The organism is Bradyrhizobium sp. Gha (assembly GCF_900113735.1).
In the GTDB taxonomy this organism is placed as follows: domain Bacteria; phylum Pseudomonadota; class Alphaproteobacteria; order Rhizobiales; family Xanthobacteraceae; genus Bradyrhizobium.
Genome location: NZ_FOQM01000015.1, coordinates 112,018 through 166,144 on the forward strand (window position 1 = coordinate 112,018; position 54,127 = coordinate 166,144).

Sequence of the window (54,127 nt, forward strand, 5' to 3'; positions counted from 1 at the left end):
CACTTGCTGGGCGCCGCCGCCGACGCCTCTAAGGGGAGTCCGACATGGCCGTTATCGCCGAGCCCGTGGCCGCGCACGTCAAGCCCAGGAGTTTGTGGAGCAGGGCGTTCGAAAGCCGGAATTTTCTCGGCGCCATGTTCATGGTGCCGGCGATCGCCATCCTGATCCTGTTTCTGGCTTACCCGCTGGCGCTCGGATTCTGGCTCGGCATGACCGACACCAAGATCGGCGGCGTCGGCCGTTACATCGGCTTCCAGAACTTCGTCTCGCTGTCCAAGGACAGCGTGTTCTGGCTGTCGGTTTTCAACACCATTTTCTATACGGTGTTTGCGAGCATCGTGAAGTTCGCGATCGGGCTTTATCTGGCCCTGCTGCTCAACGAGCGGCTGCCGTTCAAGTCGATGGTCCGCGCCATTGTGCTGTTGCCTTTCGTGGTGCCGACCGTGCTGTCGGCGATCGCGTTCTGGTGGATCTATGACAGCCAGTTCTCGATCGTCTCCTGGGTGCTGATCAAGGCCGGCCTCCTGAGCCGTTACATCGATTTCCTCGGCGATCCCTGGAATGCCCGCTGGTCGGTCGTGATCGCCAATATCTGGCGGGGCGTGCCGTTCGTCGCCATCACGCTTTTGGCGGGATTGCAGACCATCTCGCCCTCGCTCTACGAGGCGGCGAATCTCGACGGCGCCACGAATTTGCAGCGCTTCCGCCACATCACGCTGCCGATGCTGTCGCCGATCATCGCGGTCGTGATGACGTTCTCGGTGCTGATGACGTTCACCGACTTCCAGCTGATCTACACCATCACCCGCGGTGGGCCGATCAACGCCACGCATCTGATGGCGACGCTCTCGTTCCAGCGTGCCATCACCGGCGGCAATCTCGGCGAGGGCGCCGCGATCTCGAACGCGATGATCCCGTTCCTGGTTGCGGCAATCCTGTTGAGCTTCTTCGGACTTCAGCGGTCCCGCTGGCAGCAGGGCGGGAGGGACTGATCATGAGCACCGTAGACGACCAAAGCGTCGGAATGGACTACCTCGAGAGCTTCCCGCGGAAGTTTCTCCGGGTGTATCTCCCGCTCGGCCTGATCATCTTCTTCCTGCTGTTTCCGTTCTACTGGATGGCGGTGACGACGTTCAAACCTGACGCGGAGATGTACGATTACGAGAAGTACAATCCGTTCCTGATCGCCCATCCGACGCTCGAGCACGTCAAGAAGCTGTTCTTCGACACCGACTATCCGCTGTGGATGTGGAACACCGTGATCGTCTCGGTGTCCTCGACCTTCATCTCGCTGTTCGCCAGCGTCTGTGCGGCCTATGCGATCGAGCGTCTGCGCTACAAGGGCTCGCGCTATGTGGGCCTGGCGATCTTCCTCGGCTATCTCGTCCCGCCGTCGATCCTGTTCATTCCGCTCGCCGCGATCGTGTTCCAACTCGGCCTGTTCGACGGCAATCTCGCGCTGATCCTGACCTATCCGACCTTCCTGATTCCGTTCTGCACCTGGCTCCTGATGGGCTATTTCCGCACCATCCCCTACGAGCTCGAGGAATGCGCGCTGATCGACGGGGCGACGCGGCTCCAGATCCTGACCAAGATCACGCTGCCGCTGTCGCTGCCTGGGGTGATCTCGGCAGGGATATTCGCCTTCACGTTGTCCTGGAACGAGTTCATCTACGCGCTGACCTTCATCTCTTCATCGGAGAACAAGACCATTCCGGTCGGCGCCATCACCGAGCTCGTCAACGGCGACGTCTATCATTGGGGCGCTCTGATGGCGGCGGCCCTGACCGGCTCGGTCCCCGTAGTTATCCTTTATTCCTTCTTCGTAGAGTACTATGTGTCGGCGATGACCGGCGCCGTGAAGGAATGACCAGCGGGGCCTGCGTGAAAACGCGCCACACGGTTCAAGAGCGGCGCGTTCCTGCCAATAAGAAGGAGTAGGCTCTTGCACATTCTGGTTCTGGGCGCAGCCGGCATGGTCGGCCGCAAATTGTGTGAACGGCTCTTGCGCGACGGCCGGCTCGGCAAGAGCGACATCACCAAATTGACCATGCATGACGTGGTCGAGCCCAGAAAGCCGGAAAAGGCCGGCTTCCCGGTCGAGACCGTCTCGGGCGATTTCGCTGTCCCGGGTGCTGCCGAAAAGCTGATCGCTGGCCGGCCCGACGTGATCTTCCATCTCGCCGCCATCGTCTCGGGCGAAGCCGAGCTCGATTTCGACAAGGGCTATCGCATCAACCTCGACGGCACGCGGATGCTGCTCGATGCCATCAGGCTCGTCGGCGGCGGCTATAAGCCGCGCGTGGTGTTCACGTCCTCGATCGCGGTGTTCGGCGCGCCGTTCCCGGATGCGATCGGCGACGAGTTCTTCCACACGCCGCTCCTGAGCTACGGCACCCAGAAGGCGATCGGCGAGCTGCTGCTGGCGGATTACTCGCGCCGCGGCTTCCTCGACGGCATCGGCATTCGCCTGCCGACCATCTGCATCCGGCCGGGCCTGCCCAACAAGGCGGCATCGGGCTTCTTCTCCAACATCCTGCGCGAGCCGCTGGCCGGCAAGGAAGCCGTGCTTCCGGTGTCCGAGGATGTCCGCCACTGGCACGCCACGCCGCGCTCCGCCGTCGGCTTCCTGCTCCATGCCGGCACGATGGACCTTGCCCAGGTCGGTCCGCGCCGCAATTTGACCATGCCCGGCTTCTCGGCGACGGTCGGCGAGCAGATCGCAGCCCTCAGGCGCGTCGCCGGCGACAAGGTCGCCGCGCGCATCAAGCGTGAGCTCGATCCGTTCATCGTCGGCATCGTTGGCGGCTGGCCGCGGAATTTCGAGGCGAAGCGGGCGCGCGAGCTCGGCTTCACCACCGAAGAGAAGAGCTTCGACGATATCATCCGCATCCACATCGAGGACGAGCTCGGCGGCAATTTCGTCGCCTGATCGTTTCAGATGAATAGCATGGGAATGACGATGGCGAGCGTGGCTTGCATCGGTGAATGCATGGTCGAGCTCCGGCAGGCGCAAGGCGCCCAGTCGGGCGGGCAGGGCGGCGGGCTGTTTTCGCGCGGCTTCGGCGGCGACACCCTCAATACCGCCGTGTATCTGGCGCGGCTCGAGGTCAAGGTCGACTATTTCACCGCGCTCGGCGACGACGGCATGAGCGAAGAGATGATCGCGGCCTGGAATGCCGAGGGCGTTGGCACAAGACGCGTGGTGCGGCTGCCGGGCAAGCTGCCCGGCCTCTACATGATCCAGCTCGATGCCGCCGGCGAGCGCCAGTTCTTCCACTGGCGCGACAGCGCGGCGGCGCGGCAGCTGATGAGCCTGCCGGAGACCGACGAGCTGCTCAACTCGCTGATGAGCTACGACGTCGTCTATCTCTCCGCGATCACGCTCTCGATCTACGACGCGGCCGGGCGCGATCGCCTGTTTGCGGCGATCAAGCGCGCGCGCCTGCTCGGCACGCGCTTCGTGTTCGACACCAATTTCCGTGCACGCGGCTGGCCCGATCGCGAGGTCGCGCGCGAGGTGTTTGCCACTGCCTTTGCGGCCGCCGACATCGTGCTGACCTCGACCGAGGATCTGCTCGCGCTCTATCCCGGCGAAAGCCCGGAGCAATTGATGGCGCGCATCCCGACATCAGAACTGGTGTTCCGCCTTGCCGAGCCCGTCAGTTTGTTGCGCTTCCCCGGCGGGACGAGCGAGGTCCGCGCCGAACCAATGACCAAGCCGGTCGTTGACACCACGGCCGCCGGCGACAGCTTTGCCGCGGCCTATATTGCGGCCCGGCTCGGCGGCTCTGATCCGGTGGAGGCGGCCCAATCAGGACATCGCCTCGCCAGCCTCGTGATCTGCTATCCTGGCGCCATCATTCCGGGCTATGCCATGCCGCCGAAGAAACGGCCCCGGCCGGCGACCACGCGTCAAGCGACCAAGTGAAACGAACATCCGAGATAAGATTCACGATATGACCACGACCGCCCAACAGAACCACCTCGTCGCGCTGTTCAAGGCCGCGACCGTCATTCCCGTCCTCACCATCGAGCGGATCCAGGATGCCGTGCCGCTGGCAAAAGCCCTGGTGGCCGGCGGCGTCCGCACGTTGGAGGTGACCCTGCGCACCCCCATTGCGATCGAGGCCGCGCGGGCGATCATGTCCGAGGTCCCCGATGCGGTCGTCGGCATCGGCACCATACTCAATCCGGCCGACTTCACCCGTGTCGAGAAGCTCGGGGTCGCGTTCGGCATCAGCCCGGGCCTGACCCCTGACCTCCTCAAGGCCGCCACGCACAGTTCTTTGCCGTTCGCGCCGGGCATTGCCACGGCGTCCGAGCTGATGATGGCGCTGTCCTACGGCTTCGACGTCGCAAAGTTCTTCCCCGCCGAGCAGGCCGGTGGCATCAAGGGCCTCCGCTCGCTGGGCGGGCCGTTTCCGAATGTGCGGTTCTGCCCGACCGGCGGCGTCGGCGAAGCCAATGCGGCGACCTGGCTTGCCGAGCCCAATGTGGTCGCGGTCGGCGGTTCCTGGCTGTGTCCGACGGCCGAGATCAAGGCCGGAAACTGGGCCGGCATAACTGCCATCTGCCAGCGCACCCTCCAGGCGCTTAAACCTGCGTGAAGTCTTGCCATCCCTGCGCTAAGACTTAGGTCAGCAAGAGACCGCCAGGGAGAGAAGACCATGACCGCCAGCATCGTCGGATGGGCGCACACGCCGTTCGGCAAGTTCGACACCGAAACCGTCGAAAGCCTCGTCACCCGCGTGACCAATGAGGCGATCGCCGATGCCGGCATTTCGGCCTCCGACGTCGACGAGATCGTGCTCGGCCATTTCAACGCCGGTTTCTCGGCGCAGGATTTTACCGCCTCGCTGGTGCTCCAGGCCGACCCGAAGCTGCGCTTCAAGCCGGCGACCCGCGTCGAGAATGCCTGCGCCACCGGCTCCGCCGCCGTGCATCAGGGCCTGCGCGCGATCGCCGCAGGCGCGGCTCGAATCGTGCTGGTCGTCGGGGTCGAGCAGATGACCCGTACCCCGGGGGCGGAGATCGGTAAGAATCTCCTCAAGGCGTCTTACTTGCCGGAGGATGGCGACACGGTCGGCGGCTTTGCCGGCGTGTTCGGCAAGATCGCCAGCTCCTATTTCCAGAAATACGGCGACCAGTCCGATGCACTGGCGCTGATCGCGGCCAAGAACCACAAGAACGGCGTTGCCAATCCCTTCGCCCAGATGCGCAAGGATTTTGGCTTCGAGTTCTGCCGTGCCGAGAGCGAGAAGAATCCCTATGTCGCCGGTCCCTTGAAGCGCACCGATTGCTCGCTGGTGTCCGACGGCGCGGCTGCATTGGTGCTGGCCGATGCCGAGACCGCCAAGACCATGGGCAAGTCGATCGGCTTCCGCGCCACCGCGCACGCCCAGGATTTCCTGCCGATGTCCAAGCGCGACATCCTCCAGTTCGAGGGCTGCACGGTGGCCTGGCAGCACGCGCTGGAAAAGGCGGGGGTGACGCTCAACGATCTCTCCTTCGTCGAGACCCATGACTGCTTCACCGTCGCCGAGCTGATCGAGTACGAAGCGATGGGCTTGACGCCGAGGGGGCAGGGCGCCCGCGCCATCAAGGAAGGCTGGACGCTCAAGGACGGCAAGCTGCCGGTCAATCCGTCCGGCGGCCTCAAGGCCAAGGGCCACCCGATCGGCGCCACCGGCGTCTCCATGCATGTGATGACCGCAATGCAGCTCGCGGGCCAAGCGCCGGAAGGCATGCAGCTCAAAAATGCTAAACTCGGCGGCATCTTCAACATGGGCGGCGCGGCCGTTGCCAACTACGTCTCGGTGCTGGAGCCGCTGAAGTAGATCTGGTAGGGTGGGCAAAGGCGCACTTGCGCCGTGCCCACCCTTTTCTTGCGCTAGATCATGGTGGCCCGCTTCGCTTGGCCCACCCTACGGCTCCTGATTGATTGGCGAGACGCGCATCATGAGCAACGACTACGACTATCTCTCGATGGATCAACTCAACGATCGCATCGCGATCCTCGAGGACAATATCCGCCAGCTGATCGAGCAGGCTGCCGCGGCGTCCGGCGAGCAGAACGAGTCGCGCATCGCCGATCGCATCAACCAGCAGAACGACGAGCTCGACCGTCTCGTGAAAATCCGCGAATCCCGCCAGAAGAAATAGGAGGCATCGCCGCGCATGCGGCCATACGCCGGCCGCCCTTGCGCGCGCACGGTCGCTGCCTTTAGCTGGTTCGAAATCGCGGGCCGCTTCGAGTGCCCGCGCAATCGGGAGCGAACGCATGGGGCCGCTGAAGGGCATCAAGGTCGTCGACATGACCACCGTGCTGATGGGTCCTTATGCGACCCAGATGCTCGGCGATTACGGTGCCGACGTGATCAAGGTGGAATCGCTCGACGGCGACGTCACCCGGCTGATCGGCCCGATGCGGCACACCGGTATGGGTCCGGTGTTCCTCAACACCAACCGCAGCAAGCGCTCGATCTGCCTCGATCTGAAGAAGCCCGCGGGGCGCGAGGCCGTGCTGCGGCTGCTGAAAGACGCCGACGTGCTCGTCTACAATGTCCGCCCGCAGGCGATGGCGCGGCTTCAACTCGGCTATGACGTCGTCTCCGCCATCAACCCGCGCCTCGTCTATGCCGGCGTGTTCGGCTTCGGTCAGGACGGGCCCTATGCCGCAAAACCCGCCTATGACGATCTGATCCAGGGCGCGACCGCGCTGCCCGCCTTGATGGCGCAGACCGGCGACGGTGTGCCGCGCTACGTGCCGAACGCGCTGGTCGACCGCATCGTCGGCCTCACCGCCGTCGGCGCGATCTGCGCCAGCCTCGTGCATCGCGACCGCACCGGCCGCGGCCAGCGGGTCGACATTCCGATGTTCGAGACAATGGCCGGCTTCGTCATGGGCGACCACATGGGTGGGCTCACCTTTGATCCGCCCCTCGACAAGGGCGGCTATGCCCGCCATCTCTCGCGCGACCGCAGGCCCTACAAGACGTCGGACGGCTATCTCAGCGTCATCGTCTACAACGACAAGCAGTGGGAGAATTTCTTCAAGGCTACAGGGCGCGACGATCTGCGCGCCGACCCCAAATTCGCGACCTTCGCCGGCCGCGCCGCCAATATCGACGTCGTCTATGCCGAGCTAGCCCGCATCTTCGAGACGCGCACCACGGCCGACTGGATCGAGCTTCTGACCGAGGCCGACGTGCCTGTCATGCCGATGCATGATCTCGCGTCGATTCTGCACGATGAGCATCTCGAAGCCACAAATTTCTTCCCGGTGGTGAACCATCCGACCGAAGGGCGGATTCGCAGCATGAAGGTGACGGCGAGCTGGTCGGAGACCGAGGCCGAGACTGTCAGGCTCGCGCCACGGCTCAACGAGCATGGCGCGGAGATCCTGCGCGAGATCGGCTATTCCGCGGACGAGATCGCCGCCATGGTCCGGGACGGCGTCACGCGTTCGGTGCCGGAGTAGGAAGGGGCGTCATGAGCTTCGTCACCGGCGTCGGCCTCACACCTTTCGGCAAGCACGAAGGCTCATCCTCGCTCGACCTGATGAGCAAGGCCGCCCAACTCGCTCTCGACGACGCCGGGCTCAAGCGCACCGAGATCGACGGCATCCTTTGCGGTTACTCCACGGTCTCACCGCACATCATGCTGGCAACCGTGTTCGCCGAGCATTTCGGCATCCGCCCGTCTTACGCGCACGCCGTGCAGGTCGGCGGCGCGACGGGGTTCGCGATGACGATGCTCGCGCATCACCTCGTCGTATCGGGCGTCTGCCGCAATGTGCTCGTTGTTGCCGGCGAAAATCGTCTGACCGGACAAAGCCGCGACGCCTCCATCCAGGCGCTGGCGCAGGTCGGCCACCCCGATTACGAAGTGCCGCTCGGTCCGACCATTCCCGCCTATTACGGCCTCGTCGCCAGCAGGTACATGCACGAATACGGCGTGACCGAACAGGACCTCGCCGAATTCGCGGTGCTGATGCGCGCCCATGCCAGCACCCATCCCGGCGCTCAATTCCACGATCCGATCACCGTCGCTGACGTCATGGGCTCGAAGCCGGTGGCAATGCCGCTCAAATTACTCGACTGCTGTCCGGTGTCCGACGGCGGCGCCGCCTTCGTCATCAGCCGCGAGCGGACCGGCGAGGCCGGCGTGCGCATTCGCGGCTGTGCCCAGGCGCACACGCATCAGCACGTCACGGCCGCGCCCGCTCTCGGTGAGCTTGGTGCCGAGATCTCCATCGCTCGCGCCAGGGAGGCGACGGGGCTTGCGATCTCCGACGTGCGCTACGCCGCGATCTACGACAGCTTTACCATCACGCTCGCCATGCTGCTGGAAGACCTCGGTCTTGCCCAACGCGGCGAGGCGTCCGCGCGCGCAAGATCCGGCCATTTCAGCCGCGACGGCGCCCTGCCGCTCAACACCCATGGCGGCTTGCTCAGCTACGGCCATTGCGGCGTCGGCGGCGCCATGGCGCATCTGGTTGAGGCCCATTTGCAGATGACGGGGCGGGCGGCTGCCCGTCAGGTCCGCGACGCATCGATTGCGCTGCTGCACGGCGATGGCGGCGTGCTGTCCTCCCATGTCAGCATGTTTCTGGAGCGGGTGCGATGAGCGATCGCTTGGCGGACTGGACCAAGGGCGAACAGGCGATCACCTACCAGGCCTGCAGCTCATGCGGCCATGTGCAATATTTCCATCGCGACTTCTGCGCCGCGTGTGGAATCAAAGGTCCGCGCGTGGCGCGCGCCAGCGGCAAGGGCAAGGTCTACGCGACCTCGCTGGTTTGCCGTGCCGCTACGCCCGGAACGCGCGCGCACGTGCCCTACAACATCCTGCTGGTCGACTGTGCCGAGGGTTTTCGGATGATGGCCCATGGCGACAATGATCTCGTCATTGGCGACGAGGTGATCGTTGGCTTCAAGCCGTTTGCCGGTAAGCTGGTCCCGTTCTTTGTGAAGATACAGGAGGGGGATCCGTCATTCGGGGGCGGTCGAGAGACCGAGCCTGGAACGGGAATTCTGGGCCTGGCTTGCTAGGGCCGCGCTTTGCGCGGTCCCGGGAAGGCCACCCCGGAATGACGAAAACTCCGAAACTAGCTCAACGCCCGTAGAACAAGATGCTGGCGATGACGAGCATCGCCATCACCGCCAGCATATGCGCGAGCGCTTCCGAGGCGGCCCCCTTGGTGGCTTCCTTCATACCGTATTCTCCCTAGACTTGGGCGTGACACGTCGTTGCGTGGTGAGCGCGTGGACGGCCAACTGTTTTTACTCGGAACACCCCACTTCGAGTATTCACCGCAATCAAGTCCCCACGCGGCGAATATCGATTGTGCCAAGGTCGATCAGCAATGCGGCGGCATTTTGACTCGATAATGTTGCTCCCGGGGTCGGGCGCGAATACAGTTTCGGGGAGCTGTTCCTGACAACGACAATGAGCAAAAGCTTCGAAGAAAACGTCAGCAAAACTCAAGGCAAATCATGGCCCGCATCGACTACAGCGATCCCTCCAAGGCGTCCGACCGCACCCGCGAAATTCTCGAAAAGAATCGCAATGCCAACATCTTCCGCATGATGTCGCACTCGCCGAGTTATTTTGAGCAATACTGCCGTCTCGGCGGTGCCATCAGGCACAAGGGCGAGCTCGATCCCGTGGTGCGCGAGCTTGCGATCACGCGCACAGGAATTTTGTGCGAAGCGCCATATGAGATCGTCGCGCACAAGCGCATCGGCAAGAATGTCGGCGTCACCGACGCGCAGAACGAGGCGCTGGAAAATTGGCAGGCTGCGAATTGCTTCGACGAAACGCAGCGCGCTGCGCTCGCTTTCACCGACGAGATCGTCAAGCTGAAGAAGCCGACGGATGCGACCTTCAGGGCGATCGCCGCGAAGCTGACACCGGCCGCCCTGGTCGAGCTCCAGCTGTCGGTCGGCTTCTACATCATGACGTCAAAGTTTTTGGAGACATTTGAGATCGATCTCCAGCCCGTCACCGAAGTTGTCGGCTGATCCAGGCCTGGCTAGCGAGGGATGTCATGACGATCGACGAATATGCGGTCTGGGCCGCAACCATTGCGAAAGTCGACGAGCATCCGTCGAATGAGCGGCTCTCCTATCTCGGGCTGGGCCTCGCCGGTGAATCCGGCGAGGTCGCCGAGCACATCAAGAAGCTCCTGCGCGACAACTGGCTCGACAAGGCAGGGCTCGTCGAAGAGCTCGGCGATGTCATTTACTATTGGGCCTGCCTGTGCGCCGCGACGGGCCAGCAGCCGTCGCAATTGCTGAACGCCAGTGCCGCCAAGATCAAGCGACGTATCAGCGAGGCGGCCAGCCGCTAACGTAGACAGTCTTCACAGCGTCATGGCCGGGCTTGTCCCGGCCATCCACGCCTTGACACGCGGCACAAAGAACGTGGAAGCCCGGGACAAGCCCGGCAAGACGACCCGATGTGAGTGAATGCCAATCGCTCACGTCGAGGTCAAAATATCGACCTTGGTGTTGGCGACGATCAGGCGATCGGCCAATAGCTGGGCCAGATTGCGCATGATGCGCTCGCTCGCCCGCGGGTGCTGCCTGCGAAAACGCTCGAAATCTTTCAACTGCACTTCGAACGCGGTCGCCGCCATGTCCGCGAACACGTCCGCGGAGCGGGTCGTCTCGATCAGGGCCATCTCGCCGAAGGCCATGCCGGCGGTCAGCGTCGCCAGCCGTACGCCGTCGGGCAGGGTGACATGCACCGCGCCGCTGCGCAGGAAGAACAGGACGTCGGCGGGATCGCCCGTACTGAGGATCTTTGCGCCGGACTGATAGGTCCTGACGGCGCAGATCGAGGCGAGGTCCGTCAGCTCCTCGGCGTCTAGGCCGTCCAGCAATGGCTGCTCCGACAGCTCGGTGGTCTCGTGAAAATCGATCGAGCCGCCGTAGCGGTAGACGATCTGGTCTTCCGCCCATTCGATCGCGGTGTCGAGCAGATAGAAGTCGCGGACGTTCTTCAGCTCCGCCGTCCACTCGCGTAAGCTGTCCCATTCCCTGGAGGCGCGACGAACTCCTGAAATCACCACAGTGACATCGAGCGCGGCGAGCTCCTCGAAGGCTTCAGCAATCAGCCGGGCGCCGGCGCGGGTGGTGGACGTCACGCGATGCAGGTCGAACACGACGATTTGCGGCCGCGGCTGCCCTGCGAGCCTTCGCGTCACGTAGTCGACGGCCGACAGCGACAGCACGCCGACCAGCTCGATCACGCGCACAGCGTGCTCATGGGCGGCGAGGATGTCGCGCTCCTGCTGGCGGCGGACGCGGCGGGACGGGCTCTTGCCGATGTCGTAGTCGGCGATCACAGCGTTGCGCGCATCGTCGCTGCGGTTGAGCATGTGCAGGTCATAATGCGAGGACAGCGCCTCGCAGACCTTGATGCCGCGCAAGCTGTTGCCGTGCTTGTCGAGCTTTGGGGAATAGCTGCCGAGCCCGAGGCGGGCCGGAAGCGCGGCCAGGATGCCGCCGCCAACGCCGCTCTTGGCGGGGATGCCGATGCGGTAAATCCACTCGCCGGCATAATCGTACATGCCGGAGGACGTCATCACCGACAGCGTGCGCGAGATCGCATATGGCGTCAGCACCTGCTCGCCGGTGACGGGATTGACGCCGCGATTGGCGAGCGTGGCCGCCATCACCGCGATGTCGCGCGCGGTCACCAGCACGGCGCATTGCCGGAAATAGACGTCGAGCACGCCGGCGACATTGTCGGAAATCACCGCATTGGTCTTGAGGAGATAACCGATGGCACGGTTGCGGTCGCCAGTCTGGCTCTCGGATGTGTACACGGCCTCATCGAAGGCGAGGTCGCGCCCGGCAAAGCGGCTGAGAGCGAGCCTGATCTGCTCGAAGGCTTCTTCGCCCTTGCTCGCATGGATCAGCCCGGTGCAGGCGATCGCGCCGGCATTGACCATGGGATTGAACGGATGGTTCTCAGCATTGAGCCGGATCGAGTTGAAGGGATCGCCGGAGGGTTCGACGCCGATCGCGCTCTCGACCTTGTTCGCACCGAGCAGATCCAGCGCCAGCGCGAACACGAAGGGCTTTGACATCGACTGGATGGTGAAGGGCACCCTGGAGTCGCCGACCTCGTAGACATGGCCGTCCAGCGTTGCGAGGCTGATGCCAAAATGGGCAGGATCGGCCTTGCTCAACTCGGGAATGTAATCCGCGACATGGCCCGCGGTCTCGGCGGAGAATTCGTTGAGGCATGCGTCGAGAAACCGCAGCAGCGGCGGCTTCGAGCGGGTCCAGGCAGAGGCGGGGAACGGTTGCGCTATCATCGCTTCACTTGTGCAACGCAATCCTGGCATGCGCAAGCCGCCCGGTCCCATCGTAAATGCCCCAGCGCAAGCTGTCGTGCGCCATCGCGAGACCGTGTGATTCAGAATGTCGCGGATGAAAGCCGTTGCGGTGCGTCCTCAGCTCGCGACGATCGCAATCGCTTGGCCTTCGGCAACAAAGTCATCGATCTTCACGAGCAGTGATTTGAGCGTGCCCGATACGGGCGAGGGCACCGGTATCTCCATCTTCATGGCTTCGACGAGCACAATTTCGTCTCCATCGCCAACGGTTCCTCCAACTTGCACGGGAGTTGCGCAGATGCGGCCGGCGACCTCCGTGATGATCTTAATTTCTGGCATGCCATCGCCTTTTTGTTGTCGTTGCAAAATGCCTGAGGTAGCGTCGTTCACAAAGTGGAATTTAATTCCGCAGAGCGGAACAAACGGTAGGGATCATGGGACGACGTTCGGAGCGGTTGAGCAGGCAAGGTGCACTCGCTGGCGATGCCGGTGAAGGTGATGTCATTCAGGTCGTGTCGCGCGCGTTCGACGTGTTGCGATGCTTCGAGGGCCACGAGGCGAGGCTCGGCAATCTCGAGATTTCGAATCGCTGCGGCTTGCCGCGCTCGACGGTGTCGCGGCTCACGCACACGCTGACCCGGATGGGCCAGCTCGTGTATCTGCCGCGCGACCAGAAATATCGAATCGGTCCGAGCGCGGTGGCGATGAGCGCCTCGATGATGAAAGGCGCGCAGCTGCGCAGCATGATCCGGCAGCGGCTGCAGGAAGTCGCGGAGCAATTGCCTGGTACCGTCGGCTTCGTCGTGCCCGATCGATTCCATCTCGTCTACCTCCAGTTCGCGCGCTCGGCCTCCGCGCTCGGCTTGCACGAGGGCACCGGCAGCCGCATCTCGATGGCCTCGACAGCGGCGGGCGCGGCCTATACGGCGGCCTTGTCGCCTGACATCGGCGACGCTTTCATCAACGAGATGGAACGCGAAGCGCCCGAGGCTGCAAAGATCCTGCGGCCCCGCATCGAGGCCAACAGGCAGTCGCTGCGCGAGCGCGGCTATGTCGTGGCCTGCGGCCTGTGGAGCCCGCACATCAACGGACTCGCGGTGCCGATCTGGTCACCGCAGTATCAGACCTTCGTTGTCATCACGATCGGCCTTCTCTCGGCGATGTATGACGAGCAGCGTCTGCATGCCGAGGTCGCGCCGCGGATGACAGCGCTCGGCCGCTCGCTCGGCAGTCTGCTCGAAGGCGCCGAAGGCGACGTTTTCAACAACAGGATCTCGCGCAAGCCGGTCGCAATGGCGGTACACAACAACAACAAGCCGATGAACTCGGAGGGAGTGAATGAACTGGAAGCCGGAACTCGACGAGCTCGCCAGGCGCGAAGCCTTCGCGCGGGAGATGGGCGGCGTTGACAAGGTCAAGCGACAGCATGACCAGGGCCGGCTGACTGTTCGGGAGCGTATCGACAAACTGATCGACAAGGGCAGCTTCCACGAGATCGGTGCCGTCTCCGGCATCGGTGAGTATGATCCGTCAGGCGAGCTGAAGACGATGACGCCGGCGAACTGCGTGTTTGGCCGCGCGCGCGTCGACGGCCGTACGGTGGTGGTCGTCGGCGACGATTTCACCGTGCGCGGCGGCTCGGCGGACGCCTCGATCTCGGCAAAGCCGCTGATGGCCGAAGAGATGGCGCACGATTTTCGCCTGCCCATCATACGCCTCATCGAAGGCTCCGGCGGCGGCGGCTCGGTCAAGACCATCGAGACCAAGGGCGCGGCGAATTTGCCCGGAGGCATCGGCGGCACCCGCTGGTATCGCTTCACGACGGAAAACCTGTCGCGCGTACCCGTTGTCGCGCTCGGCCTCGGCTCGGTTGCGGGCCTCGGTGCCGCGCGCCTCGCCGCCAGCCACTATTCCATCATGACGCGGACGTCGGCGATGTTCGTCGCGGGGCCGCCGGTGGTGAAGGCCTTGGGCCAGAACCTCTCGAAGGAAGAGCTTGGCGGCGCCGACATCCAGACTCGCGCCGGCGCGGTCGATCATGCCGTCGACACCGAGGAGGAGGCCTTCGCCTGTGCGCGGCGCTTCCTCTCTTATCTGCCGTCATCGGTCTACGAGCTGCCGCCGACCTTGCCCTGCACTGATGATCCGGAGCGCAGCGAGGAGGCGCTGATGAATGCGGTGCCGCGCAACCGCAAGCAGGTCTACAAGATGCGACCGATCATCGAGCAGGTCGTCGACAAGGGCTCGTTCTTGGAGGTCGCCGGCAATTTCGGCAAGCCTGTTATCGTTGGTCTTGCACGCCTCGAAGGCAGGGCGGTGATGCTGCTTGCCAGCGACAGCTTCCACTATGGTGGCTCCTGGACCGCGGATGCCTGCCAGAAGGTGGTGCGCTGGGTGGATTTCGCCGAGACCTTCCACCTACCGATCGTCTATCTCATGGACTGCCCCGGCTTCATGATCGGCCTCGATGCAGAAAAGGCGGCCACCATCCGTCACGGCGTGCGCGCCATGGCGGCGGTCAACCAGACCACCGTGCCCTGGTGCACCGTGATCCTGCGCAACGCGTTTGGTGTGGCTGGAGTCGTGCACCAGCCCGCCGACCGCTTCTCGATCCGCTACGCCTGGCCATCGGCCTATTGGGGCTCGCTGCCGCTCGAAGGCGGCATCGAGGCCGCCTACCGCGCCGACATCGATGCGGCCGAGGACAAGGCGGCGAAGCTGAACGAGATCCAGGAGCGGTTGAACAAGCTGCGCTCGCCCTTCCGCTCGGCCGAGAAATTCTGGGTCGAGGAGATCATCGATCCCAGGAAGACGCGTCCGCTGCTCTGCGAGTTCGCGCGTCTCGCCGAGCCGCTGCGCAAAGCGGGGCCGCCGCAGAATTTTTCGATTCGACCGTAGGGTCCTCGCAAAAAGGCGCGATGCCAGCGAAACGCGGCGGGCAATCGTTCTCACTCTGCGAGTTAATCATTCCGCTCGCAACGTGTGGCATATGAGGATGGACGCGGGCGGCTCACAATTGCAGCCATTTTCGGCCGTCCTTTAGGCCCATTTCAGCCAAACTGCTATTGGTTTCTCATTGCCGGGGTAGGGCTTCAAATTTGGAGTCCTGCAATGTTCAAGTCGGTAATTTCTGCGTTTCTCTTCGTTATCATTAGCTCAATTGCTTCGGAAGCACGACCCTACCGCATCATTAGAGCGACTGAATGCAATGTCGTCATGCCCTGCGACTTCTCGAATGCGCAAACGCCTCGCGAGCACGTGTCGAGGTACTCACTACAAGCATACCGTTCAAAACAACTCACGGCTGAGAGCGGCGCCGCCGCCACAGTGGTGACTGTCTCCGGCGATCGGATCGTCGGCGGCCGGCCGGCCGGTTGCCCTTCGGCCTTTTGCGGCTGCGGCGCGTCGCTGCGCGTGTTCGGACGTATCGTGCCGGAGCTAAATCTCGCAGCCAACTGGCTGCGCTTTCCGCGCACCGCGCCGGCGCCCGGAATGGTCGCCGCGCGTCGCGGCCATGTCTTCGTTCTGGAGCAGTCCCTCGGAGGCGACATGTGGATGGCGTACGACGCCAATTCGGGCGGTCACACAACGCGAATGCATGCGCGTTCGCTGCGGGGCTACACTATCGTCAACCCGCGCGCCTCGATGAGTTGAGAGTGAGTTCGAGAGAATGGCGAGGTGCCCGGGCCCAATCACACCCGGAGCACCTTGCCGGGATTCATGATGTTCTGCGGATCGAGCGCGCGCTTGATGGTGCGCATGATGTCGAGCTCGGTCTTTGACCGGTAGTGGCTGAGCTCGTCGAGCTTCTCGATGCCGATGCCGTGCTCCGCCGAGATCGAGCCGCCCATGGAGGTGACGAGATCGTTCACGGCGCGCGTGAGGGCGGCGGTGTACTGGTTCAGTGTCGGCTGATCCATGCCGATTGGCCCCATGAACGAGAAGTGCAGGTTGCCGTCGCCGATGTGCCCGAGAGGGTAGGGGCGAATGCTCGGGAGAATGTCGAGCACGGCCTTGAGCCCCTTGTCGATGAATTCGGGAATCCTGGAGATCGCGACCGATATGTCGTAGCTGATGCCAGGACCCTCGGCGCGGGAGGCCTCGGCCATGGCTTCCCGGATGCGCCACATGTTGCGCGATTGGCTGACGGTCTGCGCGATCACCGCGTCGAGCACGCGACCGGCCTCGAGTTGATCGGCGAGAAACGCCTCCAGCTTCTCCGACATGCCATCAGCTCCGTCTTGCCGTGCGCGCGAAGACGACCATTCCAGCAGCAGGTACCACGGCGTATCCGCCTTGAGCGGATCCTGGACGCCGGGAATGTGGCGCATCACGAGGTCGACCGCGGCGCGGCTCAGCAGCTCGCAGGACCCGACATTGTCCTCGGAGGCCGCATGCGCCTCCGACAGGATCTCGAGCGCCGCGCGCGGATCGCGAACGGCCAGCCACGCGGTGCACACGTCCTTCGGCGCCGGCCACAGCTTGACGACCGCCTTGGTGATGATGCCGAGCGTTCCCTCGGCGCCCATGAAGAGATGCTTGAGGTCGTAGCCGGTGTTGTCCTTCTTCAAGGCGCGCAGTCCGTCCCAGACGTCGCCATTGGGCAAGACGACCTCGAGGCCCAGGACGAGATTGCGGGCGTTGCCGTAGCGCAGCACCTGCACGCCGCCGGCATTGGTCGAGAGATTGCCGCCGATCATGCAGGAGCCCTGTGCGCCAAGGCTGAGCGGCAGGAATCTGTCGTGACTGGCCGCGGTCTCTTGCAGGGTCTGCAAGACGCAGCCGGCCTCGACCGTCATCGCATAGCCGACGGGATCGATGTCCAGCACGCGGTTCATCCGGCCGAGCGACAGCACGATGCCTGTATGCGCCGGCCAGGGCGTGGCGCCGCCCATCAGTCCGGTGTTGCCGCCCTGCGGCACGATCGCGACGCCGTGCGCATTGCAGAGCCGGACCACCTTCGAGACCTCATCGGTACTGGCGGGACGTACGACCGCGCCGGCGCTGCCGAACAGCTGTCCGCGCCAGTCCGTGACGAACGGCTGCTTGCCGTGCTCATCCTCGATGAAACCCTTCTCGCCCACGATCGCGCGCAACGCGTCGCGGAGTTGGGCGGTCAAAGGAGCAGTGGGAATGGCAGGGACGGGTGACGGAAAGGCGGTCGGCATCTTGTTTCCTCTGGCGCATCTTGGTGTGCACTGCGCGCGAAGCGCTTGAGGAGCATTGTCCACGTTTGGGACAGGAAGTCTAACGGCAATATCGGTAACCTCAGGAGAATTTCCCGCAACGTCTCCCGACAGGTTCGCCAACATCCTGCGCCTGCGAGACCAAGGTCCTCCGGATACGCCCGGCTTCAACTGCACGGATACTGCACGGCCGAGGAAACGCGCGGATACAGGTAGTAGCTCTCGCCGATCGGGATGGTCCCGCTGATCGTATAGCCAAGGTTGGGGGTGTATTGGTACGTGACCTCGCCGAGCAGCAACGATACATTGGAGGGCGAGGGAGTGCCGAGGGCCGTTGGCAGAGTTATCGGCTGAGCCACTGGGCGTGGGGTGCCGTTGAGTGCTTTGCTCCAGGTCACGGTCGCTTTGCCGTTGGCGTCCGTGGATACTTCCGACACGATGACCGTCGTGTTCGCCGAAGAATAGGGAGCGATCGTCGCCGCCGATGCGCCAAGCATGGCGCTCAGCGTCGTGTCGGTGACGCATGCGTTTCGCGACACCAGATCCACGACCGTGTGGGCGGTTTCACTGACCTTGACGCTGATCGCCATCCCGTTGCCGAGTTCGACGCCCCCCACATAGAGCACCAGCATGAACGGCACTACGATGGCGAACTCCGTCGCGGCCACGGCGCGCGTGTCCACCCAGAACTTCCGCATGCGATGAGGCGTCGGGCTCATGAGTTGACGAAAGCCTCGTTCATGAAAGCCGTGGACGACATTATCAGGCGGCTGTTGCTATTCGGTTGGTTTGCCAAAGTGAAGCCGAGTGGACCCAGGAAAACCGGCCACAGATACATCACCCGCACGACGACGATGTCTCCCTGATTGCCGGGGTTGAATTGCCAGACGTTCGTCACCTTTCCATTGCCGTCATAAGTGAGGCTTGGCAGGGCCGTGTTGGTCGAACTCCATGAGTTGGCAACCTGGACGTCGATCATCAGGCCGCTGCAGTCGAATAGGATCACGACGTTGGAGCAGACCGCGCTCGCAAACTGGGCCTGCGTCATGCCCTGGGCCTGCGCCTGCCCCGTCAGGATCGCCCGGCTCGATTGGTTCACCACCTGTTCCAGGAGCTGCTGCGCAAAGAAAACCAGGAAGGTCTGGATGATCGCGACCAGCAAAGCGATGAAAGCCGGGGCGATCAGCGCGAACTCGACCGCGGTTGCGCCCTTCCGGTCGGCAAAGAACGCGCGCCAGCGGCGGCGTCTGGTTGTGGGCACGGCGTGCGTGGCGGTCATGTTTGCTTTCTCTATTGAGTCAGGCGGGGGTCGGACGCGACCTTGAGGAAGAGAGCCTGGAGAGCGCTGGTGATGTCGCCGTTGGTCGACACCTTCTGATACAAATCGGGCGATGAGGCGCAGCTTTGCAGATTTGTCTCGATCTGGCTGGTCGAGCCGGTGGACGTTCCATTGAAGGGGTAGATCCAGCTGTCGTACCAGGAGTTCGTTTTATGGAGCGCCGCGTCGTCATATTCGGTGTAAAGCACCGCGATGCGGATCTTCCTGTTCTTGATGGTGGTGCAGATCGTGGGATCGAGCGGCGCCTGGCAGCGCTTGCCAGTGAGAGTCTTCTTGCAGGAGGTCGTGTACGCGTCGGTCGTAATGTTGACGTCCTCAACGCCGTCGGTCACGAGGAACACGACTTCCTGTGGCGTGTCGTTGGCGACGTTGGTACCGTTCCCCGGATTCGGCATGATCTTGTTGAGACCGCTCAATGCGCCCGCGATGCTGGTGTCGGCATCGCTATTGTTGTTCGACGATGTCAGCCAGTTATTCTTGTAAACTGGCAGGACCGCGATGTTGTTGGCGTAATTCTGGATGGTCGCTACCGTGTAGCTGGTTGTCGAGTTGGGCGTCACGGGAGTTTGCACCACCCCCGGTTTTCCGGAAGGCGCGAAGATCGGCGAGCTGCTGTTCAACTGCCAATCAAACGTATAGATCGCAACCCCATAAGTATTTCGATTGGTGGTCGATACGCTTTGGGCTGTCGTCATCAGGGATTTGACGGCCTGGGTTACACGATCGATGCGTAACGTGAGGCCGAGATTGCGAGCAAGCTGGTAGTTGTCAATTCCACCTGGATTGCCCAGATTGTCTGCGGCGGGATTGGTTTCGTGGCATGCGAATCCGCACCCTTTGGTGCCGCTTGAGTCGACCTGCTTTTGCGTGTTGGCGATCAGCGTGTTGATGTCGCTCGATGTTGCGCCGATGGCCATCGAAGGCGAGTCGTCCAGCAAGAGATAGAAATTGATGTTGGGGGCGCCCTGGTTGCGTGCCAATGACTGACCTGCGAACGGCCAGCTTGCCTGTTTGAGCAGGGTTGGGAAGGCATTGGTCGCGGTCGCGTTGTAGCAAATCTGGACGTTGCGAACGACCTGGTTGTTCGAGTTGACAGGGTCAGCATAGACTGCGTCCACGCCCGGGCACGGGGCGTAGGTACAGTAGCCGGTTGTGGCATCGGGTCTGCTGCAATTGACAGCGACCGTGAAATTTGGCTGCGCGGGCAAGTTGTTGTTGCTCACCAGAGCGTTCGCGGTGACGTTGAAGACGTTCTTCGCTGCGGTCTGGGCCGCCTGCGGGCTCTGCTGCATCATTGCCGAGGTGACTGTGGCGACGGCGGCAGCGTCGCTGGCCGAGTCGAGGTTCACCTTCATGTGCTGCGTATGCGTGTAGTCCAGCGCCATGCCCAGCAGAAAGACGGTCGGAACCATCACCAGCGCAAAGATCACGGCGACGTTGGCCTTGCGATCTCTGGCAAAACGACACAACCAAGCGCGGAGCATGATCTTCATCCTAATCGCCGTGAGTCTCGGCAAAGGCAATTTTCCCTGGCTCATCAAGGATCGAGGAACGCGACCGGGCGGCCTCTGCGGACTTCTCGGCAGAGCGAAACTTTGAAGATCGCCCGTTAAGCAAGGCTTACGCGGATCGCGCGAACATGGGCCGCCGAAATCCGCCGTTGCCGGATTGAGCGGCATCATTAACGAGGGCTAAACGCAGCCAGGACAATCGAAGCGAGCTGTTGCAGAAGACCGGCTGGGGGCTCGCCACCTGATTGATGCCGTGATGGGCCCGCGGCATTGCGGGCGGCTTCGGTCGCCAGGCCAGCTGTCGGTTGCGCGGGCAGGTTCTTGCTTGCGCGTCCTAAAATTTCAGTGTCGTTCTCAGACCCAGCACCGCCGCGTTCTTGAGCGCCTTGCCCGGCATCGGTCCCAAGGGGTCGGTCGCCCCCCCGCCGGGATGGATGATGTATTGGAAATTCGGCTGAAGGGTCCAGCCATCGCGTAGCTGATACTGGTAGACGGCCGTCAAAAGTCCTTCGAAGGTGCGCGCCGGCCAGGATGGTCCGATCATCACCCGATAGTCGGCGTCGAGCGCCTGGGCTCGCCGCGAGACGTGCGCGTAACCTGCCGCGATGCCGAACTTGTCGTCGGGACGCTTGTCGCTCAGTCCGATGAACTCGAACCCGGCGTCCGCATAGAGATCGATCAGGTTGCGGTCGGCTGGCGCACCCGAAACGCGGGCGAATACGCCGATCCCGCGATCGTCGCTCTTCGGCACGCGATAGAGCTGCTGCTCGAAGACGGCCCATCCTCCAATGTCACCCGCCAACATGAGGGGCGTACCGCTGCTGGCGGCAGCGGCGAGAGACACTCCATTGTTCGCAAGTTGCAGATCGGAAAACGATCCGAAGTGACGCCAGCCGCCGAGCTTGATCTGCCCGGTCAGATTGGGATCGCCCTTTTTGTTGTTCCACGCATACTGGATCTGGCCGAGGAGGAGGGGTGGATCGTTGACGCGGAAATTGACGCCATAGCGGTCGCGTTGCTGCGGATCGTCGGGCCCAGGTCCCGCCTGGTTGCCGTCGAACACGCCGCCAAGCACAGACAGGTGGTCCGTCACGTTGACCAGCAGGCGGGTGCCCATCGCCGCCAGCGGCGGTGAAGGCCCGCCGCTTGGCAGGTCCAGCGATGTGATCGCCGGCCAGCCCATCGAAGCGTTGGTAAAGACGTCGGTGTATTTCGTATTGAAGAACTCGCTGTCGGCGGCGAGCTGACCAAACTTGAGCGAGACCTTCTTGTCGCCCCACTGCTTCTCGAAATAGGCTTCGTACAAGCGGGTGGACGGCAGTGCTTCAATGCCGCTGACGACCAGAAAATTGCCGAGATAATTGCGCGACAAGCCCTCGCCGTGAATCTGGAACATGTTGGCGTGAAAGGTCAGCTTGTCAATTCCGGCGAGCTTCTGCAGGTCGACATCAACGGCGAGATTGAGCCGGCCTTCGTAGATCGCACCTTGCTTGAGGCCGCCCGTCACATTTCCGAGCGTCTCGCCAATGTAGGTCACGGCAAACTTGACTCCATGTTTTTCGAAGGGGTTTGGAAGAAGCCCAAGCGTCTTTTCCTCAACGGTGCTTTCGCCGGTATCGGGATCGGCGGGCTTGTCGTCATCGGTTTTCTTGTCGTCCTGTGCGAGAGCGTGCGAGCCTGCAAGCAGGCTTGCAAAAGCCGCGGCCTGTATCAGGCACTTGGCTGACCTGCTCAGCTTGAATCGCAACAAGATGCAGACCCCTGAAACGGGAGGGTAGGCGACCACTCGAGGCGCGCCCCGAGAATGCCGGCCGCCGAGGGGCACAGTGGCACCTGAAGGGCTTCCGCGCACCTAACATTTGTTGATGTTCCGACGTTTTAACCGGACAAACGTCTGATGGTCTTGACGGCGTGCCGGGGACCACGCCAGCCCAGGAACTCGAGCTCCTTGTTCTCGAGCACGTTGGTGGCACGGAAGAACTCTTCGAGTTCACCTCGCGCGCGCGAAGGCAGATGGCGGATGTCCCTCAGGTCCGTTTCGAGGGGCGATCGATCGGGTACCGCGAACACGCGATCATTGCGCTCCTTCTTGCCCTTGCTTTTCTGCTCCATCTCCAGAATGCCGATCGGTTTGCATTTGAGGACGACGCCAGGATACGTGCGCGCATCATGGATGATCAGGACGTCGAGGGGATCTCCATCCGGAGCTTTGGTCGAAGGGATGAAGCCCCAATCATAGGGATAGCTGAGCCCCGCCATCAGCGGCTTCGCGAGGGTGAAAATGTGGAGTTTCGGATCGAAGTCCAGCTTGCATGTGCTCGCGCGGGGAGTTTCAACGACCGCGAACACGTGGTCATCGTCCGCCCATGTCGGAAGCTTCAGTACATTCGTCATCTCGTACTCTTTCCCTACACTCTCATACCTCCGGCTCTCTAAGAACTGAAGCAAGTCAACGATCGTTCCAGATTTGGCAGTGGATGTCCGATGATGGTCCGCTGCCGGCCAAAGGACACAATGCCAGGAACGATTTCCGGCCCGCCGCATTCAAAGCGTATGAAGAACCTATATTTCGGCATCAGCGCTCTCGCTGGTGCGCTGGTTCTCTTCACGATCTGGCTGGGCCAGCATGAACGGCAAGCGTCGATCGAGCGCCTCGAGCAATGGGAGCTTCGGTCTCCGGCTAAGCCCTAGCGGCGACGAGCATGTCACTACCGCCGGTTCGGCGGCGGCAGTGACGTGTAGATCGATGATGAGCGCTTGACGGTCAACGTTTGGGGAGTGACGCCATGACCTCGCCCGCGTCTCCGTCCTCGAGACAAGGCGTGACTGTCAATGGAAGCAGGTCGGCCCATTGCGCGAGCCAACGATACATGGCTTTCGGATCACTCGATTCAGAGATCGCAAATCCCTGTCCATTCATGCCATGCCAGCGACCGAGCATCTTGACTCCCTCCGGGGGCGCGCCACCGGTCTCCAGAAAGCGGGCGACGGCTGCGTTGAAGGTTCCTTGGGGTACGCTCCAGGTGGTTATGAATTTCATGCGATTCTCCCATCACTAGAATTATCGGATGAATGTCGCGGCTGTGCCGCGTACGCACGATAGCGCAGGCGTCTTGAATGACAACGGCGAATGAACAGGTGCGTCGGCCTGATCCAGCTGCCGTAAGACGCTATTTGCCGTCGTTCCAGATGTCGGTGGTGAGCTTCCAATCCTCTCCGACTTTCTCCCACACGACGACGTATTTGCCGGTCACCTCCTGCGGGGATGCCCCCTTGGTCTTCAATATGAACGTGCCGATCTCGCGTGCCGCGGAAGAGCCGAGCGGTTTGACGTCCAGTGTTGTGAGCTTCGGATCGGTCACTTGTTCAGCCATGCTTTTCCACATTGCCTCGATGGCCGTTCGGCCCTGCACCATCGAGGACCCGGGTGGCAATGCGATCGCATCGGCGCTGTAGAGGGACGCAATCCCGGAAAAATCGCCCTTATTGAACAGTTCGAGCCATTTCGCATTGTTCGCGTCGATCTCGGCCTTCTGAGCCAAAGCCGGCGCGCTCAACGAGATCACGATTGTCATCGCTGCTGCTAGGTTGCGCATGATCATCTCCAGAGGATGCAGGGCAGTCGTCTGTCTCGATGGCGGATGCGTTGGATGACGCATCCCAGACCCGCCCAGGTGCAACAGCAATTCCGGGGAATTACCGTCAGCACCATTGACGAAGCTGCGCAGTGGATTGAGCCGCGAGATAGCGGGCGTGTGTCCCGACAGCACTACGCCATCACAGGTTTTGCCTGCGGCTTCGGCTGTCGCGCCAGCGCCAGCACGATCAGAGAAGCGAACACGCAGAGCGCGCCGGCGATAAAGAAGGCGGGCAAATAGCTCTGCAGCAGCGTCCGCGACAGGCCCGCACCGAACGCGGCACTGCCGGCGCCGAGTTGATGGCCGGCGAAGATCCAGCCGAACACCAGGTTGGCGCGCTCGGGTCCGAACTTCTGTGCGGTCAGGCGCACCGTGGGCGGCACGGTCGCGATCCAGTCAAGGCCGTAAAACATCGCGAAGATCGACAGGCCATAGAAGGAGAAATCGCTGAACGGCAGGAAGATCAGCGAGAGCCCGCGCAGGCCATAGTACCAGAACAGGAGATAGCGATTGTCGTAGCGGTCCGACAGCCAGCCCGACATGATGGTGCCGAAGAAATCGAAGATGCCCATCGCCGCCAGCAGGCTCGCGGCCTGAACCTGCGGGATGCCGAAATCGAGGCACATCGGGATCAGGTGCACCTGCACGAGCCCGTTGGTCGAGGCGCCGCAGACGAAGAACGTCGCAAACAGGATCCAGAACGCAGATGACTTCGAGGCATCGCGTAGCGTGCCGAGCGCGACTGCCGTGATCGAGCCGTTGCTGACGGGCGGAGCGGGCAGGGGCTCGCTGCCTTCGTCGCCGAAGGGACGCAGGCCCACATCGCTTGGCCGGTCGCGCATCACGAGCGCGACAGCGGTTGCAGAGACGCCGAGCATGATGCAGACGAAGCCGAGCGCGAGGCGCCACCCGTAACGTTCGGTCAGGCTTGCGAGCAGCGGCAAAAACACGAGCTGGCCGGTGGCGACGCTCGCAGTCATGACGCCGATGACGAGGCCCCGGCGCGCCGCAAACCAGCGCGTCGCGATGGTGGCCCCTAGCACCAGCGCGGTCATGCCGGTCCCGATGCCGATCACCACGCCCCACAGGGCCACGAGTTGCCAGACCTGGGTCATGCCGAGCGAGAGCACCAGCGCCGAGACGACGATGAGCTGCGCGGTCAGGGTGACGTTGCGCAGGCCGTAGCGATTGAGGAGGGCGGCGGCAAACGGCGCCATCAGTCCGAACAGGACGAAGCGGATCGATAGCGCCGAGGAGATTTCAGCCGTGCTCCAGCCGAACTCCTTCTGCAAGGGAACGATGAACACGCCGGGTGCGCCGACCGTGCCGGCGCTGATCAGCGCGGCGAAGAAGGTCACGCCGACCATCACCCAGCCATAGTGGATGTTGCGACGGCCGAGTGCGGACGAAAGCCAGTTCGAGATCATTGCCCCTCGATCCAGGTTGGCGGGGTCAGCGACACCCGCGTCATTGTTGCAGTCTGGCACGGGAACGGGAAGTCTGAAATGACAGACTTCCCTCATTTTCGGACTTCGGCGCGTCAGTGCGCGAGACGCTCCACCGCGATCGCAGTGGCCTCGCCGCCGCCGATGCAAAGCGCCGCGACGCCGCGCTTGAGATGATTGGCCTCGAGTGCATGCAGCAGCGTCACGATCAGCCGCGCGCCGGTGGCGCCAATGGGATGACCGAGCGCGCAAGCGCCGCCGTTAACGTTGAGCTTGTCACGGGGAATGCCGAGGTCGCGCTGCGCCGCCATCGCCACCACGGCAAAGGCCTCGTTGATCTCGAACAGGTCGACGTCACCGGCGCTCCAGCCGACCTTGTCGAGCAGCTTTCGGATCGCCGGAATGGGCGCCGTGGTGAACCATTGCGGCTCCTGGCTGTGGGTGGCATGGCCCTTGATCTCGGCAATCGCTTGCAGGCCATTGCGATCGGCGAGCGACCGTTTCGTCAGAACCAGCGCTGCGGCGCCGTCGGCGTTGGCGGAGGAGGCCGCCGGCGTGATGGTGCCGTTGGCGCGGAAGGCCGGCTTCAGTCCGGGGATCTTGGCCGGATCGACCTTCAGCGGATGCTCGTCATTGGCGATGATGCGCGGACCTGCCTTCTCGGTCAGCGTGATCGGTGCGATCTCGGCCTTGAACGCGCCGCCCTCGACCGCCTTGCGCGCGCGGCTGAGCGTTTCCATCGCATAGGCGTCCTGGTCCTTGCGGGTGAATTGATAGGCTTCGGCCGTGGCTTCGCCGAAATCGCCCATGGAGCGGCCGGTCTCGTAGGCGTCCTCGAGACCGTCCATCATCATGTGGTCGATGATGCGGTCATGGCCGGCGCGATAGCCGCCGCGCGCCTTCGCCAGCAGGTACGGCGCGTTGCTCATGCTCTCCATGCCGCCGGAGACGACGAGTTCGGCCGAGCCGGCGCGGATGATGTCGTGCGCCAGCATGGTCGCCTTCATGCCGGAACCACAGACCTTGTTGACAGTGGTGGCGCCGGTGGCATCGGGCAGGCCCGCCGCTCGCGCCGCCTGGCGCGCCGGCGCCTGGCCCTGGCCGGCCGGCAGCACACAGCCCATGAACACCTCGTCGACCTTTTCGGGCGGAAGCTTGGCGCGTTCCAGTGCGGCATTGATCACATGCGATCCGAGCTTGTGCGCGGCAAGCGGCGACAACTCGCCCATGAAGCGGCCAAGCGGGGTGCGGGCGGCGGAGACGATGACGACGGGATCGGCGGTTTCAGCCATGACGAAGCTCCCTGCGATGGCGTTGCATGATGTTCATCATATGATGCGGCGCAAAAAATGCAACCGTGCCCGGCATGAGAAATTGTCGTGGTTCGGATGAATTGGGGGCGCTCGATCGCAGGGCGTCCGCTTACCGCTTCCTGTTCACAAACGCCTGCATCAGTCGCGTCGGTTCGTCCGTCAGGAACGATTGGCCGAACACCTTGACGCTGAGGTTGACCGATTCCGTCAGCGGCAATTCCTCCCATTGCCGCAACAGTGCCTTCTGCGAGCGCAGCGCCTCGGGGCCGCATTCGAGCAGCGCGGTCACGAGGTGATTGATTGCGGCATCAAGCCCGCCGGCCGGCGCGACCTTGTCGACCAGGCCCCAGGCCAGCGCCGTCGGCGCGTCGATGTTCTCCGCGGTCATCACCAGCCACCGGGCGCGGGCCCAGCCGATCAGGCGCGGCAAGAGCGCGGCGTGGATCACCGAGGGAATGCCGACGCGAACCTCGGGCATGCCGAAATGCGCATCATGCGCGGCGATCCGGAAGTCGCAGGCCGCCGCCACCTCGAGCCCGCCGCCGAGGCACCAGCCGGGCATGCGTGCGATCATTGGGGCAGGGAACTGGCGTACGGCTTCGCAGAGGTCGCGCAGCCGGCTGATGAAGGCTTCGGCGGACGTCTGGTCGAGCTTCGCCATCTCCTTGATGTCGGCCCCGCCGATCATGCTCTTCTCGCTTTGGCCGCGCAGCACGGCGACGCGGATGCTGCGGTCGTTAGCGAGCTGTTGCAGGCCTTCGCGCACCGCATCGATCACGGGCGAGCCCAGAATGTTCAGAGTGCCGGCATTGCAGATCGCGACATCGACGACGCCGCGCGCATCGCGCGTCACGCCGCAGTGGTCGTTGAGCATGTCCATCGTGAGATCTCGAAGTTTCGCGGACCAGCGCGAGGCGCGCCGGCCGGGATCACTTCCGGGCCGAAACGGCTCCCGTGTCAAGCGCCGGGGCGGAGTTGCAAGTGCGAAGTCCGCCACATAGTATGATGTAAATCATATAAAGAGGCGACCCATGGCTGAGCCCACTCAACTCGACCTGTTTTCGTCAGCGCAGCGGCGCGAGCGCGTGGTGGATTGGCAGGCGCCTGCGCCGGTTGCGAAAGTGGCGATGCGGCTCTCGGGCATGGACGCCATGCTGGGCATCCGCGACGGCCGGCTGCCGCCGCCGCCCTTTGCGAAGCTGATCGGCTTCATCATGGCCCTGGTCGAGCCAGGCCGCATTGTGATGGAACTGGAGCCCCGCGAGGATCTCGAAAACACCATCGGGCTTCTGCACGGCGCCACGGCCGCCGCGCTCCTCGACACCGCCATGGGATGTGCGGTTTCGACCAGATTGGAGGCAGGGCAGGGATCCGTCACGCTCGACCTGAAAATGACCTTCCTGCGTCCGCTCTCGGTGCGGTCGGGGCTGATCTCGGCCGAAGGCAAGGTGATCAAGCTGGGGCGCCAGACCAGCTACACCGAAGGTTTTGTGCGCGACGCCAAGGGAGCCCTCGCAGTCCATGCAACTGCAACCTTTTCCATGATCGGCAGCAATTTTGCCGGGAATTAATGCGCCCGCCGGTCGATATCCGTGTTATGAGATGACCTCCGACATTCAATGAGAGCCGCATGCGCTATTCCCGGGAACACAAGCAGGAAACCCACGACCGCATCGTGAAGAAGGCGTCCGTCCGGCTGCGCGAAAAGGGCGCCCATGGCATCGGCGTCGCCGATCTCATGAAAGAGGCGGGCCTGACCCATGGCGGCTTCTACGCGCATTTCGATTCCCGCGAGGCCCTGGTGATCGAGGCGTTTGCCTACGCCATGGACCGCTCGATGGAACACTGGCGCAAGCAGTCCGATCAGGTCGCGCCCGAGAAGCAGTTCGCGCAGATCGTCGAGACCTATCTCTCGGCTTTGCACCGGGACAATCCCGGCCATGGCTGCTCGATCCCCGCGCTCGGCGCCGAGATCGCGCGCGAGAGCCCGAAGACGCGAAAAGCTTTTGCGGGCAAGCTCGACGAGATGCTCGAGATGATGACCGATTTCATCCCGAACATGCCGCGCAAGGCCGCGCGGAAGCAGGCGATCGCGACGCTGGCGACCATGGCCGGCACCATGCTGCTGGCGCGCATCGCTGGCTCTGGCGAGCTGTCGGATGAGGTGCTGAAGGCGGGCAAGGACAGCGCGTTGGAGGGGGCGAAGCGGGAGCCGGTGAAGGCTGCACCAGCCAAGAAGAAGCAGAGCTAGCCGGGATGCCGCTGAATGCGTAGGGCGGGTCAGCGAAGCGTAACCCGCCGCTGTTACTCTCCGCGGCGACGGAAGTGGTGGGTTACGCTTCGGCTAACCACCCTACGAAGCTCGCCCCGCGAACAAAGCCCGTTCGCGCTCTACGATCTCGCCGATGTAATCCGCCACGGCCCTGATCCGCGCGAGGTCCTTGCTGTCGGCATGCATCAGCATCCAGAACGTCCTGACGATCGAGACCTCCTCGGGCAGCACCGCCACGAGCTGCGGATAATCGCTGGCCATGAAATGCGGCAGCACCGCGATGCCGAAGCCTGCGAGCGTCGCATTGAGCTGCGCGATCAGATTGGCGCTGCGCAGCCGCGCTGAAATCCGTGGCGACACCTGCGGCAGGTAATCGAGCTCCGGCGTGAACAGCAGCTCCTCGATGTAGCCGACGAAGCGGTGTTGCGGCAGCATCTCGCGCGAGGTGATTTTCGGGAAGCGGTCGAGGTAGGCTGGCGCCGCATAGAGCCCGAGGCGGTAGTCGAGCAGCTTGCGACCGACGATGCGGCCTTCCTTGGGCATGGTCAGGCTGATCGCAATGTCGGCCTCGCGCTTGGAGAGACTGAACAGCCGCGCCGTCGCCACAAGTTGCAGATCGAGGTCGGGATAGCGATCGGCGAACGGCGCCAGCCGTGGCGCCAGGAAGGCCGTGCCGAATCCGTCAGGCGCGCCAATCCGCACCGTCCCGGTCAGCCGCGCCACCGAGCCGCCGACCTGCTCCTGGTTGGCGACGATGGTGGATTCCATGGCTTCCGCGCTGTCGGCGACGCGCTGGCCGGCCTCGGTGAGGAGATAGCCGGTCTTGCGCCGGTCAAACAGCTTTGCCGAGAGGTACTTTTCCAGCCGACCCACGCGACGGATCACCGTGGCATGGTCGACGCCGAGCTGTTTTGCCGCAGCCGATACCGAGCCGCCCCGCACGATGGCCAGCACGAAGCGAAAGTCATCCCAATCGATGGTGCCTTGATCCAGCATTTTCGCACATCTATGGTGCAATATATCAGACTTGAATCCAAATAAATGCAGGTCGATAGGATTTGTCAAAGCGTTCCAGCTCGCCCTCAAGGAGATCATTCCATGCGTTCAGTCGGACATTTCATCGGTGGCAAGGAAGTGAAGGGCACGTCGGGCCGGACGGCCGACGTCTTCGAGCCGATGACCGGTGACGTTCAGGCCAAGGTCGCGCTCGCCTCGAAGGCCGAGGTTCGCGCCGCCGTCGAGAACGCGCGTGCGGCACAGCCTGAATGGGCTGCGACCAATCCGCAGCGCCGGGCCCGCGTGATGACGAAATTCGTCGAGCTGGTGCAGCGCGACTACGACAAGCTCGCCGAGTTGCTCGCGCGCGAGCACGGCAAGACCGTGCCGGACGCCAAGGGCGACATCCAGCGTGGTCTCGAGGTCGCCGAATTCGCCTGCGGCATCCCGCATCTGATGAAGGGCGAGTACACCGAGGGCGCTGGCCCCGGCATCGACATCTATTCGCTGCGCCAGCCGCTCGGCGTCGTCGCCGGCATCACGCCCTTCAATTTCCCGGCGATGATCCCGATGTGGAAGTTCGCCCCGGCGATCGCCTGTGGCAACGCCTTCATCCTCAAGCCGTCCGAGCGCGATCCCGGCGTGCCGATGAAGCTTGCCGAGCTGATGATAGAGGCGGGCCTGCCGGCCGGTATCCTCAACGTCGTCAACGGCGACAAGGAAGCGGTCGACGCGCTCCTCGACGATCCCGATATCAAGGCCATCGGCTTCGTCGGCTCCACGCCGATTGCGCAGTACATCTATGAGCGCGCCGCCCAGACCGGCAAGCGCTGCCAGTGTTTTGGCGGCGCCAAGAACCACGCCATCATCATGCCTGATGCCGACATGGACCAGGCCGTCGACGCGCTGATCGGCGCGGGCTACGGCTCGGCCGGCGAGCGCTGCATGGCCGTTTCGGTCGCCGTTCCCGTCGGCAAGACCACTGCGGATCGCCTGATGGACAAGCTGATCCCGCGCGTCGAGAGCCTCAAGATCGGCACCTCGATCGATCCGTCCGCCGATTACGGCCCGCTGGTCACGCGCGAGGCGGTCGAGAAGGTCAAGAGCTACATCGACATCGGCATCAAGGAAGGTGCGACGCTCGCGGTCGACGGCCGCGGCTTCAAGATGCAGGGCTACGAGAAAGGCTTCTATCTCGGCGGTTCGCTGTTCGACAACGTCACCAAGGACATGCGAATCTACAAGGAAGAGATCTTCGGTCCCGTTCTGTCGGTCGTGCGTGCGCATGACTACAAGGAAGCGCTGGCGCTGCCGTCCGACCATGATTACGGCAACGGTGTTGCCATCTTCACCCGGGACGGCGACGCGGCGCGCGACTTCGCGGCCAAGGTGAATGTCGGCATGGTCGGCATCAACGTGCCGATCCCGGTGCCGATCGCCTACTACACCTTCGGCGGCTGGAAGAAGTCTGGCTTCGGCGATCTCAACCAGCACGGCCCGGACTCGATCCGCTTCTACACCAAGACCAAGACGGTGACCTCGCGCTGGCCGTCCGGCGTCAAGGAAGGTGCGGAGTTCTCGATCCCGACGATGAAGTAGGGCTGTTGCCCAGCCCGTCATTGCGAGCGTAGCGAAGCAATCCGGAATCTTCCCGCAGAAACAATCTGGATTGCTTCGTCGCTTCAGTGCAAAATTGCTCCGCAATTTTGTCACGAGCTCCTCGCGATGACGAGGAAGGTGAGGAGCCCAGCATGCAGTTCGCCCTGAATGAGGATCAAGTCGCGGTTCGCGACATGGCGTTGGCGTTCGCGGCGGAAAAGATCGCGCCGCACGCGCTGCGCTGGGATGAGGAAAAGCATTTTCCCGTCGACGTGATGCGCGAGGCCGCCACGCTCGGCATGGGCGGCATCTACATCCGCGAGGATGTCGGCGGCTCCGCCATGACGCGGTTCGACGCGGCGCTGATCTTCGAGGCGCTGGCGACGGGCTGCCCGACCATTTCGGCCTTCATTTCCATCCACAACATGGCGAGCTGGATGATCGATGCCTTCGGCAGCGATGCCCAGCGCCATCAATGGCTGCCAAGGCTCTGCACCATGGAGCTGATCGCGAGCTATTGCCTGACCGAGCCGGGCGCCGGCTCGGATGCGGCGGCGCTGCGCACCCGGGCGCTGCGCGACGGCGATCACTATGTGCTCAACGGCCAGAAGCAGTTCATCTCCGGCGCCGGCGGCACCGATCTGCTGGTCGCGATGGTGCGCACCGGCGGCGACGGTCCCGGCGGCATCTCGACCCTCGTCATCGACGGCAAGACGCCGGGTGTCTCGTTCGGTGCCAATGAGCGCAAGATGGGCTGGAACGCGCAGCCGACCCGCGCCGTGATCTTCGAGAATGCCCGCGTGCCAGTTGCCAACAGGCTGAGCGAGGAGGGCATCGGTTTCAAGATCGCGATGGCTGGGCTTGACGGGGGCCGTCTCAACATCACGGCTTGTTCTGTTGGTGGTGCCCAAACCGCGCTCGACAAGGCGCGCGCCTACATGACGGAGCGCAAGGCGTTTGGGAAACGCCTCGACGAATTCCAGGCGCTGCAATTCCGCCTCGCCGACATGGCGATCGAGTTGGAGGCCGCGCGTACCTTCCTGTGGCGCGCGGCTGCGGCGCTCGACCGCAAGGACCCTGACGCCACCATGCTGTGCGCGATGGCCAAGCGCTTCGGCACGGATGTGGGCTTCGAGGTCGCCAACCACGCGCTCCAGCTTCACGGCGGCTACGGTTATCTCAGCGAATACGGCATCGAGAAGATCGTGCGCGATCTGCGCGTGCACCAGATCCTCGAAGGCACCAATGAAATCATGCGGCTCATCGTGGCGCGCAAATTGATCGAGGGCGCGCGATGAGTGAAGCGGAAGAGGGCGATCTGATCGTTCGCCGCGAGGGTGCGGCGGGCGTGATCCGCCTCAACCGTCCCAAGGCGATCAACGCCATGACGCTGGAGATGTCGGAAGGCATCGACGCGGCGCTTGATAGGTTCGAGACCGATCCTGACGTCGCTGTGATCATCCTGGAAGGCGCGGGCGAGCGCGGTCTCTGCGCCGGCGGCGACATCCGCGGCCTCTGGGAAAGCTCGCGCGAGGGCGGCGATCTCGGCGCCCGGTTCTGGCGCCAGGAATACGTCATGAACGCGCGGATCGCGAAATATCCGAAGCCCTACGTCGCCTTCATGGATGGCCTGGTGATGGGCGGTGGCGTCGGCCTCTCGGGCCATGCCAGCCATCGGATCGTCACCGATCGCACCAAGCTCGCCATGCCCGAGGTCGGGCTCGGTTTCTTCCCCGATGTCGGCGGCACCTTTCTGCTGTCGCGTTCGCCCGGCGAGATTGGCACTTATTTCGGCCTGACTGGCCAGACCATGAACGGCCCCGATGCGGTCCACGCGAAATTCGCTGACGCCGTGATATCTGCGGCCAAATGGCCGGAGCTGCGTGCGGCTCTGACCAAGGTTCGCCAAGGCGCCACTGCGGCCGATGTCACTAGACTCATCAACGGTTTTGCGACCGGTGAAACCGCGGGACCGGTCGCCGCCAAAGAGCCCGTCATCGACGCGCTGTTCGGCTTCGACCGCATGGAAGACATTTTTGCCGCGCTGAAGCGCGACGGCTCCGAATTCGCGCTGGCGACGCTGAAGACGCTCACCGAAAAATCGCCGCGCGGCATGGTGGTGACGCTGAAATTGCTGCGGCTCGCGCGAACCGCGTCAACTCTGGAAGAGTGCCTGGTGCGCGAATATCGCGCCGCCTGCGAAGTGTTTCGCAGTGATGACTTCCGCGAGGGCGTGCGCGCCGCTGTCATCGACAAGGACCGCAATCCGACCTGGTCGCCGCCGCGGGTCGAGGATGTAACGCCGCAAATGCTTGCGCCGTATTTCGCCGAGATCGGCGCCGACGAGCTGAAGTTCAATTGATCAACGCTACATCTGGAGGAAACGACAATGGCCACGATCGCATTCATCGGTCTCGGCAACATGGGCGGCCCAATGGCCGCCAACCTGGTCAAAGCCGGCCACAACGTGGTGGCGTTCGATCTCGTCGAGGCCTCCCGCAATCAAGCCAAGGCCGATGGCGCCGGCATCGCTGATAGCGCATCGGGCGCGGTGAAGGGCGCCGATGTCGTCGTCACCATGCTGCCCGCAGGCAAGCATGTGCTCAGCGTCTGGAACGAGGTCGTACCCGCGATGACCAAGGGTGCGCTGATCATCGACAGCTCCACCATCGATGTCGAAAGCGCCAGGGCCGCGCATGCGCTCGCGGCCAAGAATGGCGTGCTCTCGGTCGATGCGCCGGTTTCCGGCGGGACCGGCGGTGCCAAGGGGGCAACGCTCACCTTCATGTGCGGCGGCGAGGAGGGCGCGTTCGCGGCAGCCAGGCCCGTGCTGGAAAACATGGGCAAGAAGATCGTGCATTGCGGCGGCGCCGGCGCCGGGCAGGCGGCCAAGATCTGCAACAACATGATCCTCGGGATTTCCATGATCGCGGTGAGCGAAGCCTTCGCGCTCGGCGAAAAGCTCGGCCTCTCGCATCAGGCGCTTTTCGACGTGGCCTCGACCTCGTCGGGTCAGTGCTGGTCGCTCACGACCTATTGCCCGGTTCCCGGTCCGGTGCCGACCTCGCCCGCGAACAACGACTACAAGCCGGGCTTCGCCTCGGCGCTGATGGTGAAAGACCTGACGCTGGCGCAGGACGCCGCCAAGGCCACTGGCGCCGCGACGCCGCTCGGCAAGCATGCACAGGAGATCTATCAGTCTTTCGACGCAGCCGGCCAGGGCGGGGTGGATTTTTCCGGTATTATCAAGCACGTTAGGGAGCTAGCCGGGAAAGCCCAATGACGACGTTTCAGGACGCGCGCGCGTTTCTTCTTCAGCACCGCACGGATTACGAAACAGCGGTCAGGGATTTCCGCTGGCCCGATCCGGGCCCCTTCAACTGGGCGCTCGACTGGTTCGACGAGCTCGCGAAGGATGCGGATGCCAAGGACCGGCCCGCGCTCTGGATTGTCGATGCCGCACAGGACAAGCAGACAAAACTATCCTTCGCGGCGCTCTCGAAGCGTTCCAACCAGGTCGCCAACTTTCTCCGTGCGCAAGGCCTGAAGCGCGGCGACCATCTTCTGCTGCTGCTCGGCAATGTGGTTCCGCTATGGGAGACGATGCTGGCGGCGATCAAGCTCGGTGTCGTCGTGATTCCTGCGACCACGCTGCTCACCGCCGAAGAGCTGCGCGACCGGCTCGATCGTGGCCAGGCGAAAGCAGTGGTGGCTGCGGAAGACCAGGTCGCGAAAGTCGCAAGCCTTGGAGCCGGGAACACCGTCCGCATCGTCGTTGGTGCGGCCTCCGATGGCTGGCTCGCTTTTGACCAGGCGGCGAAGGCTTCGGAGAGTTTCACGCCCGACGGCCCGACCAATGCCGACGACCCGATGCTGCTCTATTTCACCTCGGGCACCACGGCAAAGCCAAAGCTGGTCCGGCACAGCCAGCGCAGCTACCCCGTCGGGCATCTCTCGACCATGTACTGGATCGGACTGCAGCCAGGCGACATCCACCTCAACATTTCCTCGCCCGGCTGGGCCAAGCATGCCTGGAGTTGCTTCTTCGCGCCGTGGAATGCTGGCGCCACCGTGTTCGTGGTCAACCAGCCGCGCTTCGACGCCAAGGGGCTGCTCGCCACCATCGGCCGCTGCGGCGTCACCACGCTGTGCGCGCCGCCAACGGTGTGGCGGCTGTTCATCCAGGAGGACCTGGGCTCGTTCAAGATGAGCTTGCGGGAGGTCTGCGGCGCGGGCGAGCCGCTCAATCCTGAAGTGATCGATCAGGTGCAGGCAGCCTGGGGCCTCACGATCCGTGACGGCTACGGCCAGACCGAGACCACGGCGCTTGCCGGCAATTCGCCGGGCCAGAAGATCAAGGTCGGCTCCATGGGCCGGCCGCTGCCGGGCTATCGCGTGCAGGTCAGCGATGCCGATGGCCATCCCGCCAAGGAGGGCGAGGTGGCCTTGCTGCTGGGCGCGGATCGTCCTGCCGGCCTGATGCAGGGCTATCAGGGCGACGACGGCAAGCTCTCCGGCGCCGAAGGCGAGCTCTATCGCAGTGGGGACGTCGTTTTTGAAGACGAGGATGGCTATCTCACCTTCGTCGGCCGTTCCGATGACGTCTTCAAATCTTCGGACTATCGCATCAGCCCGTTCGAGCTGGAGAGCGTGCTGCTCGAGCACGAACTGGTGGCGGAAGCCGCGGTGGTGCCGAGCCCCGATCCGATCAGGCTCGCGATCCCCAAGGCCTTCGTGCTGTTGACCTCGGGCGCGGAGCGGACGCCGGAGACGGCGCTCTCCATCTTCAAGCACCTGCACACGCGGCTTGCGCCGTTCAAGCGCATCCGCCGGCTCGAGATCGTCACCGAGCTGCCGAAGACGATCTCTGGCAAAATCCGCCGCGTGCAGCTACGACGGCTCGAACGCGACAATGATCGCGACGACCCGCTGCGCGGCCGGGAATTCCGTGAGGAGGACTTTCCCGAGCTGCCGAAAACGAGAAGTGAGACCTAAGTGAACGAAATCTGGAAGAAGCCGCCAATCACGCTGGAGGCCTATCAGGCCATGGTCGGCAAGGAGATCGGCGTGTCGTCCTGGCACCTGATCGACCAGCCCCGCATCGACACCTACGCCGATGTGATCGAGGATCACCAGTTTATCCACGTCGATCCGGAACGCGCGAAGAAGGAAACCTCCTTCGGCACCACGATCGCGCACGGTTTTCTCACGATGTCGCTGCTGTCAATCATGTCCTATGAGGTGATGCCTGTGATCGCCGGCACCACGATGGGCGTCAATTACGGCTTCGACAAGCTGCGCTTCATCTCGCCGGTGCGCTCGGGCAAGCGCGTTCGTGGCCGTTTCGTGCTGGCCGAGGCCAAGCTGCGCAAGCCGACCGAGTTGCAGTCGCGCACCAACGTGACGGTGGAGATCGAAGGCGAGGACAAGCCCGCGCTGGTCGCGGACTGGCTCGGGTTGATCTATTTCGCGTAACCCTGGCCGGGCTTGACCCGGCCATGCATCGCTGCTCAAAAGCTGGCCAAATCTCTCGCGGAGCGCTTTTACCCTCTCCCCCTGTGGGAGAGGGTGGCTTCGCGGAACGCGAAGCCGGGTGAGGGGTATCTCTCCACGAGCTCGGCTGCTGCGAAATACCCCTCATCCGGCGCTTCGCGCCACCTGCTCCCGCAAGGGGAGAAGGAAGAAAGGAAGCATCATGCCAATCAGGTTCGACGGACGCGTCGCCATCGTCACCGGCGCCGGCAATGGTCTCGGACGCGCGCATGCGCTGGGCCTTGCCAGCCGCGGCGCGAAGGTCGTCGTCAACGATTTCGGCGGCGCGCGCGACGGTAGCGGTGGTTCGCTCTCGCCGGCCGAAGCGGTGGTCGAGGAGATCCGCAAAGCGGGCGGCACGGCGATGGCCGACGGCGCTGACGTCTCGAACTTCGAGCAGGTCACCGCCATGGTCGAGCGCGCCACCAGGGAATGGGGCAGCGTCGATCTGATGTGCGCCAATGCCGGCATCCTGCGCGACAAGTCGTTCGGCAAGATGGAAGCGGCCGATTTTCAGAAGGTGCTCGACGTGCATCTGGTCGGCACGTTCTATTGTTGCAAGGCGGTCTGGGCCGGCATGCGCGACCGCAACTATGGTCGTATCGTGTTGACGACCTCATCCTCCGGCCTATACGGCAATTTCGGCCAGGCCAATTACGGCGCGGCGAAATCAGGCATGGTCGGTCTGATGAACGTGCTCGCCGAGGAAGGCCGCAAGAACAACATCCGCGTCAACATCATCTCGCCCACGGCGGCGACCCGCATGACCGAGGAGCTGCTGCCGCCACAGGCGCTGCAACTGATGAAGCCCAACGCGATCACGCCCGCGGTCGAGTACATGCTGAGCGAGGACGCGCCGACCCGCACCATCATGGGCGCCGGGGCGGGCTCCTTCGCCGTGATCAAGATTTTGGAGAGCGAAGGCATCAACCTGCCGGAGTCGGAGTGGACGCCTGACGCAGTCGCCGCGCATTTCGCCGAGATCAGCGACATGTCGAAGGCCAAGGCGCTGGCCGGCGCATTCGAGCAGACGCAGAAATACGTGGCGCAGGCCGCGGCGCGGGCGGGGATCAAGCTCTGACCGACGTCGCCGTCATCGGTGCCGGTCCCGCCGGGCTGATGGCGGCGGAGGTGCTCGCATCGGGCGGCGCCCGCGTCACCGTCTTCGACGCGATGCCGTCTGCGGGCCGCAAATTCCTGATGGCTGGCCGCGGTGGGCTCAACCTGACCCACAGCGAGCCGCTGGCGGATTTCCTCCCCCGCTACCGCGAAGCGATGCCGCACTTGCGCTCCGCGGTCGAGGCGTTCCCGCCCGATAAGCTGCGCGACTGGAGCGCAGCGCTTGGACAGCCGACCTTCGTCGGCAGCAGCGGGCGGGTATTTCCGAAAACCTTCAAGGCCTCACCCTTGCTGCGCGCCTGGCTGCGGCGGCTCGATGCCGCTGGCGTGCAGTTCGCATTTCGGCATCGCTGGACCGGCTGGGACGATCAGGGGCGGTTGCAATTTCAAACGCCCGACGCCGCGCGAGCCGTCGCGTCCAAGGTAACCGTGCTCGCGCTGGGGGGCGCCAGCTGGCCGCGGCTCGGCTCGGATGGCGCGTGGGTCGATTGTCTCGCCGCAAAAGGCATTGCTGTCTCAAAGCTGCGGCCGGCCAATTCCGGCTTCACGGTCTCGTGGTCCGACGTCTTCCGCGATCGCTTTGAGGGCCAGCCGCTCAAGGGCGTGGCGCTGACGGTCGGCACGCACACGGTGCGCGGGGAAGCAATGATCACCCGGGCCGGCATCGAGGGCGGCGCGATCTATGCGCTATCGGCGGAGCTGCGCGAGGCGGTGCTGGGGATCGGGCAGGCGACATTGACGATCGCATTGAGGCCGGATCTCACCACGGAGGTGCTGGCCACGCGCCTGTCAGGCACGCGCGGCAAGCAGTCTCTCGCAAATTTCCTGCGCAAGGCGGCGCAATTGTCGCCGGTCGGCATTGGCCTGATGCAGGAAACGGCCATTGCGTCCGGCCGGCAACTGGCCGTGTTCTCGCCGGTGGAGCTGGCGCATCTGGTGAACGCCATTCCGGTTCAGCTCACCGGCGTCGCTCCGCTCGACCGCGCCATCTCGACCGCGGGCGGCATTGCCTTCGACGAGCTCGACGAAAATTTCATGCTGCGCAAACTGCCCGGCGTGTTCGCCGCCGGCGAGATGCTGGACTGGGAGGCGCCGACCGGCGGCTATCTCCTGCAGGCCTCGTTTGCCACGGGAGCGGCTGCGGGCAGGGGTGTGCTGCACTGGTTGGCACCATCCCGATCATGATGTGCCCGTCTTGGTCAGCAGATCAGTGAGGAGGCCGAGCACACCAAACGCCGCTGCAACGGCGCAGACCGCGGTCCAACCGCCATAGCTCCAAGCCAGTGACGCTGTTGCAGCTCCGATGCCCCCGCCGATGAAGAACAGCGCGACGAACAGGCCATTGATGCGGCCGCGCGCCTCGGGGCGCAGCAAATTGACGGCGCGGCGTCCGAGTGTCTGGTCGGCAGTGATGCCGACATCCAGCAGGATGGTGCCGAGGCCCAACACCAGCAGGGCAGCGGTACGGGACTCGATCATGCCCGCCCAGGCGCAAAGAGCCAGGGAGCCGATGATGCACACATGAGCCGCGAAGAACATCGGGCGTGCCCAGCCCTTGTCACCCCAACGGCCGGCGAGCGGTGTCGCCGCGGCGCCGGCCACGCCGATCAGCGCGAAAGCGGCAATGCCTTTGGCGTCGAGCATGAACGGTGCATCCGGCAGGCGCAGTGCAACCGCGGACCAGAATGCTGTGAAGGATGCCATGACCAGCGAAGCCGTCCAGGCCCGCACGCGCAGCACAGGCTCTTCCCGCAGCAGTCTGGGGAACGAGCCGAGCAGTTCCCCGTAGCTTACCCGGGTGGCCGGTTGCAGCGCTGGCAAAAAGCGGCTGAGTGCGCCGGCCAGGACTGTCATCAGAGCGGCCGAGGCGAGATAGTACGCGCGCCAGCTCCAGAGGTCGGCGATCAGGCTCGCTGCCGGCCGCGACAGCAGGATGCCGATCATGAGTCCGCCCATGACCTCGCCGATGGCCTGGCCGCGACGCTCAGCTGCGACCATCGAGGCCACCAGAGGAACCGTCATCTGGATCGCCGCGCAGGAGGCGCCGAGAATGAACGTGGCGAGCAACAGGAGCGCGGGTGACGGCGCGAGCGCGGTCGCCAGAGCCGCGGCGATCGCGCAGCCGAGCGTCCGCAGGATCAGCCGCCGGTTCTCAATGAGATCGACGAGCGGCACCAGCAAAACCAGGCCGAGTGCATAACCAAGCAGGGTCAACGTGCTGACGAGGCCGGCCTCAAAGGCGGTCATGGCCAGGGATCGGCCGATCAGGCCCACCAGAATCTGCGGCGCGAACAGATTGGTGACAACGACGCCCGTGGTGATCGCGCCGAGCCAGATCAGGGATCGCTCGGCGAGCTGCTTCGGGGAGGCAAGCTTGGTGGTTTCGGAGATGGTCATGGGGCCTCGCGGACTGGATGCGTGGGCCCTCTTTAAGCGGGAGCTCTAATATGCTACAAATCAATTAAGTCTATAAAGAATATGCGTGTCTCTCATGAATACCCATGATCTCGTCGCCTTCGTCGCCGTAGTCGAGACCGGCTCCATCGTTGCGGCCTCGATGCGTCTCAACCTCACGCAGCCCGGCGTAACGCGGCGCATCCAGAATCTCGAGGAGATGCTGGGCGCGCAATTGCTGGACCGTCTGTCGAAACCGTTGAAGCCGACGGCCGCCGGTCATGAGGCCTACGAGCAGGGCCGGCGCCTGCTCAGAATGCTGGACGATCTCAAGGCCGGCGTCGCCAATGACGGTGTGGTTCGCGGCGAGTTCAGGCTCGGTCTCACGCCGTTCCTCTCCGAGGCCGGGCTCAGCGCGCCGCTCGATTCGGTGCGTGCCGAATTTCCGGCGCTGAGCGTGCGCGTCGTGTCGGGCTGGTCGCCCAACCAAATCGAGCGTGTCAGCCGCAACGAGCTGGATGCCGCCGCGATCTGCCTGCCCGATGGTGCGGCCCCGCCCGCCGATCTCGTCGCCGACGATCTCGGTTCGCAGCCGGTGATGTTCGTCGTCGCGCGCGAGATGAAGATTCCCCGCACCGTCGATCTGGAACACCTGTCGCAGCTCTCATGGGTGATCAACCAGGACGGCTGCGGCTTTCGCGACACCCTCAAGCGCCGCTTTGATGCCGAACATCTGCCGTTCACCGTCGCCGTGGAGGCGCTCGACAGCGAGCTTCGCCTGTCGCTCGTGGCGCGCGGCCTTGGTGTCGGGCTGGTAACGCCGCTTGCGCTGAAGCGCAGCGCGTTCCGCACCAAGCTGAAGCCGGTTGTTGCACGTGATTTCAATCCCGCGGTGCGCGCATGGCTGGTGCATCGCCCACCGGCCGGGCGGCTGGCCCGCCCGATCAACTTGTTCCGCGAGGGCCTCGATCGCGAGCTTCAGGCTCTCATTCGCGCCTAGCGCAGCTTTCCCCGCGCCGCCACCGGCAGCGTGCCGATGATCTCCTCGCCGCGCACCATCACCACTTCGTCCATCATGTTGACGACGACGCAGACGTGGTTCGGCACGATGCGGACGACGTCGCCGACGTTTGGTCGTGTGTTGCTGCGGGAGAGGTCGAGAAAGCCGTGCTCCTCGGCGAAGCGGGCGATCTTGGCCTCGGGGTGCTCCAGGATCAGGCCGTGGCCGTCGAGGCCGCCGGTATCCGTCGTGAGCGTCTTCGAGCCGGCATCGAGAATGCCGCGCTCGGGGGCGGCACGGCTCACCACTGTCGAATAGATGTGCAGCGCGCAATCGTCCCAGGTGGCGGAGCCGGCCGCGACCTGCATGCGGTCGTTGTAGATATAGGTGCCGAAGCGGTGCTCGGTGCCGCCCTTGAGCTTGCCGATGTTGACGAGGTTCGGCGTGCCGCCGGTCGAGACCATTTTTGCGTCAAGCCCGTGCTCGCGCACGCCGGCCAGCGCCTCGTCGAAGAATGTCTGCGCATCGCCCCAGCCTGTTTCGGTCGGGTAGAGCATGAAACCGGCAAACTCCAAGCCCTTGGACGCGGCAATTTCGCGCGCGAGCGCGATCGCCTCCGCCGGCGTCTCGACGCCCGCGCGCTTGCGCCCGGTATCGCATTCCACAACGACCGAGAGCGGACGGCCCGAGGCCGCGGCGGCCTTGGGCAGGCCAGCAACGACGGTCGAATTGTCGGCGGCGACCGTCATCTTGGTCTTGGCATTCAGCGCGCCCAGCCGCGCCATCTTCTCTTCGCCAAGCAGATTGTAGCTGATCAGGATGTCATCGATGCCGGCATTGGCCATGATCTCGGCCTCGCCGATCTTCTGGCAGGTGATGCCCTTGGCGCCCGCCGCGATCTGCATCTTGGCAAGGGTCGGGTTCTTGTGCGTCTTGATATGCGGCCGGTTGGCGATTCCGGCGGCGTCGCAAGCCTTCTGGATCCGCGCGATGTTGCGCTCGACCTTGTCCATGTCGATGACGGCGCACGGCGTGCCGTATTCGCGGGCGATCTTTGCAGCAAGAGTCGTTGTCATGGGTCAAGCCTGTTCTATCTCTTCGCGAAGCATTTCAAGTTCAAGCCAGCGCTCTTCAGCTGCTGACAATTCGTCATGTGCCCTGGCGATCGCGGCCGAGGTATCGTCGAATGTCTTGCGATCCCTGACATAGAGATTGGGATCGTCAAGCACACGCTGCAGCTTTGCGATGTCGGCATGCAGCGTCTCCATCCTCTTCGGCAGCGTTTCCAGCGCGTGCTTTTCGTTGAAGCTGAGCTTGCGCTTGGGAGCGGACGAGGCAGCAGCGGGGCGCTCCTCCTTCTTCTCCGCAGGAGCTTGCGCCTTCGACGTTTCGCGCCTCAAATCCGCGCCACGCTGCGCCAGCATGTCGCTATAGCCGCCGGCATATTCGATCCACTTGCCATTGCCCTCCGGCGCGATCACCGAGGTGACGACGCGGTCGAGGAAGTCGCGATCATGGCTGATCAGTATGACGGTGCCCTCGTAGTCGCCGAGCATGTCTTCGAGCACGTCGAGGGTCTCCAGGTCGAGATCGTTGGTCGGCTCGTCCAGCACCAGCAAATTCGAGGGCTTTGCCAGCGCGCGCGCCAGCATCAGCCGGCCGCGCTCGCCGCCCGACAGAACCTCCAAGGGCGTGTTGCGTTGCTCCTGGGCGAACAAAAAGTCCTTCATGTAGCCGACGACGTGCTTCGGCTTGCCGCCCACCATGATCTGGTCGCCACGGCCGCCGGTCAGCGCCTCGGCCAGCGTCGATTTCGGGTCGAGGCTTTCACGGTGCTGGTCGAGCGTCGCCATCTCCAGATTGGCGCCGAGCCGCACCGTGCCGGAATCCGGCTGAATGCCGCCGGTAAGCAGATTGACCAGCGTGGTCTTGCCGGCGCCGTTCGGGCCAACGATACCGAGCCGGTCGCCGCGCTGGATCCGGGTGGAGAAACTATCGACGATCACGCGCGCACCAAAGGCCTTGGTGACGGCCTTCGCCTCGATCACGAGCTTGCCCGATTGCTCTGCTTCCGCCGCGGCAAGATTGGCGCTGCCGGCGGTGCCGCGGTAATTTCGGCGCTGGTCGCGCAGCGCGTGCAGATTGCCGAGCCGCTTGACGTTGCGCTTGCGCCGGCCGGAGACGCCGTGGCGCAGCCAGTGCTCCTCGTCGACGATCTTGCGGTCGAGCTTGTGCTGGTCGCGCTCTTCCTCCGCCAGCACCTCGTCGCGCCAGCTCTCGAACGAGGCAAAGCCTCGGTCGATTTGCTTGATCTTGCCGCGGTCGAGCCAAGCGGTGGAGCGCGACAGATTGGTGAGGAAGCGGCGGTCGTGGCTGATGATGACAAGCGCGCTGCGCCGGGAGTCGAGCTCCCTTTCCAGCCATTCAATGGTGGAGAGATCGAGATGGTTGGTCGGCTCGTCCAGCAGCAAGATGTCGGGCGAGGGCGCCAGCACCCGTGCCAGCGCCGCGCGGCGGGCTTCGCCGCCGGAGACGTTGGCCGGGTTTTCGTTGCCGGTGAGCCCGAGCTGCTCGACCAGGTAGCGCGCCTGATACGGATCGTCGCCGGGCGCGAGACCGGCCTCGACATAGGCGAGCAGGGTGTCGTGCTCGCCGAAGTCGGGCTCTTGCGGCAGATAGCGAACGGTCGCGCCGGGCTGCACGAAGCGGGTGCCCCCATCAGGTTCGACCAGGCCGGCCGCGATTCTGAGCAGCGTCGACTTGCCCGAGCCGTTGCGGCCGATCAGGCAGACGCGCTCGGATGGCGCGACATTGAGTTCGACGCCCGACAGCAGCGGCGTGCCGCCGAAGGTGAGCTTGACGTCTTTCAGTTGGATCAGCGGCGGCGCCATCCTCAGCCCTGACTTGTTGCGGCCTGATCGGCGCGGCGACGCTGGATCCGGCGCAGCGTCTGGTCGAGCGCCGAGAGAAATGTCGAGCGGTCGCGCGGCGAGAACGCGCGCGGGCCGCCGGTGACCTCGCCGGCCGAGCGCAGATCCGTCATGAGATTGCGCACCGCCAGCGTCATGCCGATCGACTCTTCGGTGAACGGCTTGCCGCTCGGTGCGATCACGTCGGCGCCGGCCTTCACGCAGCGGCTCGCCAGCGGGATGTCCGAGGTGATGACGACATCGCCGGCCTTGGCCCTCTCCGCGATCCAGTCGTCGGCCGCGTCCATGCCGGCACCTGCCGCGATGCGTTCGATCAGCGGGTCCTGCGGCACGCGAATGAAGTTGCCGGCGACGACGCTCACGGGCACGCCGTGGCGGAGCGCGACGCGATAAATCTCGTCCTTCACCGGACAGGCGTCGGCGTCGACATAGATGCGGGTGGGGGTGTCGGTCATTCGCCGCGTGGTACCCCATTCGGGCCGCAAAGGCGAGGGGATTGACCGGTGTTCCCGAGGCCCTACGATCGGCCCTAAACAACAAGAAATATGAGGAAATGCGCAATGCCGCACCGGCTCGAAACCTACCGCGTCGAGGCCTACAACACCGCAAAGCAGTCCGAAAACAAGATGCACGACGACGCGGTGGCGCGCCGCTTCGGCTTCTCCGGCGGGCTGGTCCCGGGCGTCGATGTCTTCGCCTACATGATGCACGTACCGCTGGCGCACTGGGGCCGCGATTTCCTGTCGCGCGGGCTGGTCGAGGCGCGCTTCATCAAGCCTGTTTATGACGGGGAGACCGCCGATGTCGAGGCCACCGAGCATAACGGCCTGCTGACGATCGAGGTGTTCAGCCGAGCCGAGCTCTGCGCCACGGGCACGGCGTCGCTGCCGGCGGCCGCGCCCGCGGTATCGTTGAGTGACTATGTCGAAGTCCGCGCCGTGGCCGATCGCAAGCCGGTCAGTTCTGAGATCTTCGCAACAGGCAAATGGCTGGGGACGACGCCGCGCCGCTGGTCCGGGCCAGATGCGACCGGCTATCTCGCCGATATCAGGGAGACGGATCCGATCTTCGCGCGCGAAGGGCTCGGGCATCCCGGCCTGATCCAGCGCGTCATGAACCGTGTGCTGACCGACAACACGATTCTCGGCCCGTGGATTCACGTCGGCAGCCGCATGCAGTTGCTGTGCGCCGCGCGCGCCGGCGACGAGATCGCAGCGCGGGCGAGGGTCACCGCGAACTACGAGAAGAAGGGCCACCGCTTCGTCGAGCTTGACGCGCTCGTCGTCGCCAACGGCACCACGCCGGTCGCGCATTGCCAGCACACCGCAATCTACCAACCGCGCGAAGAGGCCGCGGCGTAGCGCGGGGAGAAGGCAAGGCCGTCACCACAGAAGCGGTGTCATGCCCCGCGACGGCGGGGCATCCAGTACGCCGCGGCCCATCAGCGCCTCACGGCTGCCTCGGAGTACTGGATCGCCCGGTCAAGCCGGGCGATGACAGCATCGTTGTGGAGGCAGAGGGACGTCCCTTACGCTTTCCCCTTCGCGTCCTGAATGGCCCGCCACACCCGTTCCGGGGTCAGCGGCATGTCGATTTGCTTGATGCCGTAATCCGACAGCGCATCGAGCACCGCGTTCACGACCGTCGACAGGCTGCCGGCACAGCCGGCTTCGCCGCAACCCTTGCTGCCGAGCGGATTGGTCGTCGCCGGCACCGGGTGGTCACCGACCGTCATGTTCGGCACGTCCTCCGCCCGCGGCAGGGCGTAGTCCATCAGCGAGCCAGTGATGGGCTGCCCGCTCTCGTCGTAGCGAACATGCTCCATCAATGCTTGTCCGATGCCCTGGACGACCCCGCCGTGGAGCTGGCCGGCGACCAGCATCGGGTTGATCACGGTGCCAAAGTCGTTCACCGCGCTGTAGCGCACGATCTGCACCACGCCGGTCTCGGGATCGACCTCGACCTCGGCGACGTGACAGCCGTTTGGGAACGCCGAGGGCACGGGATCGCTGGTGTGGTCGACGTCGAGGCTGTCAGGCACGCCATCAGGCACCTTGCCGTCATGCAGGCGCTTGGCGAGCTCCATGATGTCGATGCTGCGGTCGGTGCCGGCGATGGTGAAGCTGCCGTCGGCGAACTCGATGTCGGCTTCGGAAGCCTCCAGCACATGTGCGGCGGCGCGCTTGCCCTTCTCGATCACGAGCTTGGCGGCCCCCACGATCGCCATGCCGCTCGCGGTGATCGAGCGCGAGCCGCCGGTGCCGTTGCCGGTATGGACGATGTCGCTGTCACCCTGCACCAGCTTCACGCTCTCGAAGGGGACGCCCAGCTGTTCACACAGCACCTGTGCGAATGGCGTGGCGTGACCCTGGCCGTAGTCGAGCGTGCCGGTGATCAGCTGCACGCTGCCATCGGGCTCGAACACGATCTTGCCGAGCTCGGGGCCTGGCGGTGCGGTGACCTCGAGATAAGACCCGACAGCGATGCCGCGCAGCTTGCCGGCCTTCTTGCTTTCCTTCTTGCGCTTGGCAAAATTCTCGTGGTCGGAGAGTTCGAGCGCCTTGTTGAACACGGCCTGGAAGTCGCCGCTGTCATAGGTGACGCCGGACGAGGCCGCGAACGGCATCTGGTTCGGCTTGATGAAGTTGCGCTTGCGCATGGTCAGGCGGTTGATGCCCATCTCATCGGCGGCGCGGTCGATCAGCCGCTCCATGTAGTAATTCGCCTCCGGCCGGCCGGCCCCGCGATAGGCGCCCATGAGCGTCGTGTTGGTCAGAACCGTCTTGATGTCGACTGCCATCAGCGGCGTGCGATAGACGCTGGAGAAGTTCTTGCCGGTGTTGAGCGAGAGCGGGCTCGGCGCCACGCCGGTGATGTAGGCGCCGAGATTGCCGTAGCCGGAGAGTCTTGCCGCGAGGAAATGCCCCTCGGCATCGAGCGCCAGCTCGGCATGGATGCGCTGGGCGCGGCCGTGGCTGTCGGAGAGGAAGCTGGTGGAGCGCTCGTCCAGCCACTTCACCGGGCGTCCCAGCGCCTTCGCCGCATACAGGATGCACATGTATTCGGGGTAGTTGACGTTCTTCATGCCGAAGGAGCCGCCGACATTGGCGGTGAGGATGCGCACCTTCTCGTTCGGCACCTTCAAATTCTTGGCGAGGTTGGCGCGGTTGCCCGCAACACCCTGCGTCGGCATCTGGATGGTGTAGCGCTCGCTCGCCTTGTCGTAGGAGGCAAGGCCGACGCGCGGCTCCATCGACACCACGGCAACGCGGGTGTTCTCGATGTCGATCCTGGTGACGTGGGCTGCGCTTGCGAAGGCCGCGTTCACCTTCTCCGCGTCGCCATAGTGATAGTCGAGCGCGACATTGTTGGGGATGTGGTCGTAGAGCTGCGGCGCGCCGGGTTTTGCCGCCTCCTCGGGATCGGTCACCGCGGCCAGCGGCTCGATATCGAGCTCGACCGCCTCGGCCGCATCGCGCGCCTGGGCCAGCGTCTCCGCCACCACGAAAGCGACGGGATCGCCGACGAAGCGGACCTTGTCGGTCGCCAGCGGCTGGCGGTTGGTCTGGCGCAGGGGCGTGCCGTCGCGGCTCTTCAGCGGCAGGCCGCAGGTGAAGGGACCATAGCCGGCGGCGTCGATGTCCTTGCCGGTCCACACCCCCAGAACGCCCGGCATCGCCTTGGCAGCATCGGTTCCAATGCCGCGGATGATTCCGTGGGCATGGGTCGAGCGGACGATCACGGCATAGGCCTGGCCAGGCAGGTTGAAATCGTCGGTGTAACGGCCCTTGCCGCGCACCAGCGTGTCGTCTTCCTTGCGGCGGACCGGCTGCCCGACGCCGTATTTTTGCAGTGCAATAGCGTTTTCGAGCGTCGAGGATTTGGTGTGTTCTTGCATGGAAATGACCTGAAAGCCGGCAATTGCGCGAGATGTGGGCGCCTGGGGGACCGGGACCTCTGAGATAACCCGCCACTGCGTTCACGACAACGCACGAATGGGCATGGTCCTATGTGATGCGATGTTGCGCATGTCAGCCGCGCTGGTAATGTTTCAGGCGAAAAATCAATTCCAGACCGGCCCGACCGGCCGCGGAAAGACAGTTTGTATGAATGACCACACGGGGCTCCGCGACGGCCATGTGCCGCACGGTGAGCTGGAGGGGTCGATGGCGGCGGTGGCATTGGCCACTGAGCCTGCCGTCCCCGCGCAAGCGGGAACCGGCGTCTATGCGGCGCTGGACCTCGGCACCAACAATTGCAGGCTCCTGATCGCCTGTCCGACCCACGACGGCTTTCGTGTGGTCGATTCCTTCTCGCGCATCATCCGGCTCGGGGAGGGCGTCTCGGCGACGGGGTGCATCAGCGAGGCCGCGATCGATCGCGCCATCGCGGCGCTCAGCATCTGCCGCGACAAGATCAATTTGCGGAAAGCGCGGCGGTTGCGGCTGATCGCCACCGAAGCCTGCCGCGCGGCCTCGAACGCAGAAGGCTTCCGCAACCGCGTCGCGGCCGAGACCGGCATCGAGCTCGAGGTGATCGACCGCGAGACCGAGGCCTCGCTCGCCGTGCTGGGCTGCTCGCCGCTGGTTGATCCCAGGGGGAGGGGCGCCATCCTGTTCGATATCGGAGGCGGCTCGACGGAGCTGGTGCGGATCGAGCGCGACCCGCAAAATCCGGAACCGCGCATCAAGGCGTGGATGTCGATCCCGCTCGGCGTCGTGACGCTGGCCGAGCAGTTCGGCGGCCGCGACGTGACGCCGGAGATCTATGCCGCGATGGAGCGGGAGGTTGCCAACCACGTCGCGCCGTTCGCCGCGGAGCACGGCCGCGATCTCACCGGCATGCATCTGCTCGGCACGTCGGGCACGGTGACGACGCTCGCCGGCATCCATCTCAATCTCGTGCGCTACGACCGCCGCCGCATCGACAGCATCTGGATGAACGACACCGACATCAGCGCGACCATCACCAAGCTCCTCGGCATGAGCTATGAGGACCGCGCCAACAATGGCTGCATCAGCGTCGAGCGCGCCGATCTCGTGCTCGCCGGCTGCGCCATCCTCGACGCCATCAGGCATGCATTCCCGCTGCCGCGCCTGCGCGTTGCCGACCGGGGGCTGCGCGAGGGCATGCTGGTCGAGATGATGCGCGAGGATGGCGCGCTGAGGAGCTGGTGAGATGGCCAAAGACACCACCGGCCGCTTGCACGTCCAGGTCAAGACCGGCGGCAAGCGCAAATTGTCGTCCAAGCTGTGGCTGGAGCGGCAGCTCAACGATCCCTACGTCGCCAAGGCCAAGGCGGCTGGCTATCGCTCGCGTGCCGCGTTCAAGCTGCTGGAGATCGACGACAAGTTCCGCCTGTTGAAGTCGGGCATGGCCGTGGTCGATCTCGGCGCTGCGCCCGGCGGCTGGAGCCAGATCGCCGCCAAACGCGTCGGCTCGGTCGACGGTAAGGGCAAGGTCGTCGCGATCGATCTGCTGGAAATGCCTGACATTCCCGGTGTCGACTTCGCGCAGCTCGATTTCATGGACAATGACGCGCCCGACAAGCTCACGGCAATGCTGGGCGGCGGCGCGGATATCGTGATGTCCGACATGGCCGCCAACACCACCGGCCATCGCAAGACCGACCAGCTCCGCATCGTCGGCCTGGTCGAGACGGCGGCCGCGTTCGCTTGCGACGTGCTCAAGCCCGGCGGCGCGTTTCTCGCCAAGACCTTCCAGAGCGGCGCCGACGCCGATCTGCTCGCCCAGCTCAAGCGCGACTTTGCGACCGTGCGTCACGTGAAGCCGGCGGCCAGCCGGCAGGATTCGTCGGAGCGCTATGTGCTGGCGACCGGATTTCGCGGCGAGGCGAAGGCGTAACTCCAAACGCCGTCATTGCGAGGAGCCCTTGCGACGAAGCAATCCAGGCTGCTTTCGCGGAAGGATCCTGGATTGCTTCGCGGAGCCTGTCATCGGGCCGCGCTTCGCGCGGACCCATTGGCTCGCAATGACGAGAAGAGAGACTATCCAAGCCGTTGATCCCGCATGTCCTGGGTATCCTCTGTCGCGACCTTGACGGCGGCGGTGGCCGCGCTCTTGGCGGCGCCCTTGCGACTGGCGACCTCGACCGCCTTGCGGCCGGAGATCTCGTGGCCGGCATCGCTTGGCATCTGCCAGAAGAACCAGCTCGAGACCGCCGAGGTCAGCCCGACCACGACGAAGGCAGGAGCGAACACCGTGGCATTGATCTCGCTGACGTGGTTGAGCCACATCGTCGTCTCCACCGAGGCGGCGCCGACCGCGACGCCGGCGGAGACCGCGAGCTGCTGGTTGACGCTGACCAGCGTGGTGGCGCGGCTCATCTGCGGGCTCTCAACGTCGGCATAGGCCACCGTGTTGATGGCGGTGAACTCCAGCGAGCGGAAGAAGCCGCCGACCACCAGGATCACCATGATGATCAGCAGCGGGGTCGTCACCGTGAACAGCGCGCAGACGGCGAGGAAGAACGCGCTGACGATCGCGTTCACCGTCATCAGGTTGCGGAAGCCGAAGGCGCGGATCAGACGCGCCGCCAGCGTCTTCATGCCCATGGCGCCCAGCGAGGAGGAGAACGTGACAAGGCCGGAATGAAACGGCGACAGCCCAAAGCCGATCTGCATCAACAGCGGCAACAGGAAGGGCAGCGCGCCGATGCCGAGCCGGAACATGAAGCCGCCCACGATGGCCGCCCGCAGCGTCGGCAGCCTCAGCAGCGAGAAGTCCAGCACCGGCGATCCCGTTCGCCGGGCATGAATCACGTAGAGCGTCATCGAGATCGCGCCACCCGCGACCAGCGCTGCAACCGTGCTCCAGGGCAACAAATTGAGGCCGGCGACGGACAGTCCGAAGGCGATGCCGGCGAGACCGATGCCCGCAAGGACCATGCCATAGAGATCGAACTTCTCCTGCGTCTCGCTCTTGATCGGATCGATGAAGCGCAGCGCCATGAAGATGCCGAGCAGCCCGATCGGGATGTTGATCAGGAAGATCCAGTGCCATGAGGCGTAGGTCGTGATGAAGCCGCCGAGCGGCGGGCCGATCACGGGACCGATCAGGGCAGGGACCGTCACCCACGCCATGGCGTTGACCAGCGCGCTCTTGTCGACCGAGCGCAGCAGCACGAGACGCCCGACCGGCGTCATCATCGCCCCGCCCATGCCTTGCAGGATGCGCGCGAACACGAAGTCGGTGACCGAGCCCGACAGTGCGCAGCCGACCGAGCCAATCATGAACACGCCGACCGCGATCGCGAACACCATGCGCGCGCCGAACCTGTCGGCCGTCCAGCCGCTCGCCGGGATGAACACCGCGAGCGACAGGAGGTAGGAGGTGATCGCAAGCTTCAGCGTGAGCGGGCTGGTGCCGATGTCGGCCGCGATCGCCGGCAGCGAGGTGGCGATGACCGTGGAGTCCATGTTCTCCATGAAGAGAGCAGTGGCCACGATCAGCGGAATGATGCGTTGCTTGTTGACCATGACGGATCGGTAATGGAAATCAGAAGGGAAGGATGAGAAATCCGGCTTATCACCGCCTTCAGGCCGGGGCCATTGCGCATCAACGCATAGCACCTAAATCCTGCGGAACACCGCTCTGACCCTGGCCCTCGTCACTCCGCGGCGCGACGAAGTTCGCGAGCCCGGAACGACGGTGTGGGGCGGCTATCTCAGCTGAATTGACGAAAAAAGCCTGTGCATGGCTGGCCAGCGGTCCGATTTGCTTTGATTCGTCGCGCGGCCGTGCTATCGACCCGCGTCAACCCCACCGATGGGCTCCGATTCTCAGGCGATGCCGCAAGGTACGCCGAGGGTGGCGCTCATCCATAATCATTTGCGGCACGGCCGCAGGAAGGAGTTGGCATATGGCCACGGTGCAACTTCAAGGCATCCGCGAAGCCTTTACGTTCGACGACGTGCTGCTGAAGCCGGGCCTGTCTGACGTGATGCCGGGCGAGGTCGACATCCGCTCCCGCGTGACCCGCGCGATCCCCCTCAACATTCCGATCATGGCCTCGGCCATGGACACCGTCACCGAGGCCCGCATGGCGATCGCCATGGCGCAGGCCGGTGGCCTCGGCGTCATCCACCGCAATTTCGATCCCGAAGGCCAGGCCGCCCAGGTGCGGCAGGTCAAGCGTTATGAGTCGGGCATGGTGGTGAATCCGCTCACCATCAGCCCCGACGCCACGCTCGACGACGCGCTCAAGTTGATGAGCGACCACGGCATCTCCGGCATTCCGGTCGTCACCGGCGCCGGCAAGAACACGCCGGGCAAGCTGGTCGGCATCCTGACCAACCGCGATGTGCGCTTTGCCACCGACCGCCGGCAAAAAGTCTCCGAGCTGATGACGCACGAAAACCTCGTCACGGTGCGCGAGAATGTCAGCCAGGACGAAGCCAAGCGAATGCTGCATCATCATCGCATCGAGAAGCTGGTGGTCGTCGACGACCAGTATCGCTGCGTCGGCCTGATCACCGTCAAGGACATCGAGAAGGCGGTCGCCCATCCGCTCGCCTGCAAGGACGCGCAGGGTCGCCTGCGGGTCGCCGCGGCCACCACCGTCGGCGATAGCGGCTTCGAGCGCACCGAGCGCTTGATCGATGCCGGCGTCGATCTCGTCGTCGTCGATACCGCGCACGGCCATTCCCGTCACGTGCTGCATGCGGTCAACCGCATCAAGCGTCTCTCCAACTCGGTTCAGGTCGTCGCCGGCAACGTCGCCACGGCCGAAGGCGCTCAGGCACTGATCGATGCGGGCGCGGATTGCATCAAGGTCGGCATCGGTCCGGGCTCGATCTGCACCACGCGCATCGTCGCCGGCGTCGGCGTGCCGCAGCTCACCGCCATCATGGACGCGGTCGAGGCTGCCAAGAAGTCCGACGTCCCCGTCATTGCCGACGGCGGCATCAAGTTCTCAGGCGATCTCGCCAAGGCGCTGGCCGCAGGTGCCGACATCGCGATGGTCGGTTCGCTGCTCGCCGGCACCGACGAGACGCCGGGCGAAGTCTTCCTGTGGCAGGGCCGTTCCTACAAGGCCTATCGCGGCATGGGCTCGGTCGGCGCGATGGCGCGCGGATCCGCCGACCGCTACTTCCAGCAGGACATCAAGGACACGCTCAAGCTCGTGCCTGAAGGCATCGAAGGCCAGGTGCCCTACAAGGGTCCAGTCGGCAACGTCATGCACCAGCTCGCCGGCGGCTTGCGCGCCGCCATGGGCTATGTCGGTGCCAAGGACATGAAGGAGCTGCACGACAAGGCGCAGTTCGTCCGCATCACCGGCGCGGGCTTGCGCGAAAGTCACGTCCACGACGTGACCATCACGCGCGAGGCGCCGAACTATCCGGGCGGGGGCTAGGCGCGCCACATACCGCTGTCATGCCCCGGCTTGACCCACGGCTGTCCGGTTGAGCGCTTAGCATAGACTGAGGCTCATCTGTCTGTGATCTTGAAGGACTGGCTCGGGCGCGTCCAGATTTT

At 64.1% G+C, this 54,127-nt stretch carries 50 protein-coding genes; 30 read left to right on the plus strand and 20 right to left on the minus strand.

What is annotated here, in order from left to right; translation table 11 throughout:
• Window positions 1-44: 44 nt before the first annotated feature.
• The 12 genes from BM222_RS19445 (at window position 45) to BM222_RS19500 (ending at window position 10,357) form a co-directional block, all read left to right on the plus strand.
• The gene (locus tag BM222_RS19445; protein ID WP_092230402.1) at window positions 45-992 is read left to right on the plus strand and encodes a carbohydrate ABC transporter permease; all 948 of its coding nucleotides are present in this window, start codon (window positions 45-47) and stop codon (window positions 990-992) included.
• Between the two features lie 2 nt (window positions 993-994).
• Window positions 995-1,870, plus strand: coding sequence for a carbohydrate ABC transporter permease (locus BM222_RS19450; protein ID WP_092230404.1), 876 nt, complete (start codon window positions 995-997; stop codon window positions 1,868-1,870).
• Window positions 1,871-1,945: 75 nt separating this feature from the next.
• Entirely contained in the window at window positions 1,946-2,932 is a 987-nt protein-coding gene (denD, locus tag BM222_RS19455) for a D-erythronate dehydrogenase (protein WP_092230407.1), read from the plus strand.
• Between the two features lie 30 nt (window positions 2,933-2,962).
• The gene (locus BM222_RS19460; protein ID WP_177243323.1) at window positions 2,963-3,931 is read left to right on the plus strand and encodes a sugar kinase; all 969 of its coding nucleotides are present in this window, start codon (window positions 2,963-2,965) and stop codon (window positions 3,929-3,931) included.
• Between the two features lie 28 nt (window positions 3,932-3,959).
• Window positions 3,960-4,610 carry a bifunctional 4-hydroxy-2-oxoglutarate aldolase/2-dehydro-3-deoxy-phosphogluconate aldolase gene (gene eda / locus BM222_RS19465; RefSeq protein WP_177243324.1) on the plus strand — a complete coding sequence of 217 codons (651 nt, stop codon included), beginning with the start codon at window positions 3,960-3,962 and terminating at the stop codon, window positions 4,608-4,610.
• A 60-nt stretch (window positions 4,611-4,670) separates the two neighbouring features.
• Window positions 4,671-5,840, plus strand: a complete 1,170-nt coding sequence (locus BM222_RS19470; RefSeq protein WP_092230413.1) for an acetyl-CoA acetyltransferase — start codon at window positions 4,671-4,673, stop codon at window positions 5,838-5,840.
• Window positions 5,841-5,961: 121 nt separating this feature from the next.
• Window positions 5,962-6,165, plus strand: coding sequence for a hypothetical protein (locus tag BM222_RS19475; RefSeq protein ID WP_092230548.1), 204 nt, complete (start codon window positions 5,962-5,964; stop codon window positions 6,163-6,165).
• Window positions 6,166-6,283: 118 nt separating this feature from the next.
• Entirely contained in the window at window positions 6,284-7,483 is a 1,200-nt protein-coding gene (locus BM222_RS19480; protein WP_092230416.1) for a CaiB/BaiF CoA transferase family protein, read from the plus strand.
• An 11-nt stretch (window positions 7,484-7,494) separates the two neighbouring features.
• Window positions 7,495-8,631 (plus strand): thiolase family protein, encoded by a 1,137-nt coding sequence (locus BM222_RS19485; RefSeq protein ID WP_092230418.1) that lies wholly within the window; start codon window positions 7,495-7,497, stop codon window positions 8,629-8,631.
• Window positions 8,628-9,056 (plus strand): Zn-ribbon domain-containing OB-fold protein, encoded by a 429-nt coding sequence (locus BM222_RS19490; RefSeq protein WP_092230420.1) that lies wholly within the window; start codon window positions 8,628-8,630, stop codon window positions 9,054-9,056. Before BM222_RS19485 ends, BM222_RS19490 begins: the two co-directional genes overlap by 4 nt.
• 444 nt (window positions 9,057-9,500) lie before the next feature.
• The gene (locus BM222_RS19495) at window positions 9,501-10,028 is read left to right on the plus strand and encodes a carboxymuconolactone decarboxylase family protein (protein ID WP_092230422.1); all 528 of its coding nucleotides are present in this window, start codon (window positions 9,501-9,503) and stop codon (window positions 10,026-10,028) included.
• A 26-nt stretch (window positions 10,029-10,054) separates the two neighbouring features.
• A complete protein-coding gene (locus BM222_RS19500) occupies window positions 10,055-10,357 on the plus strand; it encodes a nucleoside triphosphate pyrophosphohydrolase family protein (protein WP_092230424.1) in 303 nt (100 codons plus the stop codon).
• Between the two features lie 129 nt (window positions 10,358-10,486).
• Here the strand turns inward: BM222_RS19500 and glsA are convergent, their stop codons facing one another.
• Together glsA and BM222_RS19510 are read right to left on the minus strand one after the other, a co-directional pair.
• A complete protein-coding gene (glsA, locus tag BM222_RS19505) occupies window positions 10,487-12,334 on the minus strand; it encodes a glutaminase A (protein ID WP_092230426.1) in 1,848 nt (615 codons plus the stop codon).
• A gap of 138 nt (window positions 12,335-12,472) precedes the next feature.
• Complete coding sequence (locus BM222_RS19510) at window positions 12,473-12,694, minus strand: acyl-CoA carboxylase biotin carboxyl carrier protein subunit (RefSeq protein WP_092230428.1); 222 nt, start codon at window positions 12,692-12,694, stop codon at window positions 12,473-12,475.
• Window positions 12,695-12,789: 95 nt separating this feature from the next.
• Between BM222_RS19510 and BM222_RS19515 the strand changes: the two genes are divergently transcribed.
• The 3 genes from BM222_RS19515 to BM222_RS19525 all read left to right on the plus strand — a co-directional run bounded on the left by BM222_RS19515 (window position 12,790) and on the right by BM222_RS19525 (window position 16,009).
• Complete coding sequence (locus tag BM222_RS19515) at window positions 12,790-13,764, plus strand: IclR family transcriptional regulator (RefSeq protein ID WP_092230430.1); 975 nt, start codon at window positions 12,790-12,792, stop codon at window positions 13,762-13,764.
• Window positions 13,694-15,253 (plus strand): acyl-CoA carboxylase subunit beta, encoded by a 1,560-nt coding sequence (locus tag BM222_RS19520; RefSeq protein WP_092230432.1) that lies wholly within the window; start codon window positions 13,694-13,696, stop codon window positions 15,251-15,253. Before BM222_RS19515 ends, BM222_RS19520 begins: the two co-directional genes overlap by 71 nt.
• Before the next feature lie 213 nt (window positions 15,254-15,466).
• Window positions 15,467-16,009 carry a hypothetical protein gene (locus BM222_RS19525; protein WP_177243325.1) on the plus strand — a complete coding sequence of 181 codons (543 nt, stop codon included), beginning with the start codon at window positions 15,467-15,469 and terminating at the stop codon, window positions 16,007-16,009.
• A gap of 38 nt (window positions 16,010-16,047) precedes the next feature.
• On the opposite strand, the gene BM222_RS19530 is transcribed toward BM222_RS19525, so the two are convergent.
• From BM222_RS19530 to BM222_RS19580, 11 genes are all read right to left on the minus strand, one after another.
• A complete protein-coding gene (locus BM222_RS19530; RefSeq protein ID WP_092230434.1) occupies window positions 16,048-17,523 on the minus strand; it encodes an FAD-binding oxidoreductase in 1,476 nt (491 codons plus the stop codon).
• A 185-nt stretch (window positions 17,524-17,708) separates the two neighbouring features.
• Window positions 17,709-18,224: a TadE/TadG family type IV pilus assembly protein gene (locus BM222_RS19535; protein WP_244547188.1), complete on the minus strand. Its 516-nt coding sequence runs from the start codon at window positions 18,222-18,224 to the stop codon at window positions 17,709-17,711.
• A gap of 32 nt (window positions 18,225-18,256) precedes the next feature.
• Window positions 18,257-18,820, minus strand: a complete 564-nt coding sequence (locus tag BM222_RS19540) for a TadE/TadG family type IV pilus assembly protein (RefSeq protein WP_092230438.1) — start codon at window positions 18,818-18,820, stop codon at window positions 18,257-18,259.
• Window positions 18,821-18,831: 11 nt separating this feature from the next.
• Entirely contained in the window at window positions 18,832-20,373 is a 1,542-nt protein-coding gene (locus BM222_RS19545) for a TadE/TadG family type IV pilus assembly protein (protein WP_349509864.1), read from the minus strand.
• 352 nt (window positions 20,374-20,725) lie between these two features.
• The gene (locus tag BM222_RS19550) at window positions 20,726-22,141 is read right to left on the minus strand and encodes a carbohydrate porin (protein WP_502690903.1); all 1,416 of its coding nucleotides are present in this window, start codon (window positions 22,139-22,141) and stop codon (window positions 20,726-20,728) included.
• A 128-nt stretch (window positions 22,142-22,269) separates the two neighbouring features.
• Complete coding sequence (locus BM222_RS19555) at window positions 22,270-22,785, minus strand: inorganic diphosphatase (protein WP_092230440.1); 516 nt, start codon at window positions 22,783-22,785, stop codon at window positions 22,270-22,272.
• Between the two features lie 370 nt (window positions 22,786-23,155).
• Complete coding sequence (locus BM222_RS19560; protein WP_092230441.1) at window positions 23,156-23,431, minus strand: DUF3303 domain-containing protein; 276 nt, start codon at window positions 23,429-23,431, stop codon at window positions 23,156-23,158.
• 130 nt (window positions 23,432-23,561) lie between these two features.
• Window positions 23,562-24,161, minus strand: coding sequence for a YybH family protein (locus tag BM222_RS19565; protein ID WP_244547189.1), 600 nt, complete (start codon window positions 24,159-24,161; stop codon window positions 23,562-23,564).
• A complete protein-coding gene (locus BM222_RS19570) occupies window positions 24,161-25,456 on the minus strand; it encodes an MFS transporter (protein WP_092230443.1) in 1,296 nt (431 codons plus the stop codon). The genes BM222_RS19565 and BM222_RS19570 overlap by 1 nt, the downstream gene beginning before the upstream one ends.
• A 113-nt stretch (window positions 25,457-25,569) precedes the next feature.
• The gene (locus BM222_RS19575; RefSeq protein ID WP_092230444.1) at window positions 25,570-26,766 is read right to left on the minus strand and encodes an acetyl-CoA C-acyltransferase; all 1,197 of its coding nucleotides are present in this window, start codon (window positions 26,764-26,766) and stop codon (window positions 25,570-25,572) included.
• A gap of 130 nt (window positions 26,767-26,896) precedes the next feature.
• Window positions 26,897-27,667: an enoyl-CoA hydratase gene (locus BM222_RS19580; RefSeq protein ID WP_092230446.1), complete on the minus strand. Its 771-nt coding sequence runs from the start codon at window positions 27,665-27,667 to the stop codon at window positions 26,897-26,899.
• Window positions 27,668-27,818: 151 nt separating this feature from the next.
• Here BM222_RS19580 and BM222_RS19585 point away from each other — a divergent pair, with 151 nt between their 5' ends.
• Window positions 27,819-28,358 carry a PaaI family thioesterase gene (locus BM222_RS19585; RefSeq protein WP_092230448.1) on the plus strand — a complete coding sequence of 180 codons (540 nt, stop codon included), beginning with the start codon at window positions 27,819-27,821 and terminating at the stop codon, window positions 28,356-28,358.
• A 59-nt stretch (window positions 28,359-28,417) separates the two neighbouring features.
• Entirely contained in the window at window positions 28,418-29,038 is a 621-nt protein-coding gene (locus tag BM222_RS19590) for a TetR/AcrR family transcriptional regulator (RefSeq protein WP_092230450.1), read from the plus strand.
• Window positions 29,039-29,140: 102 nt separating this feature from the next.
• Here BM222_RS19590 and BM222_RS19595 read toward each other — a convergent pair whose 3' ends face one another.
• On the minus strand, window positions 29,141-30,055 hold the full coding sequence (locus BM222_RS19595) for a LysR family transcriptional regulator (RefSeq protein WP_092230452.1): 915 nt from the start codon (window positions 30,053-30,055) through the stop codon (window positions 29,141-29,143).
• 102 nt (window positions 30,056-30,157) lie between these two features.
• Here BM222_RS19595 and BM222_RS19600 point away from each other — a divergent pair, with 102 nt between their 5' ends.
• The 8 genes from BM222_RS19600 (at window position 30,158) to BM222_RS19635 (ending at window position 39,490) form a co-directional block, all read left to right on the plus strand.
• Complete coding sequence (locus BM222_RS19600) at window positions 30,158-31,654, plus strand: CoA-acylating methylmalonate-semialdehyde dehydrogenase (protein ID WP_092230456.1); 1,497 nt, start codon at window positions 30,158-30,160, stop codon at window positions 31,652-31,654.
• Window positions 31,655-31,806: 152 nt separating this feature from the next.
• Complete coding sequence (locus BM222_RS19605; protein ID WP_092230459.1) at window positions 31,807-32,952, plus strand: isobutyryl-CoA dehydrogenase; 1,146 nt, start codon at window positions 31,807-31,809, stop codon at window positions 32,950-32,952.
• Window positions 32,949-34,016 (plus strand): enoyl-CoA hydratase/isomerase family protein, encoded by a 1,068-nt coding sequence (locus BM222_RS19610; protein WP_092230461.1) that lies wholly within the window; start codon window positions 32,949-32,951, stop codon window positions 34,014-34,016. Before BM222_RS19605 ends, BM222_RS19610 begins: the two co-directional genes overlap by 4 nt.
• Window positions 34,017-34,043: 27 nt before the next feature.
• The gene (gene mmsB, locus BM222_RS19615) at window positions 34,044-34,937 is read left to right on the plus strand and encodes a 3-hydroxyisobutyrate dehydrogenase (RefSeq protein ID WP_092230463.1); all 894 of its coding nucleotides are present in this window, start codon (window positions 34,044-34,046) and stop codon (window positions 34,935-34,937) included.
• A complete protein-coding gene (locus BM222_RS19620; RefSeq protein ID WP_092230465.1) occupies window positions 34,934-36,649 on the plus strand; it encodes an AMP-binding protein in 1,716 nt (571 codons plus the stop codon). The genes mmsB and BM222_RS19620 overlap by 4 nt, the downstream gene beginning before the upstream one ends.
• Window positions 36,650-37,129, plus strand: coding sequence for a MaoC family dehydratase (locus tag BM222_RS19625; RefSeq protein WP_092230467.1), 480 nt, complete (start codon window positions 36,650-36,652; stop codon window positions 37,127-37,129). It begins immediately after the preceding gene.
• A gap of 220 nt (window positions 37,130-37,349) precedes the next feature.
• Entirely contained in the window at window positions 37,350-38,267 is a 918-nt protein-coding gene (locus BM222_RS19630) for an SDR family NAD(P)-dependent oxidoreductase (protein WP_092230469.1), read from the plus strand.
• Window positions 38,264-39,490, plus strand: coding sequence for a BaiN/RdsA family NAD(P)/FAD-dependent oxidoreductase (locus tag BM222_RS19635; RefSeq protein WP_092230471.1), 1,227 nt, complete (start codon window positions 38,264-38,266; stop codon window positions 39,488-39,490). Before BM222_RS19630 ends, BM222_RS19635 begins: the two co-directional genes overlap by 4 nt.
• Here BM222_RS19635 and BM222_RS19640 read toward each other — a convergent pair.
• Window positions 39,485-40,702, minus strand: a complete 1,218-nt coding sequence (locus tag BM222_RS19640) for an MFS transporter (protein ID WP_092230472.1) — start codon at window positions 40,700-40,702, stop codon at window positions 39,485-39,487. The two genes, BM222_RS19635 and BM222_RS19640, sit on opposite strands and share 6 nt — an antisense overlap.
• 94 nt (window positions 40,703-40,796) lie before the next feature.
• Here BM222_RS19640 and BM222_RS19645 point away from each other — a divergent pair, with 94 nt between their 5' ends.
• The gene (locus BM222_RS19645) at window positions 40,797-41,699 is read left to right on the plus strand and encodes a LysR family transcriptional regulator (protein ID WP_092230477.1); all 903 of its coding nucleotides are present in this window, start codon (window positions 40,797-40,799) and stop codon (window positions 41,697-41,699) included.
• Here BM222_RS19645 and BM222_RS19650 read toward each other — a convergent pair.
• The 3 genes from BM222_RS19650 to BM222_RS19660 are packed head-to-tail and all read right to left on the minus strand — an operon-like array spanning window position 41,696 to window position 45,084.
• The gene (locus tag BM222_RS19650) at window positions 41,696-42,775 is read right to left on the minus strand and encodes a D-TA family PLP-dependent enzyme (RefSeq protein WP_092230479.1); all 1,080 of its coding nucleotides are present in this window, start codon (window positions 42,773-42,775) and stop codon (window positions 41,696-41,698) included. The genes BM222_RS19645 and BM222_RS19650 overlap by 4 nt on opposite strands.
• Before the next feature lie 3 nt (window positions 42,776-42,778).
• The gene (locus BM222_RS19655; protein WP_092230487.1) at window positions 42,779-44,590 is read right to left on the minus strand and encodes an ABC-F family ATP-binding cassette domain-containing protein; all 1,812 of its coding nucleotides are present in this window, start codon (window positions 44,588-44,590) and stop codon (window positions 42,779-42,781) included.
• Window positions 44,591-44,592: 2 nt separating this feature from the next.
• Window positions 44,593-45,084 carry a YaiI/YqxD family protein gene (locus BM222_RS19660; protein WP_092230490.1) on the minus strand — a complete coding sequence of 164 codons (492 nt, stop codon included), beginning with the start codon at window positions 45,082-45,084 and terminating at the stop codon, window positions 44,593-44,595.
• Between the two features lie 105 nt (window positions 45,085-45,189).
• Here BM222_RS19660 and BM222_RS19665 point away from each other — a divergent pair, with 105 nt between their 5' ends.
• Window positions 45,190-45,990, plus strand: coding sequence for a hotdog family protein (locus BM222_RS19665; protein ID WP_092230493.1), 801 nt, complete (start codon window positions 45,190-45,192; stop codon window positions 45,988-45,990).
• A 167-nt stretch (window positions 45,991-46,157) separates the two neighbouring features.
• Here BM222_RS19665 and BM222_RS19670 read toward each other — a convergent pair whose 3' ends face one another.
• A complete protein-coding gene (locus tag BM222_RS19670) occupies window positions 46,158-48,527 on the minus strand; it encodes a xanthine dehydrogenase family protein molybdopterin-binding subunit (protein WP_092230496.1) in 2,370 nt (789 codons plus the stop codon).
• Window positions 48,528-48,735: 208 nt separating this feature from the next.
• Between BM222_RS19670 and BM222_RS19675 the strand changes: the two genes are divergently transcribed.
• Entirely contained in the window at window positions 48,736-49,806 is a 1,071-nt protein-coding gene (locus BM222_RS19675) for a Ppx/GppA phosphatase family protein (RefSeq protein WP_092230560.1), read from the plus strand.
• A gap of 1 nt (window position 49,807) precedes the next feature.
• Window positions 49,808-50,494, plus strand: a complete 687-nt coding sequence (locus tag BM222_RS19680) for an RlmE family RNA methyltransferase (protein ID WP_092230499.1) — start codon at window positions 49,808-49,810, stop codon at window positions 50,492-50,494.
• Window positions 50,495-50,637: 143 nt separating this feature from the next.
• Here the strand turns inward: BM222_RS19680 and BM222_RS19685 are convergent, their stop codons facing one another.
• Window positions 50,638-52,128, minus strand: a complete 1,491-nt coding sequence (locus BM222_RS19685) for an MFS transporter (protein ID WP_092230503.1) — start codon at window positions 52,126-52,128, stop codon at window positions 50,638-50,640.
• A gap of 383 nt (window positions 52,129-52,511) precedes the next feature.
• On the opposite strand from BM222_RS19685, the gene guaB reads away from it, so the two are divergent.
• Window positions 52,512-54,005: an IMP dehydrogenase gene (gene guaB, locus BM222_RS19690; protein ID WP_092230511.1), complete on the plus strand. Its 1,494-nt coding sequence runs from the start codon at window positions 52,512-52,514 to the stop codon at window positions 54,003-54,005.
• The last annotated feature ends 122 nt before the right edge of the window (window positions 54,006-54,127 follow it).

Bases quoted from the DNA above. Each gene is read 5' to 3' on its own strand.
- BM222_RS19445 (WP_092230402.1), top strand. From the start codon at position 45: ATGGCCGTTATCGCCGAGCCCGTGGCCGCGCACGTCAAGCCCAGGAGT.
- BM222_RS19450 (WP_092230404.1), top strand. From the start codon at position 995: ATGAGCACCGTAGACGACCAAAGCGTCGGAATGGACTACCTCGAGAGC.
- BM222_RS19460 (WP_177243323.1), top strand. From the start codon at position 2,963: ATGGCGAGCGTGGCTTGCATCGGTGAATGCATGGTCGAGCTCCGGCAG.
- eda (WP_177243324.1), top strand. From the start codon at position 3,960: ATGACCACGACCGCCCAACAGAACCACCTCGTCGCGCTGTTCAAGGCC.
- BM222_RS19470 (WP_092230413.1), top strand. From the start codon at position 4,671: ATGACCGCCAGCATCGTCGGATGGGCGCACACGCCGTTCGGCAAGTTC.
- BM222_RS19475 (WP_092230548.1), top strand. From the start codon at position 5,962: ATGAGCAACGACTACGACTATCTCTCGATGGATCAACTCAACGATCGC.
- BM222_RS19480 (WP_092230416.1), top strand. From the start codon at position 6,284: ATGGGGCCGCTGAAGGGCATCAAGGTCGTCGACATGACCACCGTGCTG.
- BM222_RS19485 (WP_092230418.1), top strand. From the start codon at position 7,495: ATGAGCTTCGTCACCGGCGTCGGCCTCACACCTTTCGGCAAGCACGAA.
- BM222_RS19490 (WP_092230420.1), top strand. From the start codon at position 8,628: ATGAGCGATCGCTTGGCGGACTGGACCAAGGGCGAACAGGCGATCACC.
- BM222_RS19495 (WP_092230422.1), top strand. From the start codon at position 9,501: ATGGCCCGCATCGACTACAGCGATCCCTCCAAGGCGTCCGACCGCACC.
- BM222_RS19500 (WP_092230424.1), top strand. From the start codon at position 10,055: ATGACGATCGACGAATATGCGGTCTGGGCCGCAACCATTGCGAAAGTC.
- glsA (WP_092230426.1), bottom strand. From the start codon at position 12,334: ATGATAGCGCAACCGTTCCCCGCCTCTGCCTGGACCCGCTCGAAGCCG.
- BM222_RS19510 (WP_092230428.1), bottom strand. From the start codon at position 12,694: ATGCCAGAAATTAAGATCATCACGGAGGTCGCCGGCCGCATCTGCGCA.
- BM222_RS19515 (WP_092230430.1), top strand. From the start codon at position 12,790: ATGGGACGACGTTCGGAGCGGTTGAGCAGGCAAGGTGCACTCGCTGGC.
- BM222_RS19520 (WP_092230432.1), top strand. From the start codon at position 13,694: ATGAACTGGAAGCCGGAACTCGACGAGCTCGCCAGGCGCGAAGCCTTC.
- BM222_RS19525 (WP_177243325.1), top strand. From the start codon at position 15,467: ATGTTCAAGTCGGTAATTTCTGCGTTTCTCTTCGTTATCATTAGCTCA.
- BM222_RS19530 (WP_092230434.1), bottom strand. From the start codon at position 17,523: ATGCCGACCGCCTTTCCGTCACCCGTCCCTGCCATTCCCACTGCTCCT.
- BM222_RS19540 (WP_092230438.1), bottom strand. From the start codon at position 18,820: ATGACCGCCACGCACGCCGTGCCCACAACCAGACGCCGCCGCTGGCGC.
- BM222_RS19545 (WP_349509864.1), bottom strand. From the start codon at position 20,373: ATGAAGATCATGCTCCGCGCTTGGTTGTGTCGTTTTGCCAGAGATCGC.
- BM222_RS19555 (WP_092230440.1), bottom strand. From the start codon at position 22,785: ATGACGAATGTACTGAAGCTTCCGACATGGGCGGACGATGACCACGTG.
- BM222_RS19560 (WP_092230441.1), bottom strand. From the start codon at position 23,431: ATGAAATTCATAACCACCTGGAGCGTACCCCAAGGAACCTTCAACGCA.
- BM222_RS19570 (WP_092230443.1), bottom strand. From the start codon at position 25,456: ATGATCTCGAACTGGCTTTCGTCCGCACTCGGCCGTCGCAACATCCAC.
- BM222_RS19575 (WP_092230444.1), bottom strand. From the start codon at position 26,766: ATGGCTGAAACCGCCGATCCCGTCGTCATCGTCTCCGCCGCCCGCACC.
- BM222_RS19580 (WP_092230446.1), bottom strand. From the start codon at position 27,667: ATGGACATGCTCAACGACCACTGCGGCGTGACGCGCGATGCGCGCGGC.
- BM222_RS19585 (WP_092230448.1), top strand. From the start codon at position 27,819: ATGGCTGAGCCCACTCAACTCGACCTGTTTTCGTCAGCGCAGCGGCGC.
- BM222_RS19590 (WP_092230450.1), top strand. From the start codon at position 28,418: ATGCGCTATTCCCGGGAACACAAGCAGGAAACCCACGACCGCATCGTG.
- BM222_RS19595 (WP_092230452.1), bottom strand. From the start codon at position 30,055: ATGCTGGATCAAGGCACCATCGATTGGGATGACTTTCGCTTCGTGCTG.
- BM222_RS19600 (WP_092230456.1), top strand. From the start codon at position 30,158: ATGCGTTCAGTCGGACATTTCATCGGTGGCAAGGAAGTGAAGGGCACG.
- BM222_RS19605 (WP_092230459.1), top strand. From the start codon at position 31,807: ATGCAGTTCGCCCTGAATGAGGATCAAGTCGCGGTTCGCGACATGGCG.
- BM222_RS19610 (WP_092230461.1), top strand. From the start codon at position 32,949: ATGAGTGAAGCGGAAGAGGGCGATCTGATCGTTCGCCGCGAGGGTGCG.
- mmsB (WP_092230463.1), top strand. From the start codon at position 34,044: ATGGCCACGATCGCATTCATCGGTCTCGGCAACATGGGCGGCCCAATG.
- BM222_RS19620 (WP_092230465.1), top strand. From the start codon at position 34,934: ATGACGACGTTTCAGGACGCGCGCGCGTTTCTTCTTCAGCACCGCACG.
- BM222_RS19630 (WP_092230469.1), top strand. From the start codon at position 37,350: ATGCCAATCAGGTTCGACGGACGCGTCGCCATCGTCACCGGCGCCGGC.
- BM222_RS19640 (WP_092230472.1), bottom strand. From the start codon at position 40,702: ATGACCATCTCCGAAACCACCAAGCTTGCCTCCCCGAAGCAGCTCGCC.
- BM222_RS19645 (WP_092230477.1), top strand. From the start codon at position 40,797: ATGAATACCCATGATCTCGTCGCCTTCGTCGCCGTAGTCGAGACCGGC.
- BM222_RS19650 (WP_092230479.1), bottom strand. From the start codon at position 42,775: ATGACAACGACTCTTGCTGCAAAGATCGCCCGCGAATACGGCACGCCG.
- BM222_RS19655 (WP_092230487.1), bottom strand. From the start codon at position 44,590: ATGGCGCCGCCGCTGATCCAACTGAAAGACGTCAAGCTCACCTTCGGC.
- BM222_RS19660 (WP_092230490.1), bottom strand. From the start codon at position 45,084: ATGACCGACACCCCCACCCGCATCTATGTCGACGCCGACGCCTGTCCG.
- BM222_RS19665 (WP_092230493.1), top strand. From the start codon at position 45,190: ATGCCGCACCGGCTCGAAACCTACCGCGTCGAGGCCTACAACACCGCA.
- BM222_RS19670 (WP_092230496.1), bottom strand. From the start codon at position 48,527: ATGCAAGAACACACCAAATCCTCGACGCTCGAAAACGCTATTGCACTG.
- BM222_RS19675 (WP_092230560.1), top strand. From the start codon at position 48,736: ATGAATGACCACACGGGGCTCCGCGACGGCCATGTGCCGCACGGTGAG.
- BM222_RS19680 (WP_092230499.1), top strand. From the start codon at position 49,808: ATGGCCAAAGACACCACCGGCCGCTTGCACGTCCAGGTCAAGACCGGC.
- BM222_RS19685 (WP_092230503.1), bottom strand. From the start codon at position 52,128: ATGGTCAACAAGCAACGCATCATTCCGCTGATCGTGGCCACTGCTCTC.
- guaB (WP_092230511.1), top strand. From the start codon at position 52,512: ATGGCCACGGTGCAACTTCAAGGCATCCGCGAAGCCTTTACGTTCGAC.